Below are 57,671 nucleotides of genomic sequence, written 5' to 3' on the forward strand. Positions count from 1 at the left end.
AAGGCCGGAGACAAAGAAGAGGCGATTCGCCAGGTCGCTGCGGCGCTGGTGCAGGCCGGTAATGTAGCTGAAGGCTACGTCAATGGCATGCTGGCGCGCGAACAGCAAACCTCAACGTTCCTCGGCAATGGTATTGCTATTCCACACGGCACTACCGACACCCGCGATCAGGTGCTGAAAACCGGCGTTCAGGTATTTCAGTTCCCGGAAGGCGTCACCTGGGGTGACGGCCAGGTAGCGTACGTGGCGATCGGTATTGCTGCCAGCTCGGATGAACATCTGGGCCTGCTACGCCAGCTGACCCACGTACTGAGCGATGATTCCGTTGCTGAACAACTGAAGTCAGCAACAACAGCAGAAGAACTTCGCGCATTGCTGATGGGCGAAAAGCAGAGTGAGCAGCTGAAGCTCGACAACGAAATGCTGACGCTGGATATCGTCGCCAGCGATCTGCTGACTCTTCAGGCGCTGAACGCTGCGCGTCTGAAAGAAGCGGGGGCAGTTGACGCCACTTTCGTCACCAAAGCCATCAATGAACAACCGCTGAACCTCGGGCAGGGTATCTGGCTGAGCGATAGCGCCGAAGGCAATCTGCGTAGCGCGATTGCGGTAAGCCGTGCGGCAAATGCTTTTGATGTGGACGGCGAAACGGCAGCCATGCTGGTGAGTGTGGCGATGAATGACGATCAGCCCATCGCGGTTCTTAAGCGTCTCGCTGATTTGTTGCTCGATAATAAAGCTGACCGCTTGCTGAAAGCGGATGCGGCAACGTTGCTGGCGCTGCTGACCAGCGATGATGCGCCGACCGACGACGTGTTAAGCGCGGAGTTTGTGGTGCGCAATGAACACGGCCTGCATGCTCGTCCAGGTACCATGCTGGTCAATACCATTAAACAATTTAACAGTGATATTACCGTGACAAACCTTGATGGCACCGGCAAACCGGCAAACGGACGTAGTCTGATGAAAGTTGTGGCACTTGGCGTTAAGAAAGGTCATCGCCTACGCTTTACCGCCCAGGGTGCAGATGCTGAACAGGCGCTGAAAGCCATTGGCGACGCTATCGCTGCTGGTCTTGGGGAGGGCGCATAATGAGTAGACGTGTTGCTACGATCACCCTTAATCCGGCTTATGACCTTGTTGGTTTCTGCCCGGAAATTGAACGCGGCGAAGTGAACCTGGTGAAAACCACCGGTCTGCATGCGGCGGGTAAAGGCATCAACGTGGCCAAAGTATTAAAAGACCTGGGAATTGATGTCACCGTTGGCGGCTTCCTGGGTAAAGACAATCAGGATGGTTTTCAGCAACTGTTCAGCGAGCTGGGCATTGCCAACCGTTTCCAGGTTGTACAGGGGCGCACCCGAATTAACGTTAAGCTGACGGAAAAAGACGGCGAAGTGACCGACTTCAACTTCTCGGGTTTTGAAGTCACCCCCGCCGACTGGGAACGCTTTGTGACTGATTCTCTGAGCTGGCTCGGTCAGTTCGATATGGTCTGTGTCAGCGGAAGCTTACCGTCAGGCGTCAGCCCGGAAGCGTTCACCGACTGGATGACTCGCCTGCGTAGTCAGTGTCCTTGCATTATCTTTGATAGTAGCCGTGAAGCGTTAGTAGCAGGTTTGAAAGCGGCACCGTGGCTGGTGAAACCTAACCGCCGCGAGTTGGAAATCTGGGCAGGCCGTAAACTGCCTGAAATGAAAGATGTGATTGAAGCTGCACATGCGCTACGTGAACAAGGTATTGCGCATGTTGTTATTTCACTGGGTGCCGAAGGCGCGCTTTGGGTTAATGCCTCCGGCGAATGGATCGCCAAACCACCGTCAGTCGATGTCGTAAGCACCGTTGGCGCAGGGGATTCTATGGTTGGTGGCCTGATTTATGGCTTGCTGATGCGTGAATCCAGTGAACACACACTGCGTCTGGCGACAGCTGTTGCAGCCCTGGCGGTAAGTCAAAGCAATGTGGGTATTACCGATCGTCCGCAGTTGGCCGCAATGATGGCGCGCGTCGACTTACAACCTTTTAACTGACAGCAGGAGAGGCATAATGAAAACGCTGCTGATTATTGACGCTAATCTCGGTCAGGCACGCGCCTATATGGCGAAGACCCTGCTGGGCGCGGCGGCGCGAAAAGCAAAACTGGAAATCATCGACAATCCGAACGAAGCAGAAATGGCGATTGTTCTCGGTGATTCCATCCCGAATGACAGCGCGCTGAACGGTAAAAATGTCTGGCTGGGCGATATTTCCCGGGCAGTTGCGCACCCTGAGTTGTTCCTGAGTGAAGCCAAAGGCCATGCGAAACCTTACACTGCGCCGGTCGCTGCGACAGCACCGGTTGCCGCCAGCGGTCCGAAACGCGTAGTTGCGGTGACTGCTTGCCCGACTGGCGTAGCACACACCTTTATGGCGGCTGAATCCATTGAAACCGAAGCGAAAAAACGTGGCTGGTGGGTGAAAGTTGAAACCCGTGGTTCTGTCGGCGCGGGTAATGCAATCACCCCTGAAGAAGTCGCAGCAGCGGATCTGGTGATTGTGGCGGCAGATATCGAAGTGGATCTGGCGAAATTTGCTGGTAAACCGATGTATCGCACCTCTACCGGTCTGGCGCTGAAGAAAACTGCGCAGGAACTGGATAAAGCGGTTGCTGAAGCAACGCCGTATGAACCAGCGGGCAAAGCTCAAACAGCGACCACTGAAGGTAAGAAAGAGAGTGCAGGCGCTTACCGTCACTTGCTGACGGGCGTCTCTTACATGCTGCCGATGGTTGTTGCAGGTGGTCTGTGTATCGCGCTTTCTTTTGCTTTTGGTATCGAAGCGTTTAAAGAGCCGGGTACGTTGGCAGCGGCGCTGATGCAGATTGGTGGTGGTTCAGCCTTTGCGCTGATGGTGCCGGTACTGGCAGGTTATATTGCCTTCTCCATTGCCGATCGTCCGGGTCTCACGCCGGGTCTGATTGGCGGTATGCTGGCGGTTAGCACCGGTTCTGGCTTCATTGGTGGTATTATTGCGGGCTTCCTGGCGGGTTACATTGCGAAGTTAATCAGTACGCAACTGAAACTGCCACAGAGTATGGAGGCACTGAAACCGATCCTGATCATTCCGCTAATTTCCAGTCTGGTGGTCGGTCTGGCGATGATTTACCTGATCGGTAAACCGGTTGCTGGCATTCTCGATGGGTTGACTCACTGGCTGCAGACCATGGGGACTGCGAATGCTGTTCTGCTGGGGGCGATCCTCGGTGGCATGATGTGTACTGACATGGGCGGTCCGGTAAACAAAGCAGCGTACGCATTCGGTGTGGGTCTGCTGAGTACTCAAACCTATGGCCCGATGGCGGCGATTATGGCGGCAGGTATGGTGCCACCGCTGGCAATGGGTCTGGCAACAATGGTGGCGCGTCGCAAATTCGACAAAGCGCAGCAGGAAGGTGGCAAAGCCGCTCTGGTACTTGGTCTGTGCTTTATTTCGGAAGGTGCAATTCCGTTTGCTGCTCGTGATCCGATGCGTGTGCTACCGTGCTGTATCGTTGGTGGGGCGCTGACTGGCGCAATCTCAATGGCGATTGGTGCAAAACTGATGGCACCACACGGTGGTCTGTTTGTTCTGCTGATCCCTGGCGCTATTACGCCGGTATTGGGTTACCTGGTAGCAATTATTGCCGGTACGCTGGTGGCGGGTTTGGCCTATGCCTTCCTCAAACGCCCGGAAACACAAATAGTAGAAAAAAACGCATAATTTCTCTTCATCATCGGGGCTGAGACATCTCTGCCCCGATGATGACAAACGCAAAATTGCCTGATGCGCTATGCTTATCAGACCTACATGAACCCTGCAATATATTGAATTTTTGCGCTTTTGTAGGTCGGATAAGGCGTTTACGCCACATCCAGGATGAACAAAGCGCGCGTTGTCAACAATCTGGAGGGCAGAAATATCTCTGCCCTTTTTCTTGCCTGCCATATTGTGTGTTACACATCACAACTTTCTCTTTTGTTGCTGCATAAATAGACAAACTTTGTGACCGCCTTCATATCTGGCCGATTTCGTTTTTTCTGATCGATTTACATTACGTTAAACATGTTTATTATGAACATGTGTTTAAATCTGAACACGTGCTCTAATAGTCTTATTGACTGTAATGACTATTTTACCCAATTTCTTCGTTGGCAATTTATTGCCAGGGGGCGTGCTATGCGCGAAAAGGACTACATAGTAATTATTGGCTCGGCGAATATTGATGTGGCTGGGTATTCACATCATCCATTGAATTATGCGGATTCGAATCCCGGAAAAATTAAATTTACCCCAGGTGGCGTGGGAAGGAATATCGCTCATAATCTGGCGTTACTGGGGAAAAATGCCTGGCTTTTAAGTGCAGTAGGTGGTGATTTTTATGGGCAATCATTACTGGCGCAAACTAATCAATCCGGTGTTTATGTCGATAAATGCTTAATTGTTCCGGGTGAGAATACATCCAGCTATTTATCACTGCTCGATAATACAGGAGAAATGCTTGTCGCGATAAATGATATGAGTATTAGTGACTGTATTTCTGCAGAATTTCTTGCCCAGCATCAGGAGTTTATTCGCGGTGCAAAGGTTATTGTTGCGGATTGCAACCTTAGTGAAGAGGCGCTGGTCTGGGTTCTGGAAAATAGCGGGGAAACGCCTGTATTTATTGATCCGGTATCGGCATGGAAATGCGTCAAAATCCGCGATCATCTGAGCAAAATCCATACGTTAAAACCTAACCGTCTTGAAGCCGAAACGTTGAGCGGAATTGCACTTTCCGGACGTGAAGATGTCGCAAAGGTCGCCGCCTGGTTTCATCAACACGGCCTGAACCGCCTGGTGCTGAGCATGGGAGGGGATGGCGTTTACTACAGTGATATCAACGGTGAAAGTGGGTGGTCGGCCCCTATTAAAACGAATGTCATCAATGTTACTGGGGCAGGCGACGCCATGATGGCGGGGCTGGCCTCCTGTTGGGTAGACGGTATGCCGTTTATCGATTCTGTTCGATTTGCGCAGGGATGTTCGTCAATGGCACTTGCCTGTGAATATACCAACAACCCTGAATTATCAATTGCCAATGTTACATCGTTAGTGGAGAACACAGAATGTCTGAATTAACTCTGTCCCCTGAATTATTACAAATATCCGCTGAAGTACAGGATGCTTTAAAAAATAAAAAACCGGTTGTTGCGCTGGAATCGACCATAATTTCTCACGGAATGCCATTCCCACAAAATGCCCAAACCGCAATTGAAGTAGAAGAAACAATTCGTAAACAGGGCGCAGTACCAGCCACTATCGCCATTATTGGCGGTGTGATGAAAGTGGGCTTAAGTAAAGAAGAAATCGAATTGCTGGGCCGTGAAGGACATAACGTGACGAAAGTTAGTCGTCGTGATTTACCTTTTGTCGTTGCTGCAGGGAAAAATGGCGCGACTACCGTTGCATCAACCATGATTATTGCAGCACTGGCTGGGATTAAAGTTTTTGCAACCGGAGGTATTGGTGGTGTGCATCGCGGAGCGGAACATACCTTCGATATTTCTGCCGATTTACAGGAACTGGCAAATACCAATGTCACTGTTGTTTGTGCGGGGGCAAAATCTATTCTCGATTTAGGATTAACAACAGAATATTTAGAAACCTTTGGTGTACCGTTAATTGGTTATCAGACAAAAGCGCTGCCTGCGTTTTTCTGCCGAACCAGCCCATTTGAAGTCAGCATTCGTCTCGACAGTGCCCGCGAAATTGCTCGCGCGATGGCAGTGAAGTGGCAAACCGGTTTGAACGGCGGCCTGGTGGTAGCGAACCCGATCCCGGAACAGTTTGCGATGCCAGAAGAAACCATCAATGCAGCAATTGATCAAGCCGTTGCTGAAGCCGAAGAACAGGGTGTTATTGGGAAAGAGAGTACACCGTTCCTGCTGGCGCGTGTTGCGGAGCTAACCGGCGGTGATAGCCTGAAATCCAATATTCAACTGGTCTTTAATAACGCCATTCTGGCGAGCGAAATTGCCAAAGAATATCAGCGTCTCGTGGGTTAATTTCTGGTGGGCAGAAAGCCGTCGCCCGTACTCATCAAGCATACCAAAACCTGGCGCTGACGCCGGGTTTACTGGCATGAAGGGAAAATCATTATGGATATAATGAGAAGTGTTGTGGGGATGGTGGTGTTACTGGCAATAGCATTTCTGTTGTCGGTAAATAAAAAGAGCATCAGTTTGCGCACGGTTGGAGCCGCGTTGCTGCTACAAATCGCCATTGGCGGAATCATGCTCTATTTTCCACCAGGAAAATGGGCGGTAGAGCAGGCGGCATTAGGCGTCCATAAAGTGATGTCCTACAGTGACGCAGGAAGTGCCTTTATTTTTGGTTCGCTGGTCGGTCCCAAAATGGATGTTCTGTTTGACGGTGCGGGCTTTATCTTCGCCTTTCGCGTACTCCCGGCGATTATTTTCGTTACCGCGCTTATCAGCTTGCTGTACTACATTGGCGTAATGGGGCTGCTGATCCGCATTCTTGGCAGTATTTTTCAGAAAGCCCTCAACATCAGCAAAATCGAATCTTTTGTCGCAGTCACCACTATTTTCCTCGGGCAAAATGAGATCCCGGCGATCGTTAAACCTTTTATTGATCGCATGAATCGCAACGAGCTATTTACGGCTATTTGTAGCGGCATGGCGTCTATTGCGGGTTCGATGATGATTGGCTATGCCGGAATGGGCGTGCCGATTGACTATTTGTTAGCCGCTTCGCTGATGGCTATTCCTGGCGGTATCCTGTTTGCACGTATTCTTAGTCCGGCGACGGAACCTTCGCAAGTTACGTTTGAAAATCTGTCGTTTAGCGAAACACCGCCAAAAAGCATTATTGAAGCTGCGGCGAACGGTGCAATGACCGGGCTGAAAATCGCCGCCGGTGTGGCGACGGTGGTAATGGCATTTGTGGCGATCATTGCGCTGATCAACGGCATTATTGGTGGAGTTGGCGGCTGGTTTGGTTTTGCCAATGTCTCTCTGGAAAGCATTTTCGGCTATGTGCTGGCCCCGTTGGCATGGATTATGGGGGTGGACTGGAGTGATGCAAATCTTGCCGGAAGTTTGATTGGGCAGAAACTGGCGATTAACGAATTTGTCGCTTACCTGAGTTTTTCGCCATATCTGCAAACGGGCGGCACGCTGGAAGTGAAAACCGTGGCGATCATCTCCTTTGCGCTGTGTGGTTTTGCTAACTTTGGTTCTATCGGTGTTGTCGTTGGAGCGTTTTCGGCTATTTCGCCAAAACGCGCGCCGGAAATCGCCCAGCTTGGTTTACGGGCGCTGACGGCGGCGACGCTTTCCAACCTGATGAGCGCGACCATTGCCGGGTTCTTTATTGGTTTAGCTTGAGTTTCATTGCCGGATGTACGCCTTATTAAGCGTTGCATCCGGCAATCGCACTATTGCCAATAATTTTTACTGCATCATCCCGGAGAATTTATTCTCCGGGTCCATCTCCAGCGCCAGTCCTGACAACTGCTTTCTGTTTTTAATGAGATACCCTTTCTTGCTTTTAATTAATAAACCGTCATTAATGAATTGCGCAAGAACATATAAAAGATGTCGATAAGAAACGCCTAAATACTCTGCCGCTTGCGTATGCTTTTCGTGATAAAGATCACCTTCCTGCGAGAGTAATATAAAAGCTGCCAGGCGATTCACTAACGGAAATGATTGATTCTGAGTTAAAGAAACAATATTACGATAATTTTTATGACTTAAGGTGACGCAGAGTTTTCGTAAAAATAGCGTGTCGTTTAATAACAACGGGCGGTAATGCTTCATAGGGAGCGCAAGACACCAACACTCTTCAATAGCCTGCACTGCACGCGGTTCATGGTCTTTGTCGATTAACTCAATCTCGCCAATAAAACAGGGCGCGGCAAAGAAATCGATCAGCGACACGCGACCATTAGCAAGCGTGACGTAAAGCCTGGCGCGGCCTCGCGTCAGGTAAAACAGCCAGGACGGCTGTTGCCCTTCCTGCACAATGTAGTCACGCGCTAAAAAATGAAACAGCCGCGTATCGGCTGAAACATCCGTTGAAAAGCAATCCTTAAACGCAGATTCACTCATCAATTGCTGCTTAAGATCATTATTGTGGATTTCTTTCACGATGTTTATCCGCTATGAGATTTCTCATATTTAGCATACGTACGCTGTTGTTAAGATTCAATCATCGGCCAGGTCGAATTTTCTTTGCTGTAGAAACAATAACGCAACTGGAAACAGAGGAAATAAACAATGGAAAAGAGAAAAATTATTCTGGATTGTGATCCGGGTCATGATGATGCTATTGCTATAATGATGGCGGCGAAACATCCGGCGATTGATTTATTAGGTATCACCATTGTAGCGGGTAATCAAACCCTCGATAAAACATTAATTAATGGCCTGAATGTTTGCCAGAAACTGGAGATTAATGTTCCGGTTTATGCGGGGATGCCGCAGCCCATTATGCGTCAACAAATTGTTGCCGATAATATTCACGGTGAAACCGGACTGGATGGCCCGGTATTCGAGCCGCTGACCCGCCAGGCAGAAAACACTCATGCGGTGAAATATATCATCGATACCCTTATGGCAAGCGATGGCGATATCACTCTGGTGCCGGTTGGTCCGTTGTCAAACATCGCGGTGGCAATGCGTATGCAACCCGCGATCCTGCCGAAAATCCGTGAAATTGTTCTGATGGGCGGTGCTTATGGTACTGGCAACTTCACCCCATCTGCTGAGTTCAACATCTTTGCTGACCCGGAGGCCGCACGCGTGGTGTTCACCTCCGGCGTTCCATTAGTGATGATGGGCCTCGATCTTACCAACCAGACCGTTTGCACCCCGGATGTGATTGCTCGGATGGAAAGGGCTGGCGGCCCTGCCGGAGAGCTGTTCAGCGACATCATGAACTTCACTCTCAAAACGCAGTTCGAAAACTACGGCCTGGCTGGCGGCCCGGTGCACGACGCCACCTGCATCGGTTATTTGATTAACCCTGATGGCATTAAAACCCAGGAAATGTACGTCGAAGTGGACGTTAACAGTGGCCCTTGCTATGGGCGTACCGTCTGCGACGAGCTGGGTGTTCTTGGCAAGCCCGCCAATACCAAAGTCGGCATCACTATTGATACCGACTGGTTCTGGGGATTAGTCGAAGAGTGCGTACGCGGCTACATAAAAACCCATTAAGTGTTGATAACAAGCCGGGTCAGTATCGCAAGATGCAGGCCCGGCTATTTATGATGGGCAGAGAGCCGTCGCCCAAAATGACATGAAGAGATAATAACTATGGATGTCATGAGAAGTGTTCTGGGAATGGTGGTATTACTGGCTATTGCGTTTTTGCTGTCAGTAACCTGATGAGTGCTACTATTGCAGGATTCTTTATTGGTTTAGCGTAGTGCGCAATTTATGAGCCGGATAAGATGCGGTCAAGCGTCGAATCCGGCAACATTGTTACACCATTGGCACTAATGAAAGCGCGTTATCGGCAGACAGGGTAGGGTTGTTTAAGCTGCCGCTGGCGCGTGAAATTGCCGCGCAGGCCATCGCAAAACGGGCGCTGTCGCGGAAACTGTATCCTTCAAGAAAGCTATATACCAGGCCCGCCATAAAACCATCGTCAGCACCAAAACTGTCTACTGTCGTATGCGCTGGCGCGGTCAGCAAAAATTGTTCTCCATCCTTATCGCTGCAAAATACAGATTCATCTTTCAGATAAACAAAAATGCGTTTAACACCTTGTTGATGCAGCGAATTTACAGCTCTGATGCGATCGTTGTCGTCTTTAATCGGTTGCCCCCACAAAATTTCCAGTTCATTTTGTGTTGGTTTCAGAGTGTGGATCCGGCTGTACCAGTTTTTTACTTTGTTCGCTTTAAATTCGGAAACGGTATCGACAAACATCGGAATTTCATCAGCAATGGTAAAGACCCACTCCAGGGCTTCAGGTGTGAGATTACAATCAGCCAGCACCACACCAGCATGGCGAATCAAGTCCCGTGAAGTATTGAGCAGTTGAGGCGTTAGCTGTTGCAGAATATGTGTGTCATTGATTGCCAGGATAGTTTCTTCCTGCTTATTAGCGATAGCGAGATAAGTTGCAGTGCTGTGTCCATGCAGACGAATGCAGTTTGAAACGTTCACGCCCGCGCGGCGCGTTTCTTCCAGTAATGTCTCGCCGTAAAAATCGTTGCCAATAGCTGATATTAAATGCACATCCCGACCAAGCAGAGCCAGGTTATGCGCGATATTACGTCCGACGCCGCCTGCGGAACAGTGAACAGAACCTGGATGAGAGGCTGCTTGCGGGTAACGGATATCCGCCATTCCGCGAATATCCATATTGATTGCACCCACAACCACACAGTAATCCTGCTCGGTAAGGATATATCCTTTGCCTTTAATCAAACCCTTGCGCATCAAATCCATAATATGAGCGGCAACACGTGAGCGGCTGATTTGCAGAATATCGGCGATTTCATTCTGTTGAATCAGCGGGTTACGCCGTAAAATTTTAAGAATCTGCTTTTCCCTGTCGTTCATCGATCAGGCCACCGCTTTTTCAGTTTGTTGCGCTTTCAGCCAAGCGATCTCTTCTGCCCAGATATCCGGGTTGATGGTTTCAAGGATCAGCGGAATGCCGTCGAAACGGTCGTCTTGCATGATCCAGCGGAACGCATCATGACCGATATTGCCTTCGCCGAGGCTATGATGACGGTCAACGCGGCTGCCAAAGGTGCTTTTCGCATCGTTGAGGTGCATCCCGCGCAGATACTTAAAGCCAACAATACGGGCAAAATCAGCGAACGTTTTCTCGCATTCGGCAGGAGTACGCAAATCATACCCGGCAGCGAAAGCATGGCAGGTATCAATGCAGACGCCGACGCGGGATTTATCTTCCACGCCGTCGATAATCGCCGCGAGATGTTCGAATTTAAACCCTAAGTTACTGCCCTGACCGGCGGTGTTTTCAATCACCGCGGTGACACCTTGAGTTTTATCCAGCGCAATGTTGATGGATTCGGCAATACGCGCAAGGCAATCCTCTTCTGAAATCTGCATCAGATGGCTGCCAGGGTGGAAGTTGAGCAAAGAAAGCCCCAGCTGTTCGCAACGCTGCATTTCATCTATAAAGGCATCGCGCGATTTTTCCAGAGCTTCAGCAACCGGATGTCCGAGGTTAATCAGATAACTGTCGTGGGGAAGAATTTGCGCCGATGTGTAGTGATATTTTTCACAGGCGGCTTTGAATTCATCGATGGTTTGCGTCGTGAGCGGTGCGGCACGCCACTGACGTTGGTTTTTGGTGAACAAGGCAAACGCGGTTGCGTCGATTTCGGCGGCGCGAATTGCGGCATTTGCCAGACCGCCAGCAGCACTAACGTGCGCTCCAATGTATTTCATGCGAGGACTCCTGTTAAACCCGCTGGAGGAAAACGGTAATGATAGCGGGTTAACAGGAGCAAGATGTAGTGGTTTATGCGATGACGCTTTGAATCACATAGTTAATCGCACCACCACCAACAATCAGCCAGGCAAACAGTACCAGTGCCATCAGCAGAGGTTTCGCCCCGGCTTTTTTCAGCGCGCTGACGTGAGTGGTCAGACCCAGCGCCGCCATCGCCATTGCCAGCAGGAAGGTATCCAGCGTTACCAGCATGTTCACCACGCTCTGCGGTAACAGGTGGAACGAGTTAAAGATGGCAACGACGATGAACAAGATGGCAAACCACGGAATAGTGATTTTGCTTTTCTCGCCGCTGTTCGCCCCAGACAGCTGTTTAACACGCGCCGCCAGCAGGATGAGGAACGGAGCCAGCATCATCACGCGCAGCATTTTGGAAATAACTGCTGCGTTTTCTGCATCCGGACTGATGGCATGACCTGCCGCCACCACCTGCGCCACTTCGTGCACAGTAGAACCAATGTAGATACCGAAAGTTTCCGGACTAAACCATTGAGACATCAGCGGATATATCGCCGGGTAGAGGAAAATCGCGACGGTCCCGAAGATAACAACGGTTGCAACAGCCACGGTTACTTTACTGGCTTCTGCTTTCACTACCGGCTCAGTCGCCAGTACCGCGGCAGCACCACAGATACTGCTACCGGCACCGATCAACCAGCTGGTGTGCTTATCCAGACCAAACACTTTCTGCCCCAGGAAGCAAGCCAGCAGGAAGGTACTGGACAGCGTCAACACGTCAATGATGATCCCACTGATACCGACATCGGCAATTTGCGAGAACGTCAGACGGAAGCCATAAAGAATGATACCCAGACGTAATAAATATTGCTTGGCAAACAGCACACCACCGTCACAGCTTTTCCAGATGTGCGGGTAAATGGTGTTGCCTAAAACCATCCCCAACAAGATTGCGAGGGTGAGGGCACTAAACCCGGCACCCGCAACCGCGGGAATGGAACCACCCCACAGGGCGACCCCGGTGATAACTGCACTCAGGGCTAACCCCGGAATAAAATGCCACAGTGTACGATGTTGTTTCTGTAAGGTGATATTCGTCATAACCCTCTCCTTTAACCGGGCATAAGGTTACGACTAACTGGTTTAAAAATAAAATTGATTATATATTTATAATTAATCTTTATAAGTGGTAAGCGACTATGCACATCACCCTCCGGCAGTTGGAAGTTTTTGCAGAAGTATTGAAAAGTGGATCAACCACCCAGGCGTCGGTGATGCTGGCGTTGTCGCAATCAGCAGTGAGCGCAGCCTTGACCGACCTGGAAGGGCAGCTTGGCGTTCAACTGTTTGATCGCGTGGGGAAAAGACTGGTTGTTAATGAACACGGGCGGCTGCTCTATCCGCGAGCGTTGGCACTGCTTGAACAGGCGGTTGAAATCGAACAACTGTTTCGCGAAGACAACGGCGCGATTCGTATCTATGCCAGTAGTACCATCGGTAACTACATTCTGCCTGCAGTTATCGCCCGTTATCGCCATGATTATCCGCAGTTGCCGATTGAACTTAGCGTTGGGAATAGCCAGGACGTGATGCAAGCGGTGCTGGATTTCCGCGTTGATATTGGCTTTATTGAAGGACCGTGCCACAGCACTGAAATCATTTCTGAACCGTGGCTGGAAGACGAGCTGGTGGTTTTCGCCGCGCCGACTTCGCCGTTGGCTCGTGGTCCGGTCACCTTAGAACAGCTGGCCGCTGCGCCGTGGATCCTGCGTGAACGCGGTTCCGGCACGCGGGAGATTGTCGATTATCTGTTGCTGTCACATTTACCGAAGTTTGAGATGGCGATGGAATTAGGTAACTCCGAGGCAATCAAACATGCGGTGCGTCATGGGTTGGGAATTAGTTGCCTGTCGCGACGGGTGATTGAAGATCAATTGCAGGCAGGCACATTAAGTGAAGTTGCGGTCCCTCTGCCGCGCCTGATGCGTACGTTGTGGCGTATACATCATCGGCAAAAACACCTTTCCAACGCGCTACGGCGCTTTCTGGACTATTGCGATCCCGCGAATGTACCGCGTTAAGGTGCTGTACAAGAACATGCTGGTGCTGTGTCGATTTCGTGACGCAGCGCCCTCAGCATGCATTCGCCAGAAAAGAGATTGGCTGCTTTACTTATAATCCCTGGGCGATCATGAAGGTGTCTTATAACCGTGTATTTCTGCCGGAAGGATTGCCAATCGTCTGCTACAATCGCGCCTCATTTTTAAGATGGATAGCATTTTTGTATGGGTTCCGAAACTAAAACTACAGAAGCGCCGGGCTTACGCCGTGAATTGAAGGCGCGTCACCTGACGATGATTGCCATTGGCGGTTCCATCGGTACAGGTCTTTTTGTTGCCTCTGGCGCAACGATTTCTCAGGCAGGTCCGGGCGGGGCATTGCTCTCGTATATGCTGATTGGCCTGATGGTTTACTTCCTGATGACCAGTCTCGGTGAACTGGCTGCATATATGCCGGTTTCCGGTTCGTTTGCCACTTACGGTCAGAACTATGTTGAAGAAGGCTTTGGCTTCGCGCTGGGCTGGAACTACTGGTACAACTGGGCGGTGACTATTGCCGTTGACCTGGTTGCAGCACAGCTGGTCATGAGCTGGTGGTTCCCGGATACACCGGGCTGGATCTGGAGTGCGTTGTTCCTCGGCGTTATCTTCCTGTTGAACTACATCTCTGTTCGCGGCTTTGGTGAAGCGGAATACTGGTTCTCACTGATCAAAGTCACGACAGTTATTGTCTTTATCATCGTTGGCGTGCTGATGATTATCGGTATCTTCAAAGGCGCGCAGCCTGCGGGCTGGAGCAACTGGACAATCGGCGAAGCGCCGTTTGCTGGTGGTTTTGCGGCGATGATCGGCGTAGCTATGATTGTCGGCTTCTCTTTCCAGGGAACCGAGCTGATCGGTATTGCTGCAGGCGAGTCCGAAGATCCGGCGAAAAACATTCCACGCGCGGTACGTCAGGTATTCTGGCGAATCCTGTTGTTCTATGTGTTCGCGATCCTGATTATCAGCCTGATTATTCCGTATACCGATCCGAGCCTGCTGCGTAACGATGTTAAAGACATCAGCGTCAGTCCGTTCACCCTGGTGTTCCAGCACGCGGGTCTGCTCTCTGCGGCGGCGGTGATGAACGCAGTTATTCTGACGGCGGTGCTGTCAGCAGGTAACTCCGGTATGTATGCGTCTACTCGTATGCTGTATACCCTGGCGTGTGACGGTAAAGCGCCGCGCATTTTCGCTAAACTGTCGCGTGGTGGCGTGCCGCGTAATGCGCTGTATGCGACGACGGTGATTGCCGGTTTGTGCTTCCTGACCTCCATGTTTGGCAACCAGACGGTATACCTGTGGCTGCTGAACACCTCCGGGATGACGGGTTTTATCGCCTGGCTGGGGATTGCCATTAGCCACTATCGCTTCCGTCGCGGTTACGTATTGCAGGGACACGACATTAACGATCTGCCGTACCGTTCAGGTTTCTTCCCACTGGGGCCGATCTTCGCATTCATTCTGTGTCTGATTATCACTTTGGGCCAGAACTACGAAGCGTTCCTGAAAGATACCATTGACTGGGGCGGCGTAGCGGCAACGTATATTGGTATCCCGCTGTTCCTGATTATTTGGTTCGGCTACAAGCTGATTAAAGGAACTCACTTCGTACGCTACAGCGAAATGAAGTTCCCGCAGAACGATAAGAAATAAGTTTCCTCGCTTCCTTGCTAAGCCCTCTCAACCGAGAGGGCTTTTTCAATTCCATTTCCCTGACAAATCATGCGGATATAAAATTTAACATTTGGATTGATAATTGTTATCGTTTGCATTATCGTTACGCCGCAATCAAAAAAGGCTGACAAATCAGAGGCTGTTCCGGCTTTCTGGGATGATCACCTGCATACAAATAAGTCCACCGCGATGCTGCCGTACGCAAGGGGACGTAAAGAAGATGTGAGCGATACCCATTTTATTTTCGTAGTTACCTCATGGAGATATGGAATGTTTAGGTTGAACCCTTTCGTACGGGTCGGGCTGTGTTTGTCCGCTATTTCTTGTGCATGGCCTGTGTTAGCGGTCGATGATGATGGCGAAACGATGGTTGTCACTGCATCTTCCGTTGAACAAAACCTTAAAGATGCTCCCGCCAGTATCAGCGTCATTACCCAGGAAGACCTGCAGCGAAAACCGGTACAGAATCTGAAGGATGTCCTCAAAGAAGTGCCTGGCGTACAACTGACGAACGAAGGGGATAACCGTAAGGGCGTAAGTATTCGTGGTCTGGACAGCAGCTACACCCTGATTCTTGTCGACGGTAAACGCGTTAACTCCCGCAATGCCGTCTTCCGCCACAATGATTTCGATCTGAACTGGATCCCGGTCGATTCCATCGAACGTATTGAAGTGGTCCGTGGCCCGATGTCGTCGCTGTACGGTTCCGATGCGCTCGGCGGTGTAGTGAATATCATCACCAAAAAAATCGGTCAGAAATGGTCGGGCACCGTTACCGTCGATACCACCGTTCAGGAACATCGCGATCGCGGTGATACCTATAACGGTCAATTCTTTACCAGCGGACCATTAATTGACGGCGTGCTGGGAATGAAAGCTTACGGCAGCCTGGCAAAACGTGAAAAGGATGACCCGCAAAACTCAACGACCACCGATACCGGAGAAACGCCGCGTATTGAAGGATTCTCCAGCCGCGACGGCAATGTCGAATTTGCCTGGACACCGAATCAAAATCACGATTTTACTGCCGGATACGGTTTCGACCGTCAGGATCGTGATTCCGACTCGCTGGACAAAAACCGCCTGGAACGCCAGAACTACTCCGTCAGCCATAATGGGCGTTGGGATTACGGCACCAGCGAACTGAAATACTACGGTGAGAAAGTCGAGAACAAAAACCCTGGCAACAGCAGCCCGATAACTTCCGAAAGCAATACGGTCGACGGCAAATACACGTTGCCGCTGACGGCGATTAATCAGTTTCTCACGGTTGGCGGTGAATGGCGTCACGACAAACTTAGCGATGCGGTGAACCTGACCGGGGGAACCAGCTCCAAAACGTCTGCCAGCCAGTACGCGCTGTTTGTGGAAGATGAATGGCGGATCTTCGAGCCGCTGGCGCTGACGACCGGCGTGCGTATGGACGATCACGAAACCTACGGTGAACACTGGAGTCCGCGTGCCTACCTGGTTTATAACGCCACCGACACCGTAACGGTGAAAGGGGGCTGGGCGACGGCATTTAAAGCCCCTTCTCTGTTGCAACTTAGCCCTGACTGGACGAGCAATTCCTGCCGTGGCGCATGTAAGATTGTGGGTAGCCCGGATCTGAAACCAGAAACCAGCGAAAGTTGGGAGCTGGGGCTTTACTACATGGGTGAAGAAGGCTGGCTGGAAGGGGTTGAATCCAGCGTTACCGTTTTCCGTAACGATGTGAAAGATCGTATCAGCATTAGCCGTACGTCTGACGTCAATGCTGCACCGGGCTACCAAAACTTTGTCGGTTTTGAGACGGGCGCTAACGGACGGCGCATACCGGTATTTAGCTACTACAACGTTAACAAAGCTCGTATTCAGGGCGTGGAAACCGAACTGAAAATTCCGTTCAACGATGAATGGAAACTGTCGATCAACTACACCTACAACGATGGTCGTGATGTCAGCAACGGCGAAAACAAACCGCTATCCGATCTGCCGTTCCATACTGCTAACGGTACGCTGGACTGGAAACCGCTGGCGCTGGAAGACTGGTCATTCTATGTTTCTGGTCACTATACCGGGCAGAAACGCGCCGACAGCGCGACGGCTAAAACACCGGGCGGTTATACCATCTGGAATACCGGCGCGGCCTGGCAGGTGACTAAAGACGTCAAACTGCGCGCAGGCGTGCTGAACCTTGGCGACAAGGATCTCAGTCGTGACGACTACAGCTATAACGAAGACGGACGTCGTTACTTTATGGCAGTGGATTATCGCTTCTGATGAGAAGATGCCCGGCGAACCGGGCGGACTTTCACTTCAGTAAATACTGCGCATGGAAGCGCAGGTGATCCTCTATAAAAGAGGCGATGAAGTAGTAACTGTGATCATATCCCGGCTGAATACGCAGCGTCATCGGCCACGCTTTCTGGCGGGCGGCTTCTGCCAGCACTGCGGGTTGCAACTGATCGGCAAGAAACTGATCATTATCGCCCTGATCGATAAGCGTCGGGATCGCATCCTGCGCGTTACTGGCATACATCAGCGCGCAACTGTCCCATTCCAGCCATGCATTTTTGTCCTCACCTAAATAAGTGCTAAACGCTTTGATTCCCCACGGGACGCTGCACGGATTCACAATTGGCGCAAAGGCGGAAACGCTGGTGTATTTACCCGGATTTTTCAGCGCCATAATCAGCGCACCGTGACCACCCATGGAATGACCGCTAATAGCGCAGCGGTCGCTGACATTAAATTGCGACTGAACCAGCGCCGGTAATTCATCGCGCAGATAATCATACATCCGGTAATGCGTCGCCCACGGTGGTTGCGTGGCGTTAAGATAAAACCCCGCGCCCTGGCCTAAATCGTAGCCATCGTCGTTGGCAACCTGTTCGCCGCGCGGGCTGGTGTCTGGCATCACCAGTACAATCCCCAGTTCCGCCGCCACGCGCTGGGCCCCCGCCTTGGTGGTGAAGTTCTCGTCATTGCAGGTTAATCCGGAAAGCCAGTACAGCACTGGTGGCGGGGTGTGATCACGAGGTGGTGGGAGAAAGATACTGAACGTCATCGGGCAGTTTAAGGTACTGGAGTCGTGTCGCCAGCGTTGCTGCCAGCCTTCAAAACAGCGGTGCTCTTCGAGCATTTCCATGCGTGGCTCCTTGTTGTGTTGTTTGCAATTTCTTCATCATACCGTTTATTCAATGTGCTGTGAGTAACTTTCACTTCCGTATTTGCATAACGATGTTTTAACATCTGCTGATGAAAGGCAGCGGCAATTACAATAATTATCGCTGTGAATACTGGATTATGTGCGCCGCCTCACGCACAATAATCAGGCTGTAAATCAGCTTAATAACTTTGCCCCCACGCAGGGCGGAGGCGTCACACCTGCAGGAGAAATCATAAATGCCATCACTCAGTAAAGAAGCGGCCCTGGTTCATGAAGCGTTAGTTGCGCGAGGACTGGAAACACCGCTGCGCCCGCCCGTGCATGAAATGGATAACGAAACGCGCAAAAGCCTTATTGCTGGTCATATGACCGAAATCATGCAGCTGCTGAATCTCGACCTGGCTGATGACAGTTTGATGGAAACGCCGCATCGCATCGCTAAAATGTATGTCGATGAAATTTTCTCCGGTCTGGATTACGCCAATTTCCCGAAAATCACCCTCATTGAAAACAAAATGAAGGTCGATGAAATGGTCACCGTGCGCGATATCACTCTGACCAGCACCTGTGAACACCATTTTGTTACCATCGATGGCAAAGCGACGGTGGCCTATATCCCGAAAGATTCGGTCATCGGTCTGTCAAAAATTAACCGTATTGTGCAGTTCTTTGCCCAGCGTCCGCAGGTACAAGAACGTCTGACGCAGCAAATTCTCATTGCGCTACAAACGCTGCTGGGCACCAATAACGTGGCTGTCTCTATCGACGCGGTGCATTACTGCGTGAAGGCGCGTGGCATCCGCGATGCAACCAGTGCCACGACAACGACCTCTCTTGGTGGATTGTTCAAATCCAGTCAGAATACGCGCCACGAGTTTCTGCGCGCTGTGCGTCATCACAACTGATAAAAAGGCAGGAACCGTGGAGCGCAACGTCACGCTCGATTTTGTTCGCGGCGTTGCCATTCTGGGGATCCTGCTATTAAACATCAGCGCCTTTGGGTTACCAAAGGCGGCTTATCTCAATCCCGCCTGGTACGGCGCTATTACGCCACAGGATGCATGGACCTGGGCATTTCTCGATCTCATCGGCCAGGTGAAATTCCTCACGCTTTTTGCGCTGTTGTTTGGTGCGGGCCTGCAAATGTTGCTGCCCCGTGGCAGACGATGGATCCAGTCGCGGTTAACGCTGTTAGTCTTGCTGGGCTTTATTCACGGTTTATTGTTCTGGGACGGCGATATTCTGCTGGCTTACGGGCTGGTGGGCTTAATCTGCTGGCGGCTGGTGCGCGATGCGCCATCGGTAAAAAGCCTGTTTAATACCGGCGTCATGCTTTATCTGGTGGGGCTTGGCGTTTTGCTGTTATTGGGGGGGATTTCCGATAGCCAGACCAGCCGCGCCTGGACACCTGATACATCGGCTATTTTGTATGAAAAGCACTGGAAACTTCACGGTGGTGTTGAAGCGATCAGTAATCGTGCCGATGGTGTTGGCAACAGTTTACTGGCACTGGGCGCACAGTATGGCTGGCAACTGGCAGGGATGATGCTCATTGGTGCCGCATTGATGCGCAGTGGCTGGCTGAAAGGGCAGTTCAGCTTACGTCACTATCGTCGTACTGGTTTTGTGCTGGTGGCGATTGGGGTGATCATTAACCTTCCTGCCATCGCCCTGCAATGGCGACTGGACTGGGCGTATCGTTGGTGCGCCTTCTTACTTCAGATGCCGCGGGAACTGAGTGCGCCGTTTCAGGCGATTGGCTATGCGTCGCTGTTTTATGGCTTCTGGCCGCAATTAAGCCGCTTTAAGCTGGTGCTGGCAATCGCCTGTGTCGGACGGATGGCACTGACCAACTATCTATTGCAAACGCTGATTTGTACTACGCTTTTTTACCACCTCGGTTTGTTTATGCAGTTTGACCGTCTGGAGCTGCTGGCGTTTGTTATTCCGGTATGGCTGGCGAATATCTTCTTCTCTGTTATCTGGCTGCGTTACTTCCGCCAGGGGCCGGTGGAATGGCTCTGGCGTCAGTTAACTTTGCGTGCTGCCGGACCGACAATATCTAAAACATCAAGATAACGATCTGGATCACATTCGTTAACAAAACGGCTGTAACCGTTTCCATTGCTGTGACTCGATTCACGAAGTCCTGTATTCAGTGCTGACAAAATAGCCGCCAGCAAGCAGTCATTTACTGCAATCTCATAACAGGTAGTGAATATGATCACCATTCGTGATGTAGCGCGTCAGGCTGGCGTCTCTGTGGCAACGGTTTCCCGGGTGCTCAATAACAGCACGCTGGTCAGTGCCGACACGCGTGAAGCAGTAATGAAAGCTGTGAGTGAGCTGGATTATCGGCCAAACGCCAATGCCCAGGCGCTGGCAACTCAGGTTAGCGACACCATTGGCGTGGTGGTGATGGACGTTTCTGATGCGTTTTTCGGCGCGCTGGTAAAAGCGGTGGATCTGGTCGCCCAGCAGCATCAGAAATACGTGCTAATCGGCAATAGCTATCATGAAGCGGAAAAAGAGCGTCACGCCATTGAGGTGTTAATTCGCCAGCGTTGTAATGCGTTGATTGTTCACTCAAAAGCATTGAGTGACGATGAACTGGCACAATTTATGGATAACATTCCCGGTATGGTGTTAATCAACCGCGTTGTGCCGGGGTACGCCCATCGTTGCGTTTGCCTGGATAATCTCAGCGGTGCCCGAATGGCGACGCGCATGTTGCTGAATAACGGTCATCAACGTATTGGTTATCTTTCTTCCAGCCACGGCATTGAAGATGACGCCATGCGTAAAGCAGGCTGGATGAGTGCGTTGAAAGAGCAGGATATTATTCCGCCGGAAAGCTGGATTGGCACTGGCACGCCGGACATGCCGGGCGGTGAGGCGGCGATGGTTGAACTGCTGGGGCGCAATCTACAACTAACCGCTGTATTTGCTTATAACGACAATATGGCCGCTGGCGCACTGACAGCATTAAAAGATAATGGCATTGCGATTCCGTTACATCTCTCAATCATTGGTTTCGATGATATTCCCATCGCCCGTTACACCGACCCGCAATTAACGACTGTGCGTTATCCCATTGCTTCAATGGCTAAATTAGCTACCGAACTGGCCTTGCAGGGGGCAGCAGACAATATTGATCCTCGTGCCAGCCACTGTTTTATGCCGACGTTAGTGCGTCGCCATTCTGTCGCAACACGCCAGAATGCGGCGGCGATCACTAACTCAACAAATCAGGCGATGTAACCGCTTTCAATCTGTGAGTGATTTCACAGTATCTTAACAATGTGATGGCTATGATTGCACCGTTTTAACGTTGTAACCCGTATGTAACAGTGAATAATCACTTTCACCGAGGTAATAGCGTCATAACAACAATTAAAGCCGTTTTCTGGAGCGTTACCGGGCATGGAAGAACGAATTTTAAAAAGTGAGCTTCGGCGTTCAGTAACACTTCATTAACTCTACTGCCCCGCCGAGCATTTATCTCAAGCACTACCCTGCATAAGAAAAACCGGAGATACCATGAATAAGAAGGTGTTAACCCTGTCTGCTGTGATGGCCAGCATGTTATTCGGTGCCGCTGCACACGCTGCTGATACTCGCATTGGTGTAACAATCTATAAGTACGACGATAACTTTATGTCTGTAGTGCGCAAGGCTATTGAGCAAGATGCGAAAGCCGCGCCAGATGTTCAGCTGCTGATGAATGATTCTCAGAATGACCAGTCCAAGCAGAACGATCAGATCGACGTATTGCTGGCGAAAGGGGTGAAGGCACTGGCAATCAACCTGGTTGACCCGGCAGCTGCGGGTACGGTGATTGAGAAAGCGCGTGGGCAAAACGTGCCGGTGGTTTTCTTCAACAAAGAACCGTCTCGTAAGGCGCTGGATAGCTACGACAAAGCCTACTACGTTGGCACTGACTCCAAAGAGTCCGGCATTATTCAGGGTGATTTGATTGCTAAACACTGGGCGGCGAATCAGGGTTGGGATCTGAACAAAGACGGTCAGATTCAATTCGTACTGCTGAAAGGTGAGCCGGGGCATCCGGATGCAGAAGCACGTACCACTTACGTGATTAAAGAATTGAACGACAAAGGCATTAAAACTGAACAGTTACAGTTAGATACCGCTATGTGGGATACCGCTCAGGCGAAAGATAAGATGGACGCCTGGCTGTCTGGCCCGAACGCCAACAAAATCGAGGTGGTTATCGCCAACAACGACGCGATGGCAATGGGCGCGGTAGAAGCACTGAAAGCACACAACAAGTCCAGCATTCCGGTGTTTGGCGTCGATGCGCTGCCAGAAGCGCTGGCGCTGGTGAAATCCGGTGCACTGGCGGGCACCGTACTGAACGATGCTAACAACCAGGCGAAAGCGACCTTTGATCTGGCGAAAAACCTGGCCGATGGCAAAGGTGCGGCTGATGGCACCAACTGGAAAATCGACAACAAAGTAGTCCGCGTACCTTATGTTGGCGTAGATAAAGACAACCTGGCTGAATTCAGCAAGAAATAAGACTGATTGGGCGCAGTCGTTTACTGCGCCCTTATTGTATGGCCAACAAGGTAAAATTATATGGTCAGCTCAACGACTCCGTCTTCCGGGGAATACTTGTTGGAAATGAGCGGTATCAACAAGTCTTTTCCTGGTGTTAAGGCACTTGATAACGTTAACTTAAAAGTCCGGCCACATTCTATCCATGCATTAATGGGGGAAAACGGTGCGGGAAAATCAACATTATTAAAATGCCTGTTTGGTATTTATCAAAAAGACTCCGGCACCATTTTATTCCAGGGTAAAGAGATCGATTTCCATTCCGCCAAAGAAGCACTGGAAAATGGTATTTCGATGGTACATCAGGAGTTAAACCTGGTATTACAACGTTCGGTGATGGACAACATGTGGCTGGGGCGATATCCCACCAAAGGCATGTTTGTCGATCAGGACAAAATGTACCGCGAAACCAAAGCGATTTTTGATGAACTGGATATTGATATCGATCCGCGTGCGCGCGTCGGTACATTATCTGTTTCGCAAATGCAGATGATCGAAATTGCCAAAGCGTTTTCCTATAACGCGAAAATTGTGATTATGGATGAACCGACTTCTTCGTTAACCGAAAAAGAGGTCAATCATCTGTTCACTATTATTCGTAAATTAAAAGAGCGCGGCTGCGGTATTGTTTATATCTCGCATAAAATGGAAGAAATCTTCCAGTTATGCGATGAAGTTACCGTATTGCGCGACGGTCAGTGGATCGCTACCGAACCGCTGGCAGGACTGACGATGGACAAAATCATCGCCATGATGGTTGGGCGTTCTCTTAACCAGCGTTTCCCTGACAAAGAAAACAAGCCGGGCGAAGTGATTCTGGAAGTGCGTAACCTGACGTCGCTGCGCCAGCCGTCGATTCGCGATGTCTCGTTTGATCTGCATAAAGGGGAGATCCTCGGTATTGCCGGTCTGGTGGGAGCGAAACGTACCGATATTGTTGAGACGTTATTTGGTATTCGCGAGAAATCGGCTGGCACCATTACGTTGCACGGCAAAAAGATCAATAACCATAATGCCAACGAAGCCATAAACCACGGATTTGCACTGGTAACTGAAGAGCGCCGCTCAACGGGAATTTATGCCTATCTGGATATTGGCTTTAACTCGTTAATTTCCAATATCCGCAACTATAAAAATAAAGTTGGTTTACTGGATAACTCGCGGATGAAAAGCGATACCCAGTGGGTCATTGATTCGATGCGGGTAAAAACGCCAGGTCATCGGACGCAAATAGGTTCGCTCTCCGGTGGTAATCAGCAAAAAGTGATTATTGGTCGCTGGCTGTTAACGCAACCAGAAATATTAATGCTCGATGAACCGACGCGCGGTATTGATGTTGGGGCTAAGTTTGAGATTTATCAGTTAATTGCCGAACTGGCGAAGAAAGGCAAGGGGATTATTATTATCTCCTCCGAAATGCCAGAGTTGTTAGGGATAACAGACCGTATTCTGGTTATGAGCAATGGTCTCGTTTCCGGAATTGTCGATACAAAAACAACAACGCAAAGCGAAATTCTGCGTCTTGCGTCTTTGCACCTTTAAGATTAGGGGCTTCCCATGAGTGCATTAAATAAGAAAAGTTTTCTTACTTACCTGAAAGAGGGCGGTATTTACGTCGTTCTTTTAGTTTTGCTGGCGATTATTATTTTCCAGGACCCAACATTTTTAAGTCTGTTGAACTTAAGTAATATTCTCACCCAGTCATCGGTGCGTATTATTATCGCGCTTGGTGTGGCAGGGTTAATTGTCACCCAGGGGACTGACCTTTCCGCAGGTCGCCAGGTGGGGCTGGCGGCAGTAGTAGCAGCGACGTTATTGCAGTCCATGGATAACGCCAACAAAGTGTTCCCGGAAATGGCGACGATGCCGATTGCGCTGGTTATTCTGATTGTCTGTGCCATTGGTGCGGTGATCGGTTTGATCAACGGCTTGATTATCGCCTATCTCAACGTGACGCCGTTCATTACCACGCTCGGTACGATGATTATCGTCTACGGCATTAACTCGCTCTATTACGACTTTGTCGGGGCATCGCCAATTTCCGGTTTTGACAGTGGTTTCTCCACTTTTGCCCAAGGCTTTATTGCGCTGGGGAGTTTCCGTCTCTCTTACATCACCTTCTATGCGTTGATTGCGGTGGTGTTTGTCTGGGTGTTATGGAACAAAACCCGCTTCGGTAAGAACATTTTTGCCATTGGCGGTAACCCGGAAGCGGCGAAAGTATCTGGTGTCAACGTCGGCCTGAACCTGCTGATGATTTACGCGTTGTCTGGTGTGTTCTATGCCTTCGGCGGGATGTTAGAAGCCGGACGTATCGGCTCAGCCACCAACAACCTCGGCTTTATGTATGAGCTGGATGCTATCGCGGCGTGCGTGGTAGGCGGCGTATCGTTCAGCGGCGGTGTGGGGACGGTAATTGGTGTTGTGACCGGGGTGATTATTTTTACCGTCATCAACTATGGCCTGACGTACATCGGCGTAAACCCGTACTGGCAGTACATCATCAAAGGGGCGATTATTATCTTCGCCGTGGCGCTGGATTCACTGAAATACGCGCGTAAGAAGTGATGTGAATGTGGTTCGCATCCGGTCAGAAATGCACATAACATCATGAGTTGTATGGTTTTGTATGCCGGATAAGGCGTTTACGCCGCATCCGGCGACAGGAACCAAATGCCGGATGCAACGCTGGCGCGTTTTATCCGGCCTACAATGAGCACAACATACTGATTTATATTGTTTTGTATGCCGGGTAAGGCGTTCACGCCGCATCCGGCGACAGGAACTAAATGCCGGATGCGTCGCTGGTTTTACAACGTTACCGGGTGTTCTTTCTCGCCTTTCTTAAACTTCACTTCCCCAAGATCAATACAACCTACCGGGCAGACATGACCACAAAGCAGACAACCCACGCATTTCTCGGTATTACAATGCGGTGTGCGGGTTTTCTCGCTCCATTCCATCGCCTGGTGACCGCCGTCGTAACAGGAAATATAACAGCGTCCACAGCCAACACATTTATCAAGATTGATATGGGGATAGACAATATAACTGCGGTCTAAATCTTCCGCCGGGACAATATTGTGATTCGCCAGACCCACCATCTCCTGCAACGAATCAAACCCTTGATCGGCGAGATAATGCGACAACCCGCTTGCCATATCTTCCACTATCCGATACCCGTACTGCATAATGCCGGTGGTCACCTGCAACGTTGCTGCGCCGAGCAATAAAAACTCCGCCGCATCTTCCCAGGTTTCAATGCCGCCGATACCGCTGATCGGGAAATCGCGCAGTTCTGGATGGGTGCGCATTTGCTGAATAAAGCGTAGGGCGATCGGTTTTACCGCTTTACCGGAATATCCGGAAATACTCGATTTACCGTTAACGATCGGCATACCAATTTTCTGATTAAGATCGATATTGGTGATGGATTTAACGGTGTTAATCGCCGCAATGCCATCTGCGCCGCCGCGCTTCGCCGCCAGCGCCACTTCGCACATATCACCAATATTCGGCGTCATCTTCGCCAGCATTGGCAGCGTGGAACCACGTTTTACTGCCCGACAATATTTTTCTACCAGCTCCGGGCTTTGCCCGACATCGCTACCCATCGCATGAGAAGTCATTTGCGGACAGGAGAAGTTACACTCGATCATATCCGCGCCAGCTTCTTGCACCAGACGCGCCAGCTCTTCCCATTGCTGCTCATTTTCGCCCATGATTGAAGCGATCAATACTTTGTCCGGGTAATCTTCTTTCAGCCGACGCAGGGCGGCCAGATTCTCTTCCAACGGATGTTCAGCAATCTGCTCCATATTTTTGAAGCCGATAAAACCGGTATCTTCTTTCACCAGATGATCAAAACGCGGCGAGACTTCGTTGGCGATAAAAAAACCGATCGTTTTAAACACCACGCCGCCCCAACCTGTGTCGTAGGCTTTGGCGCACATCTCATAGCAGTTGCCTACCGGCGAAGAAGAAAGGCAGAACGGGTTGGGAAACTTCACGCCGCAAAAAGTAATCGAAAGATCTTTCGTTAACATGAGCAAGCTCCCTCTAAATAGTGATGAATCGCCCCGGCGGCTTCTTTCCCGGTTTTCACTGCATAGACCACGGTTTTGTCACCCTCAACAATATCGCCAGCAGCAAAGACTTGCGGGTCGCGGGTCTGGTAATGTTGCGTTTCGATGGTGTTACGCTGCGGTTCCAGTGCGGAAAAAACAGCAAGTTCGGCATGTTGACCTACAGCGAGAATAATTTTGTCCGCCGCTATCGTTAGTTCACCTGGTAAACGAACATGCTTAAAGGTGACTTTATTGCCTTCCACGGCTACTGGTGTAAATCCATCGATGATCGAAACGCCCAGCTCTCTGGCGCTGGTAAACTCTTTTTCGCTTGCCGGAAACTCATCTAACTCTTCACGCGCTACGCAGGTTACCGCCTGACAGCCGAGAACTTTCAGCGTGCTGGCTACGTCCATCGCGACATCACCGCCGCCGATAATTAATGCGCTTTGTGGAATGCTGATATCGCCTTGCGCCTGTCGTGCACGTTGCAGGAAGTCGACGGCAATCTCAACGTCGCTATGCTCAAACAGCGATAACCCGGAACCGCTCGATAACCCTACGGTGACCAGTACCGCGCGGTTTTCCGCTTTCAGCTGCTCCAGGGTGAGTGTTTTACCGATTTCGTTATTGCACTTAATGGTCACGCCCATTTTTTCTATACGGGCGATTTCTGCATCCAGCACCGATTGCGGTAACCGGAATTGCGGAATGCCGTTACGCAACCAGCCACCGGGTTGTGCTTCTTTCTCATAGATCGTGACGTCATAACCCTGGTTTGTCAGCGTCACACTGGCCTGCAATCCGGCAGGACCTGCGCCAATAATGGCGACTTTGCCGAGCGTTTTAGTACCGGGCAGATAAATTTCCATCCCAGTTTGTTGTTCAAAATCAGTAACAAAACGCTGTAAGCGACCGATATCAATGGGAGCATCAACACCGGCACGTGTACAACCGCTTTGGCATAATTTCTCCGTCGGGCACACTCTGGCACAAACGGCACCGAGGGCATTATTTTCGCGAATTGTCTCGGCAGCGCCTTTAAAATTACGAAAGTAGATTGAGCGAATAAATTTCCCCGGATCGGTCTGTGCCGGGCAAGCCTGACTACAGGGAGCGTCATGACATAATAAACAGCGAGAGGCTTCTTTAATCGCCAGTAAAGGCGTAAAAGCCGGAGTGAGTTCATCCAGATAATTTTGTTGCGGCATGTGATCTTCCTTAATGCTATGAGTAATTAAGGCGAACGCTAAATAAATATTGCGTGCTGATATTAAGGCTATGCGCGTGGGGAAATTTAAACTGTGAAAGGATTCACAAATAGCTGCGGTTCAGAATGTGATATCCGCAGCTTATTGAGTGAAGTAATAATTATTCTCAATAATTAACAGAAAAGGGAAAATATTAACGATAGAAAATAAGATAAACAATCATGCCGATAGATAAAATTCCGAAGCCGATATATGCCACCATATAAGCGAAGAAGAGTCCGGGATTTTTCGCTCGCCAGACATACACCGGTTCCGGTGCATTTTTAACCCGTTTATCAATCGCGCCTGCGCGCCAGCCTTTCCATGCTTCGCGGAAACAAAATATCGGGATAAGGAAAAAAACGGCAACGACAAAAAACTGCTGTACATCCATAACTACTTTCCTTGTTTCTTTTGTAATTCAAGTAACTGTTCGGGTGTGACGGCGGGATACCCCTGCGCATCTTCCGGCACCTGGTGCATAGCCGGAATAGGGACCAGCGGCCCTAAAAAACGCGGTTCACGTTTAAAAATATAAAGGTCAGCCAGCGCACCGAAACGGGCGGCAAATTCGCGAATACGTACTGACAGCATATCTTTCGGTGACGGTACGGCATAACACTGAGCCTGAATCCCCATATGCAGCGCAATAAATAATGCCCGCTCACAGTGGAAACGTTGGGTGATAATAATGAAATCATTAGTATCGAAAACTTTGCGTGTACGTACGATGGAATCCAGCGTACGAAAGCCTGCGTAATCGAGAACAATATCTGATGGGTCGACACCGGCTGCGATTAAATCTTTGCGCATGGTCATCGGCTCATTATAACTTTGCAATGCGTTATCGCCGCTCAGTAATAGATAATTTACCTTACCGCTGTTATAGGCATTAATCGCTCCTTGAATGCGGTAGCGATAATACTGATTAATTACGCCAGTACGATAATATTTTGCTGTGCCGAGCACCACGCCGACCTGGCGGTAGGGGAGATCCTGCAATTCGTCGTAGATATAAGGCGCGGTTTTCCAGCTCATCCAGCGATCGAGGCCGAGCACAGTCAACAGCAGCAAGCCGATCAGGACTAACAGGCTGAGGAACACGCGCTTTAACATGCAGGAGACTCGATCTAAGGAAAATTTCCATCAGGCTACTTTACCCGCTGGTTTTGCGCAAGAAACGGCAAACTGTTTGCCGGGATTTTCGACACCAGGAAAGGGCTGGCAAGCCGGACAAGGCGTTCACGCCGCATCCGGCACCAGGCTTAAGCGAGAAGCACGCGGTCGATATTGTGACAGCCGAGAGCTTTCAGCGTTGCGGAGGTGGCATCCCACTGAATCAACGGCGCATCGGCTTTTTCTGCCAGAACCGCGCGCTGGATATCCGGGTAATCATAACCCTTGAGATTCAACAGAATTAACGCCCCCTGCAACGGCGGCAGAGTCGGGTTGAATGCGGCGTTTTCAGCGTAGCTGCCGCTGAAAATACGACCGTCTTTACATTCCAGCGCGACACCGCTTGGCGACTTACTGTAAGGCATGTGCGAACGGTTTGCCGCCGCAATCGCCGCCTGAGAAAGCGCATCACCAGTCAGCGCATAGCCGTGATCCTGCTCGTCCATCAGCAGCGTTTTAATCTCCAGATCTTTCGGCCCAAAGGCATCCGGTAGATAGTCACGCAGCGCGTGTGCCTCGCGTCCCGGAAGATGAATACGCAGATCCAGACCGCTGTTCAGTTCATTCATAAACTGACGGCAGTGACCACAAGGCGTGTAGTTAACGGTGATGGCTGCAAGCGCTTTTTCACCACTCAGCCAGGCGTGGCTGATCGCGCTTTGTTCGGCATGAACGGTTTGCTGCATTGTCGCACCAATAAATTCCATATTGGCACCGAAATACCAGGTTCCGCTCACACCGCGCGCAATTGCGCCAACATTAAAATTCGACAATGGCGTACGCGCACAGGCTGCCGCCAGCGGAAGTAGTGCGAATGCCAGCGCGTCTTCGTCCAGCCCCGTTGCGCTCTTCAGCGATGAGACTTGCTCCCCGGTCAACAAAGCGGGGAAGTACTTGTCTGCCAGAATAGGTTCCAGTGCAGATTGCAAGTTATCCGCAAGTTGGGCAAAAGCGGTTTGAAAACGTGGATGCATGGCGTTGCCTCATAATCATGTAATGGGATAACAGTTTACGAACCCGCTATGGCTTTATATGTGATCTGAATCTCATTAATTATGCAACGAGTGAAACTTACATCAAAAATGCGCGACGCATCGCAAATTTTAGCCCATTACTGCCAGAATAATCGGGAAAAGGAACGGTGCGATCAGCGAAGTAATAATCCCGCATAACACCAGCGCCAGCGAACTAAATGCACCTTCCTGATAATCCAGCTCGGCGCAGCGCGCCGTACCGAGGGCGTGCGAGGCTGTCCCCATTGCCAGACCGCGCGCAGCTTTGGTATGAATACGCATCGCATTAAGCAATGTATGGCCAAACACAGCGCCGAGGATGCCGACGAAAATCACGCAAACTGCGCTGATTGCCGGAATACCGCCAATACTGCCGCCAACTGCCATTGCAATAGGCGTGGTGACTGATTTCGGCAGGATTGACGCGGCGATTTCCGGTGAAGCGCCCATCAACAATGCCACAGAAGTCCCCGTCACCATCGCAACCACGCTGCCGATAAAACAGATGGTGATGATCGATTTCCAGCGCGCGCGGATCTGGTGTAGCTGCTCATATAAAGGATAGGCCAGTGCGACGACCGCCGGTTGCAGCAGATCGTTTAGCACTTCGCTACCTTTAAAGTAGCTGTCGTAAGAGATGCCAGTCAGCATTAAAAAAGGAATGATCACCACCATTGCTACCAGCAACGGGTTAAGCAGGGGAAACTTATACCGTGCCGCCAGTTTGCGGGCGGCAAAAAAGACAATCAACGTCAGCGGTAATGACCACCAGATATTCGCCATCATTCTTCTGATCCTTTCTGACCTACGACTTTACGTTCACCGTGCACCAGTTGTGAACTCCAGCTCACCACCAGAAAAACCACCAGCGTACTGACTGCACAGGAAACCACTACCGGACCAAACTGTGCGCGGAGCAAATCAAAATATTGCATGACGCCTACACCAATCGGCACAAACAATAGCGCCATATAGCGAATCAGTACGTAGCACCCCGGATTGACCCATTTCGCCGGAAGAATTTGCAAGGCCAGCAGGACAAACAGGATCAGCATCCCGATGATGCTGCCCGGAATGGTTACCGGTAGCAGGGAAGCAATGAAAATGCCTGTATACAGGCAGGCATAAATCAGGACGAAAGCGCGTAAATATTGCCAGATAATGTTCAGTGTCTTACTCATAATCAACACCCCAGATGAGATGGATTCATCATACAATTAATTCGTAAAACGTGCTACCGATCACATTAAGAAATCAGCGCTTATTTTTTCGCTCCCCGGTATTACGCAATGCGCAGCGAACTCAGGCATACATCAAGCATAGAGAGGGATTGCAGTTTGCAGCAATCCCTCTTTGCAGACCTTTAATCCGTTGACCGGAGGCGCTAACATAGCGCCTCATTTTTTTGCGGGTGATGATATGCGTGTGTTACTGGCTCCGATGGAGGGTGTACTTGACTCTCTGGTGCGGGAATTACTGACCGAAGTTAACGACTACGATCTGTGCATCACCGAGTTTGTCCGCGTGGTGGATCAACTGCTGCCAGTAAAAGTCTTTCATCGCATTTGCCCTGAGCTACAAAATGCCAGCCGGACACCATCCGGTACGCTGGTGCGCGTGCAGTTGTTAGGGCAGTTCCCACAGTGGCTGGCAGAGAACGCCGCCCGTGCGGTGGAGTTAGGCTCCTGGGGCGTGGATCTTAACTGCGGCTGCCCGTCGAAAACGGTTAACGGTAGCGGTGGTGGGGCAACGTTACTGAAAGATCCTGAACTCATCTACCAGGGTGCAAAAGCGATGCGCGAAGCTGTACCGGCGCATTTGCCTGTCAGCGTAAAAGTGCGTCTGGGCTGGGACAGCGGTGAGAAGAAATTTGAAATCGCCGATGCGGTGCAACAGGCTGGCGCTACGGAGCTGGTAGTACATGGGCGGACAAAAGAGCAGGGTTACCGCGCGGAACATATTGACTGGCAGGCGATTGGCGAGATTCGCCAGCGGCTTAATATTCCGGTGATTGCCAACGGTGAAATCTGGGACTGGCAGAGTGCGCAACAATGCATGGCGATCAGCGGCTGCGACGCAGTGATGATTGGTCGCGGGGCGCTCAATATTCCCAACCTGAGCCGTGTGGTGAAATATAACGAACCGCGAATGCCGTGGCCGGAGGTGGTTGCTTTGCTGCAAAAATATACCCGTCTGGAAAAGCAGGGCGATACCGGGTTATATCACGTTGCGCGGATTAAACAGTGGTTGAGTTATTTGCGTAAAGAATACGATGAAGCAACGGAATTATTTCAGCATGTTCGGGTGTTGAATAATTCCCCTGATATTGCAAGGGCTATTCAGGCCATTGATATCGATAAGCTGCGATAATAGTGGAATCGCAGCTTATCTGAGACAATGAATCGCTTATTCAGCTTCATCATCTTGTTGCGCTCCTTTCATGAGCTAAGCCACATATTGCCACTGGCGCAAGGAGCGCGCAGGGGGAGGACAATCGCCTCCTCCCCCTGCACCCCCGGGCTCTGGCGAACAAAATCGCCGCTGCGCGGTACCTTCAGCTTATCCCCTTCGGCTACCGGGTCGGGCGCGAGGTAACGTCCTTGTAAGACGCGCCCTCAGCCCACATCCATGTGGGCTGCCCCGGCCTTCGGGGAACGCTTCAGCGATTTTGACGCCACCAACACCGGAGCTGTTTGCAAATCAAGTACACAAAATATCTAGTTCCTGACCTGACAACTTATATGCCATATCTGATTTTTAAAATATCATCTTAAATACGCCAGTCACCACCAGTAGCCCAATCAGGAAAATAATCAATACAGCCCAGAGTATAATTTTCATTGGCGTTCCTTTATTTGTGAGTGCTGAATAAGTATAGGAAAAAACGAAGCCCTTTGCCGTTATCCATAAACGATTAAGATAAATCGGAAGATATCATTCACTTAGTGTATATTTTTCTGGATATGTCGTTTTATTGCTACTGATGTATTGCCACGCGAAACTAAAAAATATATCGCAACACACGGTAATCTCCGCGCACCTTTTCTTACCTGATTATTCCCCCATGAATCGTGATTCCTTTTATCCCGCCATCGCCTGTTTTTCGCTGTTACTGATGCTGGCCGGGTGTGCGCCTATGCATGAAACCCGCCAGGCGTTAAGCCAGCAAACGCCCGCTGCACAAGTTGACACCGTATTACCCACGGCGCTGAAAAATGGTTGGCCAGACAGCCAATGGTGGCTGGAGTATCACGATAATCAACTCACTTCCTTAATTAATAACGCACTACAGAGCGCACCGGATATGCAGGTGGCTGAACAGCGCATTCAGCTGGCTGAAGCCCAGGCGAAGGCAGTTGCCACTCAGGATGGTCCGCAGCTCGACTTTTCTGCGGATATGGAGCGGCAAAAAATGTCGGCAGAAGGGTTAATGGGGCCGTTTGCTTTGAACGATCCGGCCGCAGGTACGACCGGTCCGTGGTACACCAACGGTACTTTTGGCTTAACGGCGGGCTGGCATCTCGATATCTGGGGAAAGAATCGGGCGGAGGTTACTGCTCGCCTGGGTACGGTTAAAGCACGGGCGGCGGAACGCGAGCAAACCCGCCAATTGCTGGCTGGCAGCGTAGCCCGCCTGTACTGGGAGTGGCAAACCCAGGCGGCGTTAAACACGGTCTTGCAGCAAATCGAAAAAGAGCAGAACACCATTATCGCGACCGATCGCCAGCTATATCAGAACGGGATTACTTCTGCAGTTGAAGGTGTGGAAACCGATATTAATGCCAGCAAAACCCGGCAGCAGCTCAACGATGTCGCGGGTAAAATGAAAATTATTGAGGCACGGTTAAATGCACTCACAAATCACCAGACAAAGTCACTGAAGCTTAAACCGGTCGCGTTGCCGAAAGTGGCAAGCCAGCTTCCTGATGAACTGGGGTACTCCTTACTGGCGAGGCGGGCAGATTTGCAGGCGGCGCACTGGTACGTTGAGTCATCGTTAAGCACTATTGATGCGGCAAAAGCGGCATTTTATCCTGACATCAACCTGATGGCCTTCCTGCAACAGGATGCGTTGCACTTAAGCGATCTGTTCCGTCATTCCGCGCAGCAAATGGGCGTTACGGCAGGCCTGACGCTACCCATTTTCGATAGTGGTCGTCTTAACGCCAACCTCGATATCGCAAAAGCCGAAAGCAACTTGTCTATCGCCAGCTACAACAAAGCGGTGGTTGAAGCGGTGAATGACGTGGCGCGGGCAGCCAGTCAGGTTCAGACACTGGCGGAGAAAAACCAGCATCAGGCGCAAATTGAGCGCGATGCCTTGCGTGTAGTAGGTCTTGCGCAGGCCCGCTTTAACGCGGGCCTCATTGCTGGTTCCCGGGTCAGCGAAGCCAGAATCCCGGCGCTGCGTGAGCGGGCCAATGGCCTGTTATTGCAAGGGCAGTGGCTGGATGCCTCCATTCAACTCACCGGTGCGCTGGGCGGGGGTTACAAACGCTGATGATATGCGCCTTCTATACTTAACGTTTGTTGAGCGTTAAGTGGAGAACTCGATGGCACAGGTCGCGATAATTACCGCCTCCGATTCGGGGATCGGCAAAGAGTGCGCGTTATTACTGGCGCAGCAGGGGTTTGATATTGGCATTACCTGGCACTCAGATGAAGAAGGGGCAAAAGATACCGCGCGTGAGGTAGTTAGCCACGGCGTACGTGCGGAGATCGTGCAACTGGATCTCGGCAATCTACCAGAAGGTGCGCAGGCGCTGGAGAAACTTATTCAACGGCTGGGGCGTATTGATGTGCTGGTGAATAATGCGGGCGCAATGACCAAAGCGCCGTTTCTTGATATGGCTTTCGATGAGTGGCGCAAGATTTTTACCGTTGATGTCGATGGTGCATTTTTATGCTCGCAAATTGCTGCCCGCCAGATGGTGAAGCAAGGGCAGGGCGGTCGCATCATCAACATTACATCGGTACATGAACATACGCCGCTGCCGGATGCCAGCGCCTACACAGCCGCTAAACATGCGCTCGGCGGGTTAACCAAAGCAATGGCGCTGGAGTTGGTCAGGCATAAAATTTTGGTGAACGCAGTCGCACCTGGGGCGATCGCCACGCCAATGAACGGCATGGATGGCGGCGACGTGAAGCCCGACGCGGAGCCTTCGATTCCCTTGCGACGTTTTGGCACAACGCATGAGATTGCCAGCCTGGTGGTATGGCTTTGTTCGGAGGGCGCAAATTACACCACCGGGCAGTCGCTGATAGTGGATGGCGGCTTTATGTTGGCGAATCCGCAGTTCAACCCAGAATAGCGCAGTGAGGTGCGTGGTTATTTCATTGGGTTAGGCCAGAAAAGACACGCCAGCGTCGCATCAGGCATGGTGCACCGGATGTCGGATGCGGCGCGAACACCTTATCCAGGGCAATAATTTTACGCCTGATGATCCGGCTTTTTCTTCCCGCGCCGTTTCAGCCACCAGCGCACGCCTACCACCAGAACCACGACCAGAATCAACCAGACCCAGTGCTTCAAATGCTGGTCGAGATTGTGCAACCACGGCGCAATCACCTGCCCACCAGCGTAACCGATAGTGGTAAAAATCAGCGACCAGGCAAATGCGCCGAGAATATTCAGCGGCAGAAAGATTTTCGGCGGCAGCTGGCTGGCACCAATCAGCGTCGGGCCAATGACCCGAAAGCCATACATAAAACGCGTACCAATGACAAACAGATACGGATGGCGTTGGATAAGTTTCTGCGCCCGCTCAATTTTATCCTGATGTTTCGAGAAACGGCGTAACAGCTTGCCGCCAAACCGCCGCCCGCACAGATAAAGCACCTGGTCGCCAATCATGCCGCCAAGCGCCACAGAAAGTACCACCAGCGGGAACTTTAATAGCCCCTGATGTGCCGCAACGCCTCCCAGCAAAGTCACGGTTTCACCTTCCGCCAGGCTACCGATCACCAGCGCGGCATAACCATATTGTGAGATGAGTGTATTGAGATCCATAGGACAGTCTGTCTCCCTTTGCTTGCCTGTAAGCATACACCCTGTGAATCATTCACGCTGAAAAAGGACGTACATCAGACGGTGCAAATTACATGAGCGAACAAAAAACAATCACAAGCTGACTTATACTTGAACTGTCAGGTTCATGAACTCACAACAAGGGGGCGGTATGAGCCATGTCTGGGGACTGTTTTCCCATCCCGATCGTGAAATGCAGGTGATTAATCGCGAAAACGAAACGATTTCTCATCACTACACCCACCACGTTTTGCTGATGGCGGCGATTCCGGTGATTTGCGCCTTCATTGGCACTACACAGATTGGCTGGAATTTTGGCGATGGCACTATCCTGAAGTTATCCTGGTTTACCGGACTGGCGCTGGCTGTCTTGTTTTACGGCGTTATGCTGGCTGGGGTTGCGGTGATGGGGCGGGTCATCTGGTGGATGGCGCGTAATTATCCGCAGCGTCCGTCACTTGCGCACTGCATGGTCTTCGCGGGCTACGTTGCAACTCCGCTGTTTTTAAGCGGTCTGGTGGCGCTTTACCCGCTGGTCTGGTTGTGTGCGCTGGTCGGCACGGTGGCGCTGTTTTACACCGGCTACCTGCTGTATCTCGGTATTCCGAGCTTCCTGAATATCAACAAAGAGGAAGGACTTAGCTTCTCCAGTTCGACACTGGCGATAGGCGTGCTGGTGCTGGAAGTGCTGCTCGCCCTTACCGTTATACTATGGGGCTACGGTTATCGTTTGTTCTAGAAAGTTCTTTTGCGCTGCATTGCTGGCGTAAATGTCAGCAATGCAGCATTTCCTCACGATTCTTCTTTGACGATCGCACTTTTTGCTCGTTATGATGGCGTCGCTAGCCTCAGTAAATCCTTACTCCGGCGGTGCGCAACCCGTGCGCGTGAACCACTATCTGAATGCTCATCATGCCGAAATTTCGAGTTTCTTTATTTAGCCTGGCCCTGATGCTGGCTGTGCCTTTTGCACCGCAGGCCGTTGCGAAAACGGCAGCCGCTACCACCGCGTCACAACCGGAAATTGCCTCCGGTAGCGCGATGATTGTTGATCTGAATACCAACAAAGTGATCTATTCGAACCACCCGGATCTGGTGCGTCCGATTGCGTCTATCAGCAAATTAATGACCGCGATGGTTGTGCTGGATGCACGACTGCCGCTGGATGAAAAACTAAAAGTGGATATCAGCCAGACGCCGGAGATGAAAGGGGTCTATTCGCGCGTACGACTGAACAGCGAAATCAGCCGTAAAGATATGCTGTTGCTGGCGCTGATGTCTTCAGAAAACCGCGCGGCGGCAAGCCTTGCGCACCATTATCCCGGTGGTTACAAAGCCTTTATTAAGGCGATGAATGCGAAAGCGAAATCGCTCGGAATGAACAACACGCGCTTTGTTGAACCAACTGGATTGTCGGTGCATAACGTTTCAACCGCCCGTGACTTAACCAAACTACTCATTGCCAGCAAACAATATCCGTTGATCGGGCAGTTAAGTACTACCCGGGAAGATATGGCAACCTTCTCTAACCCGACGTATACGCTGCCGTTCCGCAATACTAACCATCTGGTGTATCGTGATAACTGGAATATTCAGTTAACCAAAACCGGTTTTACCAATGCGGCGGGCCATTGTCTGGCGATGCGCACGGTTATCAATAATAAACCGGTGGCGCTGGTAGTGATGGACGCGTTTGGCAAATATACCCATTTTGCCGATGCCAGCCGCCTGCGTACCTGGATTGAAACCGGTAAAGTGATGCCTGTTCCGGCAGCAGCGTTGAGCTATAAAAAACAAAAAGCCGCCCAAATGGCGGCGGCGGGGCAGACGGCACAGAACGATTAAATGAATGACGGATGGCGATACTCTGCCATCCGTAATTATTACTCCACTTCCTGCCAGTTTTTCCGCTTACTGGTTTTACCGATCCCCGGATTCATACTGTTGGTCGGATCGTTCTCGCGATAAAACTTCTGCAACGTTTCCGGTGCTTTATACAAATGACCGACGTTATGCTCGGCAGGGTATTGCGCGCCGCGCTGCTGTAGCAGTTCCAGCATCTGTTCTTTCAACACATGCACATCCACGCCTTTTTTCACGATGTAATCCTGATGGAAGACATAGCACATAAAATGGCCATAATAGAGCTTGTGCACCAGCTGGCTGTCGATCTCCGGCGGTAAATGCTCATACCATTCGGTGTCGTTACGCCGCAGAGCGATATCCAGCGCCAGAATGTCTTCGACTTCATCGGAATGCACAGCCTGATAACGAATTGCTGCGCCCGCAGCGGCGAAACGGTGTAAAAACGCTTTGCTGCCTTCCTCCGGCGTACAGACAAAGAAATCGCCCTCGGCCTGTTTGAAATAATCCACTAGCCACGATTTGGCTTCACCGACGCCATCGCCCGCCATTTTTAACAGCAGATGATGCTCGTATTTATCGCGCCAGTTTTTCATGCGCGGCGGTAAATGGCTGGGGAACAGGTGACCGAATTTTTGCATTGCACGGTCGGTAAAATGCGGACGGAAGAATTTCACTTTCTCCAGCATCGCATCGGTGCGTCCCTTGAGATTAAAGAAGAACGGCATCTTGTCGGTGCCTAACTTATCAATCATCAGGAAGGTGTCTTTGCCGTATTTTTCCGCAATATCGTAGATATCCCGGTGCATATATTCCCCGGCAACCGGCAGATTTTCGAAATTAGCCAGAATATGACGGCGGATTTCGGTCAGCACTTCCGGCTGGTTGGTGCCGATATAAAACACCTGCTGATTTTTTTCCGCTTCGAAGGTATCAAGACGTACCGCAAAGACGGCCAGCTTCCCGGCGCAACCAGAAGATTCAAATAACCGATCCGGATCAGCGTTATAACGTGCGGGCGTGTTGGCTTCAATATCACGAACGCGGTGGACATAGTCATAATCGTGGGCGTGACGACCATCGTGGCGCACATCGTCATCTTTGATGCGATCGTCATCCAGCTTGCTAAGGATCTGCTCCGGCGTTTCGCCCAGATCAATCCCCAGATGGTTCACCAGCGTCAGTTTGCCGTCTTCATTTATACGCGCGAATAACGACATTTCGGTATACGCCGGGCCACGTTGCACCAGCGAGCCGCCGGAGTTGTTACAAATACCGCCGATGACCGATGCGCCTATACACGATGATCCAATCACTGAGTGCGGTTCGCGTCCCAGCGGTTTGAGGGCTTTTTCCAGTGAATAGAGCGTGGTGCCCGGATAGGCCAGCACCTGTTCGCCCTTACCGAGTACGTGCAGCTTGTCGAGACGCAGGGTGCTGATGATCACGATATCGCGATCATAATCGTTACCGTTTGGCGTCGATCCTTCGGTCAGGCCTGTATTGGCAGCCTGCATCAGAATAATTTTGTCAGCGCTGACGCAGGCTTTCAGCACCCGCCACAATTCCAGTAGTGAGCCAGGGAAAACGACAGCCAGCGCGTCGCCCTGACCAGAACGGAAGCCCTTGCGATAGCGGGCCGTTTTTGCGGGATCGGTGAGCAGGTGTGAATGACCGACCAGACGGGCAAGTTCATTCAAAAAGGCTTTATTATCAGTTGTTGTCATGGAAGACATTTTCCACTCCTTGTGGTGGCGAAAAAATATCACAAACTAGAATAGCGCCTTGTATGACAATTCAGCGAGTGAATATTTTGAAAATTCAGACAATAAACTGAGCATTCTTTTTCTCTCTCCATCATGCTTATGGCAAACTACGGTTTTTGCACCATTTTCGCTGCCACGTCGGGCAACAAAGGAAGAAAAATCCATATGAAATGGCTATGTTCAGTAGGAATCGCGGTGAGTCTGGCCCTGCAGCCAGCACTGGCGGATGATTTATTCGGCAACCATCCATTAACGCCCGAAGCGCGGGATGCGTTCGTCACCGAACTGCTTAAGAAAATGACAGTTGACGAGAAAATTGGTCAGCTGCGCTTAATCAGCGTCGGCCCGGATAACCCGAAAGAGGCGATCCGCGAGATGATCAAAGACGGTCAGGTTGGGGCGATTTTCAACACTGTAACCCGTCAGGATATCCGCGCCATGCAGGATCAGGTGATGGAATTAAGCCGCCTGAAAATTCCTCTTTTCTTTGCTTACGACGTGCTGCACGGTCAGCGCACGGTGTTCCCGATTAGTCTCGGTCTGGCCTCGTCTTTTAACCTCGATGCGGTGAAAACAGTCGGGCGTGTCTCTGCTTATGAAGCGGCAGATGATGGCCTGAATATGACCTGGGCACCGATGGTCGATGTCTCGCGCGATCCGCGCTGGGGACGTGCTTCCGAAGGTTTTGGCGAAGATACGTATCTCACCTCAATAATGGGCAAAACCATGGTGGAAGCGATGCAGGGTAAAAGCCCGGCAGATCGTTACTCGGTGATGACCAGCGTCAAACACTTTGCCGCATACGGCGCGGTAGAAGGCGGTAAAGAGTACAACACCGTCGATATGAGTCCGCAGCGCCTGTTTAACGACTATATGCCGCCGTACAAAGCGGGGCTGGATGCAGGCAGCGGTGCGGTGATGGTGGCGCTGAACTCGCTGAACGGCACGCCAGCCACCTCCGACTCCTGGCTGCTGAAAGATGTTCTGCGCGACCAGTGGGGCTTTAAAGGCATCACCGTTTCCGATCACGGCGCAATCAAAGAACTGATTAAACATGGCACGGCGGCAGACCCGGAAGATGCGGTACGCGTGGCGCTGAAGTCCGGAATCAACATGAGCATGAGCGACGAGTATTACTCGAAGTATCTGCCTGGGTTGATCAAATCCGGCAAAGTGACGATGGAAGAGCTGGACGATGCTGCCCGCCATGTACTGAACGTTAAATATGATATGGGATTGTTTAACGACCCATACAGCCATTTGGGGCCGAAAGAGTCTGACCCGGTGGATACCAATGCCGAAAGCCGCCTGCACCGTAAAGAAGCGCGTGAAGTGGCGCGCGAAAGCCTGGTGTTGCTGAAAAACCGTCTCGAAACGCTGCCGCTGAAAAAATCTGCAACCATTGCGGTGGTTGGCCCGCTGGCAGACAGCAAGCGTGACGTGATGGGAAGCTGGTCGGCAGCAGGTGTCGCCGATCAATCTGTTACTGTGCTAACAGGGATTAAAAACGCCGTCGGTGAGAACGGTAAAGTGCTGTATGCCAAAGGGGCGAACGTTACCAGTGACAAAGGCATTATCGATTTCCTGAATCAGTATGAAGAGGCGGTCAAAGTTGATCCGCGTTCGCCGCAAGAGATGATTGATGAAGCGGTGCAAACCGCGAAACAATCTGATGTGGTGGTAGCTGTGGTCGGTGAAGCTCAGGGGATGGCGCACGAAGCTTCCAGTCGTACCGATATCACTATTCCGCAAAGCCAACGTGACTTGATTGCGGCGCTGAAAGCCACCGGTAAACCGCTGGTGCTGGTGCTGATGAATGGGCGTCCGCTGGCGCTGGTGAAAGAAGATCAGCAGGCTGATGCGATTCTGGAAACCTGGTTTGCGGGGACTGAAGGCGGTAATGCAATTGCCGATGTATTGTTTGGCGATTATAACCCGTCCGGCAAGCTGCCGATGTCCTTCCCGCGTTCTGTCGGGCAGATCCCGGTGTACTACAGCCATCTGAATACCGGGCGTCCGTATAATGCCGACAAGCCGAACAAATACACTTCGCGTTATTTTGATGAAGCTAACGGGGCGCTTTATCCGTTCGGCTATGGTCTGAGCTACACCACTTTCACCGTCTCTGATGTGAAACTTTCTGCGCCGACCATGAAGCGTGACGGCAAAGTGACGGCCAGCGTGCAGGTGACGAACACCGGTAAACGCGAAGGGGCCACGGTAGTACAGATGTACTTGCAGGATGTGACGGCTTCCATGAGTCGCCCGGTGAAGCAGCTTAAAGGCTTTGAGAAAATTACCCTGAAACCGGGCGAAACTCAGACCGTCAGCTTCCCAATCGATATTGAGGCGCTGAAGTTCTGGAATCAACAGATGAAATATGACGCCGAGCCTGGCAAGTTCAATGTCTTCATCGGCACTGATTCCGCACGCGTTAAGAAAGGCGAGTTTGAGTTGTTGTAATTTTCGATGTTTGTATGCCGGATAAGGCGTTTACGCCGCATCCGGCAAGAAACGCCGGGCAAAATATGCCTTTTAAGTATTTATCTGATTCTGCAACTGAGTCCACCCAGTCAGGCTAACTCCGCCATTATCAACTATGCTTTTCTCTTAATTCGCTGAAAACAACAGTAAAAGAATGAGGAAAGCATCATGCCACTCTCAAAGGTCTGGGCAGGTTCACTGGTTTTGTTGGCAGCCGTGAGCCTGCCGCTACAGGCGGCTTCCCCCGTTAAGGTTGGTTCAAAAATCGATACGGAAGGCGCGCTGCTCGGCAATATCATTTTGCAGGTGCTGGAAAGTCACGGCGTTCCTACGGTAAATAAAGTGCAGCTGGGAACGACTCCCGTAGTGCGCGGGGCGATCACTTCTGGCGAGCTGGATATCTATCCGGAATATACTGGCAATGGCGCGTTTTTCTTTAAAGATGAAAACGATACGGCATGGAAAAACGCGCAGCAAGGCTATGAGAAAGTCAAAAAACTCGATGCAGAGCAAAACAAGTTAATCTGGCTGACGCCCGCGCCTGCAAATAACACCTGGACCATCGCCGTGCGTCAGGATGTGGCAGAGAAAAACAAACTCACTTCGCTTGCCGAGCTGAGTCGTTATCTGAAAGAGGGTGGCAACTTCAAACTGGCAGCCTCGGCAGAGTTTATCGAACGCGCCGATGCCTTACCCGCGTTTGAAAAAGCCTATGGCTTTAAGCTCGGTCAGGATCAGTTGCTGTCACTGGCCGGTGGTGACACGGCGGTGACGATCAAAGCCGCTGCCCAGCAAACTTCTGGTGTTAATGCCGCAATGGCTTACGGCACCGACGGCCCGGTTGCGGCGCTGGGGCTGCAAACCTTAAGCGATCCGCAAGGCGTGCAACCTATCTACGCGCCTGCGCCAGTGGTGCGTGAGTCGGTGCTGAAAGAGTATCCGCAAATAGCACAGTGGCTACAGCCAGTCTTCGCCAGCCTCGATGAAAAAACATTGCAGCAGCTGAATGCCAGCATTGCAGTGGAAGGACTGGATGCCAAAAAAGTGGCAGCCGACTACCTGAAACAAAAAGGGTGGACGAAGTAATTTCCCGTGACTTATTTCCGTATTAATCCTGTTCTGGCGCTGCTGCTGTTGCTGACGGCAATCGCAGCGGCGCTGCCGTTTATCAGTTACGCACCTAATCGTTTAGTTTCGGGTGAGGGGCGTCATCTCTGGCAGCTGTGGCCGCAAACTCTCTGGATGCTGGTGGGCGTTGGTTGCGCCTGGCTGACAGCCTGTTTTATTCCCGCTAAAAAAGGCAGCATTTTTGCACTCATTCTGGCGCAATTCGTCTTCGTATTGCTGGTGTGGGGAGCTGGAAAGGCGGCGACACAACTGGCGCAAAATGGTAGTGCGCTGGCGCGTACCAGCCTCGGAAGTGGTTTCTGGCTGGCTGCGGCGCTGGCACTGCTGGCCTGTAGCGATGCCATCCGCCGAATCTCCACGCATCCGCTGTGGCGCTGGTTGTTGCATATGCAGATTGCCATTGTTCCGCTGTGGTTGCTGTACTCCGGCACGCTTAACGATCTCTCGTTAATGAAAGAATACGCCAACCGTCAGGATGTGTTTGACGACGCGCTGGCACAACATCTGACGTTGCTGTTTGGTGCGGTGCTGCCTGCGTTAGTGATTGGTGTGCCGTTGGGCATCTGGTGCTACTTTTCCACCGCGCGGCAGGGAGCGATTTTTTCTCTGCTGAATGTCATTCAGACCGTGCCTTCGATAGCGCTCTTTGGCCTGCTGATTGCGCCGCTTGCCGCGCTGGTTACGGCCTTTCCGTGGCTGGGAATGCTCGGCATAGCAGGAACCGGAATGACACCCGCACTGATTGCGCTGGTGCTCTATGCCTTGCTGCCGCTGGTGCGCGGCGTAGTAGTCGGCTTGAACCAGATCCCGCGCGATGTGCTGGAGAGCGCCAGAGCGATGGGGATGAGCGGGGTGCAGCGTTTCCTGCATGTTCAGTTACCGCTGGCGTTACCGATATTTCTGCGCAGCCTGCGGGTGGTGATGGTACAAACCGTTGGCATGGCGGTGATTGCGGCGTTAATCGGCGCAGGCGGTTTTGGTGCGCTGGTTTTCCAGGGGCTGCTAAGCAGTGCCATTGATTTAGTGTTGCTGGGGGTGATCCCGGTAATTGTTCTGGCGGTGCTTACCGACGCGCTGTTCGATTTGCTTATCGCACTGCTGAAGGTGAAACGTAATGATTGAATTTAGCCATGTCAGCAAACTGTTCGGCGCACAAAAAGCCGTTAACGATCTCAATCTCAATTTTCAGGAAGGGAGTTTTTCGGTACTGATTGGCACGTCGGGTTCCGGTAAATCCACCACTCTGAAAATGATTAACCGCCTGGTGGAGCATGACAGTGGCGTGATCCGCTTTGCCGGAGAAGAAATTCGCTCGCTGCCAGTGCTGGAGTTGCGCCGCCGGATGGGCTATGCCATTCAATCTATTGGCCTGTTTCCCCACTGGAGCGTGGCGCAAAATATTGCCACCGTGCCGCAATTACAAAAATGGTCACGGGCGCGGATCGACGATCGTATCGACGAATTAATGGCGCTACTGGGGCTGGAGCCAAATTTGCGTGAGCGTTATCCGCATCAGCTTTCCGGTGGTCAGCAGCAACGTGTGGGAGTGGCCCGCGCGCTGGCTGCCGATCCGCAAGTCTTACTGATGGATGAACCTTTTGGCGCGCTGGACCCGGTAACGCGCGGCGCGTTGCAACAAGAGATGACGCGCATACACCGTTTGCTGGGGCGTACCATTGTGCTGGTCACTCATGATATTGATGAGGCGCTACGACTGGCAGAACATCTGGTGTTGATGGATCACGGTGAAGTGGTGCAGCAGGGCAATCCGCTGACGATGCTGACTCGTCCGACGAATGATTTTGTCCGCCAGTTTTTTGGGCATAGTGAACTGGGTGTCCGCCTGCTTTCGTTACGTAGCGTGGCGGATTACGTGCGTCGCGAAGAACGGGCAGAAGGTGAGGCGCTGGCAGAAGAGATGACGCTACGCGATGCGCTTTCTCTGTTTGTCGCGCGGGGATGCGAGGTGCTGCCGGTGGTGAACACGCAGGGCGAGCCTTGCGGCACGCTGCATTTTCAGGATCTGCTGGAGGAGGCGTAATCGTATGAAGATGTTGCGCGATCCGCTGTTCTGGCTGATTGCTCTGTTTGTGGCGCTGATTTTCTGGCTGCCTTACAGCCAGCCGCTGTTTGCTGCCTTGTTCCCACAACTGCCACGACCCGTTTATCAGCAGGAAAGCTTTGCAGCTCTGGCACTGGCTCATTTCTGGCTGGTGGGAATTTCGAGTTTGTTTGCGGTGATCATTGGTACTGGTGCCGGAATTGCTGTCACTCGCCCTTGGGGCGCGGAATTTCGTCCACTGGTGGAAACTATTGCCGCCGTTGGACAGACTTTTCCGCCCGTTGCAGTGCTGGCGATTGCCGTTCCGGTGATCGGCTTTGGTCAGCAACCGGCGATTATCGCCTTGATCCTTTACGGTGTGCTGCCCGTCCTGCAGGCGACACTTGCCGGGCTGGGATCGATTGATGCCAGCGTGACCGAAGTTGCCAAAGGCATGGGAATGAGCTGTAGTCAGCGACTGCGTAAGGTCGAGCTACCGCTGGCAGCTCCGGTGATTCTGGCGGGTGTACGAACTTCGGTGATTATCAACATTGGCACGGCGACGATCGCCTCAACGGTAGGGGCCAACACGCTGGGTACGCCCATCATCATCGGACTTAGCGGATTTAATACCGCGTATGTGATCCAGGGAGCGTTACTGGTGGCACTGGCGGCGATCATCGCAGACCGCCTGTTTGAAAGGCTGGTGCAGGCGTTCAGCCAGCACGCAAAATAAAGGTATAACCTGCGAGCATGACGCCACCAATTCCGCCTAACGCCATAAACAGGAACAGGGCGATGACCCCAATTTTAGCTATGCGCATAATGCACTCCTTATGTTAACGAAAGGATTGTACAGTAAAGCGCATTTGTTAACGAATCATTAAATGCCGAGTGGGAAAATATCATGGCCTTGTTCCTGCCAACTGGTGAGTTGCTGCTGTTGGGCGGAGGTTCGATTATCACCGCACCATACCAGCAATGTACGGCCTTCGAACAGTTCAGGGCGTAGTTGATTGAGCGAGTGGGCGAGGACATCAATGCGCCATCCTTGTTGACTGGCAATCCAGCCCTCCAGCCACAGACGAGTGGTATCCTGAATATTCCAGCCAACCACCAGTGCATCTTTACCCTGTTTTTTGCGCGCCGAAGCCAGGCAAATAGAGATGTAGTTGATCAGTACGCCGTCGAGGATCGCCAGCAGCGCCTGGAGAGTCGGTTGTTGGCACTGAAGCCGTCGGCGCAGAGGAATAAACAGATGTGTGGTGAGTGTCTGGGCGGGGTAATCCTGACCGCGCTCTTTGATCCACGTTCGCAGGCTATGCAGATTGCCGCTTTGCAGGTAAGTCAGTAATGTTTCTTGCTGATCGCGCCAGCCGTTCTGCACATCAACATTTTCATTACTGAGCAGCATTTTTACTTTGCTGACCTGCACGCCGTTGTCGATCCAGCGTTTGATCTCGCGGATCCGGTCAATATCGGCATCGTTGAACAGCCGATGACCGCCGTCTGTCCGTTGCGGTTTCAGCAATCCGTAACGCCTCTGCCACGCGCGTAACGTGACAGGGTTAATATCACAAAGCAACGCCACTTCACCAATTGTGTAAAGCGCCATCGTCTCACCCTTGCTCGCGAGGTCCCGGTTTAACTTTAGACGCAGTTTTGCGAACCAGGTAGTTTTGCCCGTTTTTTGTGCATCTATAGGGTGATTTTATTTTTGCCAGGCGATTTTGAGTGATCGTACTCACGAATTCTCATTTTTCTGCAAGAGTTCAAAGAAAGTTAAACGCAAGCAATGTATGTTACGCGTTTTAAAGGGAAGTGTGGTTTGCGGGTATGTACGATTTTAATCTGGTGTTGCTGCTGCTTCAGCAGATGTGCGTTTTTTTAGTCATTGCGTGGTTAATGAGTAAAACGCCATTATTCATACCGTTAATGCAGGTCACGGTTCGTCTGCCGCATAAATTTCTCTGCTACATCGTCTTTTCCATCTTCTGCATCATGGGCACCTGGTTTGGGTTGCACATTGACGATTCTATTGCCAATACCCGTGCGATAGGTGCGGTAATGGGCGGCTTACTCGGCGGTCCGGTCGTCGGTGGGCTGGTTGGTCTGACCGGCGGGTTACATCGATATTCGATGGGGGGCATGACCGCGCTAAGTTGCATGATCTCGACCATCGTTGAAGGATTGCTCGGCGGCCTGGTACACAGCATCCTGATCCGTCGCGGGCGCACTGATAAAGTCTTTAACCCCATTACCGCCGGTGCCGTCACGTTCGTCGCTGAAATGGTGCAAATGTTGATCATCCTGGCGATCGCCCGACCTTATGAAGATGCGGTGCGTCTGGTGAGTAATATTGCTGCGCCAATGATGGTCACCAATACCGTCGGCGCGGCACTGTTTATGCGTATATTGCTCGATAAACGCGCGATGTTTGAAAAATACACTTCGGCTTTTTCTGCCACTGCGCTGAAAGTGGCGGCCTCGACGGAAGGCATTTTGCGCCAGGGGTTTAACGAAGTGAACAGCATGAAAGTGGCACAGGTGCTGTATCAGGAGCTGGATATTGGTGCAGTCGCGATTACCGATCGAGAGAAATTGCTGGCCTTTACCGGAATTGGTGACGACCACCATTTACCCGGCAAACCAATTTCTTCGACTTATACCTTAAAAGCGATTGAAACCGGTGAAGTGGTCTACGCTGATGGCAACGAAGTGCCTTACCGTTGCTCTTTGCATCCGCAATGCAAACTGGGGTCGACGCTGGTCATTCCGTTGCGTGGTGAAAATCAGCGAGTGATGGGTACCATCAAATTGTATGAAGCCAAAAACCGTTTATTCAGTTCAATCAACCGCACGCTGGGCGAGGGGATTGCGCAACTGCTTTCGGCGCAGATCCTCGCCGGGCAATATGAGCGGCAAAAAGCGATGCTCACCCAGTCAGAGATCAAACTGCTTCACGCCCAGGTGAATCCCCATTTTTTGTTTAATGCGCTTAACACCATTAAAGCGGTGATCCGCCGCGACAGCGAACAGGCCAGCCAGCTGGTGCAGTATCTTTCTACTTTTTTCCGCAAAAACTTAAAGCGGCCTTCGGAGTTTGTTACTCTCGCCGACGAAATTGAACATGTGAACGCTTATCTGCAAATTGAAAAGGCGCGCTTCCAGTCGCGGTTGCAGGTCAACATTGCTATTCCGCAAGAATTATCCCAGCAGCAATTGCCCGCGTTTACCCTGCAACCGATAGTGGAAAACGCCATTAAACATGGGACATCACAACTGTTGGATACAGGGCGAGTGGCAATCAGCGCCCGACGTGAGGGGCAACATTTGATGCTGGAGATCGAAGACAATGCCGGTTTGTATCAACCGGTAACCAATGCCAGTGGGCTGGGGATGAATCTGGTGGATAAGCGTTTACGTGAACGGTTTGGCGATGACTATGGGATAAGCGTCGCCTGTGAGCCTGATAGTTACACCCGAATAACGTTACGACTACCATGGAGGGACGAGGCATGATTAAAGTCTTAATTGTCGATGATGAACCGCTTGCACGGGAGAACCTGCGCGTATTTTTGCAGGAGCAGAGCGATATTGAAATCGTTGGAGAGTGTTCAAACGCCGTAGAAGGGATCGGTGCGGTGCATAAACTGCGCCCGGATGTGCTGTTTCTCGATATCCAGATGCCGCGCATCAGTGGTCTGGAAATGGTGGGGATGCTCGACCCGGAACATCGCCCGTATATTGTTTTTCTCACCGCGTTTGACGAATACGCCATTAAAGCCTTTGAAGAACATGCCTTTGATTATCTGCTGAAGCCAATTGATGAAGCGCGACTGGAGAAAACGCTGGCGCGATTGCGTCAGGAGCGCAGCAAGCAGGATGTTTCGCTGTTACCGGAAAATCAACAGGCGCTGAAATTTATCCCTTGTACGGGGCATAGTCGGATTTATTTGCTGCAAATGAAAGATGTGGCATTTGTCAGCAGTCGGATGAGCGGTGTCTACGTTACCAGTCACGAAGGGAAAGAGGGCTTTACCGAACTGACATTACGTACCCTGGAAAGTCGTACACCATTACTGCGCTGCCATCGTCAGTATCTGGTTAACCTCGCGCATTTACAGGAGATCCGTCTGGAAGATAACGGCCAGGCCGAGTTGATTTTGCGTAATGGCTTAACCGTGCCGGTCAGCCGCCGTTATCTGAAAAGCTTAAAAGAGGCGATTGGCCTGTAAAAGACTGCTAAAATGGCTTTTTGCCTCATCAACACCTGAAGGCCTCATGCTAAGTAACGATATTCTGCGCAGCGTGCGCTACATTTTGAAAGCCAATAATAATGACCTGGTGCGTATTCTGGCGCTGGGTAATGTCGAAGCCACCGCGGAACAGATCGCCGTCTGGCTACGTAAAGAAGACGAAGAGGGTTTTCAGCGTTGTCCGGACATTGTTTTGTCTTCATTCCTCAATGGCCTGATTTATGAAAAACGCGGCAAGGATGAGTCTGCTCCGGCACTGGAGCCGGAACGTCGCATTAATAACAACATCGTGCTGAAAAAATTACGCATCGCGTTTTCGCTTAAAACCGATGACATTCTGGCAATCCTCACCGAACAGCAGTTCCGCGTTTCGATGCCGGAAATTACGGCGATGATGCGTGCACCGGATCATAAAAACTTCCGCGAATGCGGCGATCAATTTTTACGTTATTTTCTGCGTGGACTGGCAGCGCGCCAGCATGTGAAGAAAAGCTAAGACGGGTATGGCGGCCATGCGAAACATGGCCGCCGACAGATTATTTCACTTCTTTAAAACCAGCGGCTTTCATCACCAGTTCCATTTGCGCCATAGTGATACCTTTTTTGGCATCTTCAGCAGAAACGTTGATTCCTGAAATACCCTGCAGGGCTTTAAAATCCACTTTTTCCATATCAATAGTCACGTTTTCCTGCGCGTAGGTATCGGTATAGGTTAATTTTTCTTCAACACCCGCGATGTTTTTGTATTTGGCGCTTAACGGCTCAAGTGTCCTGGCGGCATCTTCTTTGGTGGTTGCACCAATGGAGGCAAATTGAATTTTGGTTTCAGAAGATTGCTTAAGCACCTTGTCACCTTTGTAGACATAGGTAATGGCAATTTCAGTGCCGTTCAGATTGGCGCTGAATTTCTTTGATTCTTCTTTGTCACCGCAGCCAGCAAGAGAGAAAACCAGAACAGATGCAACAACAAGGGAAAACAGCTTATTGAAAGCCTTCATGTAAAACTCCATTTTATTTAATCAAGGAACTGGTGACTCTCACCAGGGGCTATATAGGATATGCCTAATACTGTGGCGTGAGCAGTCCGGAACAGGAGTAGAACTCTTAATAAAAAGCACTATTTCATCCTTGTTGCTGAAGCATGGGGAATAATTGTTCGCAAAGCAAAACACCGTTATTCATTGCTTCTACCCGTGCCTCGCTTTCTGTATTACGAAATTGTCCCAACACATGTGCCAGCCGATAAAAACCCACCGCGGTGAGGTCATTCGCCAGCAACTCTGCCTGACCAATTGCACTCTGTTCCTGATAGCGCCAGCCGTTATGGAGCAGTTGAATAAGTAACGCCTGGCAGCGCATCAGCAACTGATGAGCGGTAGACGGCACAGGGAAAACGCTGGCAGAAGGTAGCGGTGCCACAGGCGCAGTTTCTGCGTCCAGCGCCCAGGCGCGGGTTTTTGTCATCATCACCCGTGGTTCCAGTGTCAATTGCCCCTCTACAAAGCTGACAAAGCCAGAAACCAGACTCACGGGGTCGTCTGTTTGTTGCAAAAGCGCCGCCATGCGTTCAACAGCAAAGGGCGAACAGGCAGAGGCTGGTAGGGATAATGTCAGCACGTTATCTTCACCTTCGCCGCTGATTACCTGCGCATCCAGTGTCTGGCGGCTGCTATCCCAACCGAGTGAAATACACTCAGCGACTGGCAGAATAAATAAGTTATCGACCTGGTTGAGTGGTCGTATGCAGGCGGGGGGACGCTGGCGTAAATATTCCCGCAAAGCCACTATGCCCGGCTGGCGCAACGGCGCGCTCAACATTTGCCAGGCGTCTGGCGACAGTGGAACAACACTACTCAAGCGGTTGCGGGTCGCTAACAGCAGCTCGCCATCGGCACTGCGTTTTGCTGCTTGTGAAACAATTTGCCCACCAGCCAGTGCGCCAGCCTGAAAACTAAACAGCCGACGCGTCGCTGCCGGTGAATTTTCCTGTTCGCTTCTCGGCCAACTACGCGAAAGGTGCAAAATACTGCCGGTGTCGGGATCGGTGAACCAGATGCGTAAACCATACTGCTCAATATCCTGCCAGCAACGCATACCTAAAGACACCAGCCGCAGATGATCAAGCTTTGCTTCTCCGGCAATGCCAGCGCCAACGACCGTGCGCCACGGCACAGGAGGAACTTCACCAACACTGTCGCGCCGCGCCATCTCTTGTGCGCAATTTAATCGACTGTTTAATGCCGCAAGCTGACGTAAGCATTCCCCGGCATGATAGTGGCTGGCGCGGGCGTGGAAGGCATCAACGCTGGCGCGCAGTTGCCGTAGCGATTCACTTACCCAACGCCAGTTGCAGCGTTCCGCCGCTTGCTGCGCACGGCTGAAAGCGGCCTCGTAGTGGATTGACGGTTGGCTGATCCCGCCCAGCCATAATACCTGACTTAATTGCTGAACATATTGACGACACGCGTTGCCCTCTTCGCTGGCAAACGGATCGTCAGATGATGTGACGTGTTCGCTGCGCATCTGCCAGATTAAATGAGTAAATTCCGCTTGCTGAGTTTTGGCCTCGACGAAGGCCTGCACAGCCAGTACGACATGTTCGCAAAGTGTGCCGTCAATACAATCACAACGGGCGAAACGAATACTGCTGCGGGAATAAAAACGCACATCGCTCATCGGTAAGCGGGCAGAGGGAATTTCGCCCGGCGTACAGAACAACTCAATGGTGATGCCTTTAGCGACCAGCGCCTGTGCGCGTTTGCGGGTGGCATCGGGCAGGGTAGCCAGTTCTTCCAGCCAGATTGCCGGATCCCATTCATCTTCTTTTCCTGTAGGCTGGGCGGTAGCACAAAGTCGTTGATAACTTAACACCAGCATCACGCGATGACGGCACATGCCGCTGGCCCCGCAGGTGCACTGAGCCTCTTTCAGTGCCTGACTGTTCGCCAGCTGGGTACGGACACCGTCACTGAAGGTGGCGATTAAAGCGCCGTTCTCATGGCTGATTTCCGGGACGTTGCCATTTTCCAGTTCCTTAAGACTGCGCTTAACAAAACCGGCATTGCTTAACGCCGTCAGGGCCTGCGGTGTCAGTTCTAATAATTCCGGACGTAGTGAATTCATGACTGAAGATTCTCCGCAAGCCAGGTCGCCAGTTCGCCCGGTGTCATGGCAGCTATTTGTGCGCCGACATTAACCAGCGCCTGGGCCATATCGCGGTCATAGCAAGGTGTTGCGGTGCTATCGAGCGCCGCCAGTCCCAGCACTTTGACGCCGCTCTGGACACACTTTTTCACCTGATGCGTCAGCAATGATGATGAACCCCCTTCATAGAAATCGCTCACGAGGATAATGACGCTTTTCGCTGGTTGTTCAATAAGTTGCCGACCATACTCCACGGCACTGGCGATATTGGTCCCGCCGCCCAGTTGTACTTTCATTAATAACTCTACCGGATCAGCAACGTCTGCCGTGAGATCAACCACGCTGGTGTCAAACGCCACCAGATGGGTACGAATACCGGGTAACTGCCATAAACAGGCCGCCATCACCGCAGAGTGGATCACCGAATCGACCATCGATCCGCTTTGATCAACCAGTAAGACCAGTTGCCATTGTTCGCTTTGGCGTTTAATGCGGCTGTTAAAGCGGGGGGATTCGATATACAACTTGCCGTGTTGCGGGTGCCAGTGTTGCAGGTTGGCGCGCAGAGTACTTTTGAAATCAAAGTTTCGCGCCAGTGGAATAAATGAGCGGCGACGGCGATCGCGGACACCAGAAAAAGCCTGACGAACTTCCTTTGCCAGTCGAGCCATAATTTCTTCAACAACCTGGCGCACTATCTGGCGGGCGGCAGCCAGTACTTCGGGATTCATCAGATGTTTGGTGTGCAAAACGGCGCGTAGCAGGCTTTCCGAAGGCTGCATACGTTCCAGCACGTCGAGATTCGTCACCACATCTTCAATGCCGTAGCGCAGCACGGCATCGCTTTCCAGCCGCTCAATCACCTGTTGCGGAAACAGCGTGTGAATGCTGTTGATCCACTCAGGGGTGGTGAGATTTGAGCCACCTAATCCACCGGAGCGTTCACCACGCTGGAGCCGTTCAGGATCGCGCCCGTACAGCCACTCCAGCGCGTGGTCTATCTGCCGGGCGTTGTCATCCAGCCCACAAAGCGTCGTTTCTGCCGCTTCGCCAAGAATTAATCGCCAGCGTTGTAGCTCACGGGTGGTCAGAAGATCGTTCAGTTCAGACATGGAAAACTCCCCAGTGTTGCAGCGATGCCAGTGCCTGCTGTTCGAGTTGTTGATGATGTGCAATGGCTTGCGGTGGACAATGCAACGGCATTTGCAGCGCTGAAATGGGAAGCTGTGCGAGCTGGTAATGCTCAAGCACCTGATGCGCCAGCGTCCCGCGTTCTCGTGGTGGTAGCCAGGCCATCGCCGCGCGTAAATCGGGCAGGGCGTTAATAAAATCGTCGTCACTCAGTTGATTTAAATGACTACTGAAACCGGCGATAAATGCCGGCTGACAGGCCAGTTGATGGCGGGCCAGCGCCAGCAAACCGTGCAGCGCCTCGCCGGATTGTGCCGGGGATAACTGCGCCAGCATCGTCAGCGCCGCTTCGGCACTGGCGTTGGGATGTTCCAGACGCATTAGTGCGCCAAGAGCCGCGCCGCGATCCAGCGCCGGGGCATGAATCGCCTGACTGCGTCGCTCCAGTAAGGCTACCGCCGCAGAAAGAGAAACGCCGGGTAAATTAACGCCGCTATGTAGATCGCGCAGGATATGGCAAAGCGCTTGCCAGCTATGCAGGTGAGCGTGAAACTCCTTTTCATCCGGTCTGCCGTTAGATTCACACAGCCACAGCGTGCGATCGATAGCCGCGCATAACGTCGTTTGTAATATCTGCGCGCCTTGCATACCGCTGATTTCATCGAGCTGCCACAAGGCGTAAAGCACTTCCAGCGCCTGGCCCATTTCGGCAAACTGATTTTCCTGGGCGATTAATAATGTAAGTTGCTCCAGTAATTGTTGACTGAAGGACGCCAGACCCGCTAACGCCGCCTGGCTAAGACATGTGGTGATACTGCCGATTCCACCCGCGTCCAGCATATCGGCTTCTAATTTATGGCGTGCGGCTTCCTGGAGTGTGGCACCAAAGCAGGCGGCCTCAATTAATGCCGCATGTTGGCTAAGCGGGCGGGTTAATTTCCAGCGTTCTTCACCGTTGCCTGCAAGTGTCAGTGTACTTCCCTGCTGGCGCACAACCCCTGGGATCTCCAGTATTACCAGCCGATGTAACACCTGACTTTGCGCCAGTCCATCGGGGGTAAAGCGATTTAAGGTAAGCTCCGCCGGAAGAGAGATTCCGGTACGTTCCAGTTCGCAGGTGACATCTTTTGGCAGAGGCGGTTGTGGCGTAGAAGGGGCAAGTTTACCGAATCCGTCACCCGCTAATGTGTCTATCAACGTTACCAGAATCGGATCGGTATCGGGATGAATAACTCCGCGGTAGCTCCACGGCAACGGCGCGTTCAAGGCTTCTTTAATCAGCGAGCCAGCTATGGCATCCAGCCAGTCAGTGCGTAGAGGTAGTGTATGGCCGCGCAACTGTGCCAGTGCCATAGCATGCAGATGAGCAGCAGCCATATCAGCGGTAGAAGCGGGCAATTTGTGCTGGCGCAAACGGGTAAGAACCGTTTTCAGCAGCTGTTCACCTGCCTGCTGTAAGCCACACTGCCAGCACCAGTTTTGCCAGACCGGGGCAGGCATTCCGGAAAGGTATCCTGCCAGCACATCAAGGCGCTTTTCACTGTAGGGTGTGAGATAACAACCAGTAACGGCATCTGCCAGCGAGGGCAATTCTGGCTTGTTAATTTCCTGCGGGCATTCGCGCCACATTTTTGCCAGTGCAGGAGCGTGCCAGCCGCCGCAGACGACTAACACGTCGCCATTGTTTTGCTGCATCGCCCATGTAATCCAGCGAGCCATAAAGGCTTCGCGCTGACGATTGAGCGCATCTCCGGGGGAATCGCTCCGCAGTTGAGCAAAATAGTGCGCCAGCGTAGAGGGTAATGCAGTTTGCTGGCTTTCATCTTCGAATAAGTGATCCCACAGGGTATCGCTGTTATCCATGCGGGTGTCACGCAGCAGTAAGGTCTGGCTTTCATCTTGTGTATCAGGCGAATCGTCCTCTTCTTCACTCTGCGCCCAGCAAGGCAAATCGATGAAGTAAGTTTGTGCCTGAATACGACGTGCGGCTTGTAGCGCCTGCCACTCCGGCGAAAATTCAGCAAATGGCGTCCAGGCACCACGCCCGGGGGCCGCACCGTCCTGATACTGGCAATAACTGTAAATAGCTACCGGAAGCTGGTGGGCTAAAAACAGTTCGTCTATCCGGTCATTAAAATCAGCCGGGCCTTCAATCAATACGTATCGTGGCCGCTGGCTTTCGATTAACGATTTCGCCAGCCGGGCGCAGGCCGGACTATGATGCCGGATGCCGACAATTAACGGCTCGCTCATACATCTTTCCTCACGGCAGGCGGTGGCGAGCTTGATAATAAGCCTGCCAGTGAGCTTCTTTATGTGTAGCAACACGTTGTTCGAAGTAACGGCGCAGGCGCGCGCGATCTTCTTCGTTATCTTTGACGATGGTTCCGGCAATACAGTCCACCAGATCGGCCGGCTCACCTGCGCGATTCGCTAAAAACCAGGCGCGGACGCCCACCGCGTGGGCCACGTTCACGGCTTCAGCGGTGGACATAATCGCTGTCAGTGTATCCATTGACGTTTTCTTTTCGCCGTTGGCACGCAGATCGCGAAAGGTGCGGACCAGTAACTCCAGTACCGCGTCAGGCACTTTATGCGGAATGCCGCTATGGGCCAGCAAACGCGCCGAAGCACTGGCGACAAGCTCCAGCTCCTGGGCGAAATCCATAATCGGAAAGACAGTTTCAAAATCGAAGCGACGCTTTAGCGCGGCACTCATTTCATTGACGCCGCGATCGCGGGTATTGGCAGTGGCAATAATATTAAAGCCTTCCCGCGCATAGAGCTGACTGGCTTCACCGGTGAGTTCCGGCACCGTCATCACCCTGTCAGAAAGCATACCTAACAGACAGTCTTGTACTTCCAGCGGTGTACGCGTTATCTCTTCAAAACGGACGATTTTGCCGTCGCGCATTCCCTGGTAAAGCGGGGCAGGGACCAGTGCTTCCGTTGACGGACCATGGTTGATAAGCAGGGCGTAGTTCCAGCCGTACTTGATTTGATCTTCAGTAGTAGATGCGCCGCCCTGGATGGTTAACCCGGCATCGCCGCTAATAGCGGTTGCCAGTAATTCAGACAGGAGAGATTTTGCGGTGCCAGGTTCCCCCACCAACATCAAACCGCGCCCGGTGGCAAGAGTGACTAACATACGTTCGACAGCGGAGGGACTAATCACCACTTTACGGCTAATATTTTGCGCTTCGTCGCCAAGGATAAAAGCACGGGCCGCAGGCAAACTTAACTGCCAACCTGGCGGGCAAGGTGCGTTATCATTTTGTTTTAATTTTGCCAGTTCAACGGCGTATAACACAGCAGCAGGCGGACGCTGCAGG

The 57,671-nt window shown here is 51.6% G+C and carries 51 protein-coding genes and 1 pseudogene (2 of these 52 only partly in view); 30 read left to right on the forward strand and 22 right to left on the reverse strand.

What is annotated here, in order from left to right:
* From fruB to ACJHYO_RS14035, 6 genes are all read left to right on the forward strand, one after another.
* Positions 1–1,092, forward strand: partial view of a fused PTS fructose transporter subunit IIA/HPr protein gene (gene fruB, locus ACJHYO_RS14010; protein WP_000487246.1) — the 3' portion only. The gene continues 39 nt to the left of window position 1, outside the view; the window shows 1,092 of its 1,131 coding nt (coding positions 40–1,131); its start codon lies beyond the left edge, outside the window; it ends in the stop codon at positions 1,090–1,092.
* Positions 1,092–2,030, forward strand: a complete 939-nt coding sequence (gene fruK / locus ACJHYO_RS14015) for a 1-phosphofructokinase (protein ID WP_000091263.1) — start codon at positions 1,092–1,094, stop codon at positions 2,028–2,030. The genes fruB and fruK overlap by 1 nt, the downstream gene beginning before the upstream one ends.
* A gap of 16 nt (positions 2,031–2,046) precedes the next feature.
* On the forward strand, positions 2,047–3,738 hold the full coding sequence (gene fruA / locus ACJHYO_RS14020) for a PTS fructose transporter subunit IIBC (protein ID WP_085455439.1): 1,692 nt from the start codon (positions 2,047–2,049) through the stop codon (positions 3,736–3,738).
* A 456-nt stretch (positions 3,739–4,194) separates the two neighbouring features.
* On the forward strand, positions 4,195–5,136 hold the full coding sequence (locus ACJHYO_RS14025) for a pseudouridine kinase (RefSeq protein WP_001207098.1): 942 nt from the start codon (positions 4,195–4,197) through the stop codon (positions 5,134–5,136).
* A complete protein-coding gene (psuG, locus tag ACJHYO_RS14030; RefSeq protein WP_001293148.1) occupies positions 5,124–6,062 on the forward strand; it encodes a pseudouridine-5'-phosphate glycosidase in 939 nt (312 codons plus the stop codon). Before ACJHYO_RS14025 ends, psuG begins: the two co-directional genes overlap by 13 nt.
* A 93-nt stretch (positions 6,063–6,155) precedes the next feature.
* Complete coding sequence (locus ACJHYO_RS14035; protein WP_024704824.1) at positions 6,156–7,406, forward strand: NupC/NupG family nucleoside CNT transporter; 1,251 nt, start codon at positions 6,156–6,158, stop codon at positions 7,404–7,406.
* A 66-nt stretch (positions 7,407–7,472) separates the two neighbouring features.
* Here ACJHYO_RS14035 and ACJHYO_RS14040 read toward each other — a convergent pair whose 3' ends face one another.
* Positions 7,473–8,171, reverse strand: coding sequence for a transcriptional regulator YeiL (locus ACJHYO_RS14040; RefSeq protein ID WP_000658608.1), 699 nt, complete (start codon positions 8,169–8,171; stop codon positions 7,473–7,475).
* A gap of 129 nt (positions 8,172–8,300) precedes the next feature.
* Between ACJHYO_RS14040 and rihB the strand changes: the two genes are divergently transcribed.
* Entirely contained in the window at positions 8,301–9,242 is a 942-nt protein-coding gene (gene rihB, locus ACJHYO_RS14045; protein ID WP_000415422.1) for a ribosylpyrimidine nucleosidase, read from the forward strand.
* 99 nt (positions 9,243–9,341) lie between these two features.
* Positions 9,342–9,407, forward strand: a pseudogene (locus ACJHYO_RS14050) (hypothetical protein); the annotation flags it as partial.
* Positions 9,408–9,509: 102 nt separating this feature from the next.
* On the opposite strand, the gene ACJHYO_RS14055 reads toward ACJHYO_RS14050, so the two are convergent.
* From ACJHYO_RS14055 to ACJHYO_RS14065, 3 genes are all read right to left on the reverse strand, one after another.
* Positions 9,510–10,598, reverse strand: coding sequence for a sugar kinase (locus ACJHYO_RS14055; RefSeq protein ID WP_000999818.1), 1,089 nt, complete (start codon positions 10,596–10,598; stop codon positions 9,510–9,512).
* A 3-nt stretch (positions 10,599–10,601) separates the two neighbouring features.
* Positions 10,602–11,459, reverse strand: a complete 858-nt coding sequence (gene nfo, locus ACJHYO_RS14060) for a deoxyribonuclease IV (RefSeq protein WP_000873880.1) — start codon at positions 11,457–11,459, stop codon at positions 10,602–10,604.
* A 73-nt stretch (positions 11,460–11,532) separates the two neighbouring features.
* Positions 11,533–12,582 (reverse strand): YeiH family protein, encoded by a 1,050-nt coding sequence (locus tag ACJHYO_RS14065; RefSeq protein ID WP_000182053.1) that lies wholly within the window; start codon positions 12,580–12,582, stop codon positions 11,533–11,535.
* Between the two features lie 98 nt (positions 12,583–12,680).
* On the opposite strand from ACJHYO_RS14065, the gene yieE reads away from it, so the two are divergent.
* From yieE to cirA, 3 genes are all read left to right on the forward strand, one after another.
* Entirely contained in the window at positions 12,681–13,562 is an 882-nt protein-coding gene (gene yieE / locus ACJHYO_RS14070; RefSeq protein ID WP_000548294.1) for a DNA-binding transcriptional regulator YeiE, read from the forward strand.
* A gap of 204 nt (positions 13,563–13,766) precedes the next feature.
* The gene (lysP, locus tag ACJHYO_RS14075) at positions 13,767–15,236 is read left to right on the forward strand and encodes a lysine-specific permease (protein ID WP_000534384.1); all 1,470 of its coding nucleotides are present in this window, start codon (positions 13,767–13,769) and stop codon (positions 15,234–15,236) included.
* Between the two features lie 291 nt (positions 15,237–15,527).
* The gene (cirA, locus tag ACJHYO_RS14080) at positions 15,528–17,519 is read left to right on the forward strand and encodes a catecholate siderophore receptor CirA (RefSeq protein ID WP_000489277.1); all 1,992 of its coding nucleotides are present in this window, start codon (positions 15,528–15,530) and stop codon (positions 17,517–17,519) included.
* A 31-nt stretch (positions 17,520–17,550) separates the two neighbouring features.
* On the opposite strand, the gene yeiG is transcribed toward cirA, so the two are convergent.
* Positions 17,551–18,387, reverse strand: coding sequence for an S-formylglutathione hydrolase (yeiG, locus tag ACJHYO_RS14085; RefSeq protein ID WP_000425463.1), 837 nt, complete (start codon positions 18,385–18,387; stop codon positions 17,551–17,553).
* A 257-nt stretch (positions 18,388–18,644) separates the two neighbouring features.
* On the opposite strand from yeiG, the gene folE reads away from it, so the two are divergent.
* The 6 genes from folE to mglC all read left to right on the forward strand — a co-directional run bounded on the left by folE (position 18,645) and on the right by mglC (position 25,554).
* A complete protein-coding gene (folE, locus tag ACJHYO_RS14090) occupies positions 18,645–19,313 on the forward strand; it encodes a GTP cyclohydrolase I FolE (RefSeq protein ID WP_001139613.1) in 669 nt (222 codons plus the stop codon).
* Between the two features lie 16 nt (positions 19,314–19,329).
* Complete coding sequence (gene yeiB, locus ACJHYO_RS14095) at positions 19,330–20,487, forward strand: DUF418 domain-containing protein YeiB (RefSeq protein ID WP_000440886.1); 1,158 nt, start codon at positions 19,330–19,332, stop codon at positions 20,485–20,487.
* A 141-nt stretch (positions 20,488–20,628) separates the two neighbouring features.
* Positions 20,629–21,669, forward strand: a complete 1,041-nt coding sequence (gene galS / locus ACJHYO_RS14100; RefSeq protein ID WP_000628655.1) for an HTH-type transcriptional regulator GalS — start codon at positions 20,629–20,631, stop codon at positions 21,667–21,669.
* A 279-nt stretch (positions 21,670–21,948) separates the two neighbouring features.
* Positions 21,949–22,947, forward strand: a complete 999-nt coding sequence (mglB, locus tag ACJHYO_RS14105; RefSeq protein WP_001036964.1) for a galactose/glucose ABC transporter substrate-binding protein MglB — start codon at positions 21,949–21,951, stop codon at positions 22,945–22,947.
* 60 nt (positions 22,948–23,007) lie between these two features.
* A complete protein-coding gene (mglA, locus tag ACJHYO_RS14110; RefSeq protein ID WP_000255034.1) occupies positions 23,008–24,528 on the forward strand; it encodes a galactose/methyl galactoside ABC transporter ATP-binding protein MglA in 1,521 nt (506 codons plus the stop codon).
* Between the two features lie 15 nt (positions 24,529–24,543).
* Positions 24,544–25,554 carry a galactose/methyl galactoside ABC transporter permease MglC gene (gene mglC, locus ACJHYO_RS14115; protein WP_001275112.1) on the forward strand — a complete coding sequence of 337 codons (1,011 nt, stop codon included), beginning with the start codon at positions 24,544–24,546 and terminating at the stop codon, positions 25,552–25,554.
* Between the two features lie 242 nt (positions 25,555–25,796).
* Here the strand turns inward: mglC and preA are convergent, their stop codons facing one another.
* The 7 genes from preA to ACJHYO_RS14150 form a co-directional block, all read right to left on the reverse strand.
* Positions 25,797–27,032: an NAD-dependent dihydropyrimidine dehydrogenase subunit PreA gene (gene preA / locus ACJHYO_RS14120; protein WP_000956067.1), complete on the reverse strand. Its 1,236-nt coding sequence runs from the start codon at positions 27,030–27,032 to the stop codon at positions 25,797–25,799.
* Positions 27,026–28,264 (reverse strand): NAD-dependent dihydropyrimidine dehydrogenase subunit PreT, encoded by a 1,239-nt coding sequence (gene preT / locus ACJHYO_RS14125; RefSeq protein WP_001136309.1) that lies wholly within the window; start codon positions 28,262–28,264, stop codon positions 27,026–27,028. Before preT ends, preA begins: the two co-directional genes overlap by 7 nt.
* A 193-nt stretch (positions 28,265–28,457) precedes the next feature.
* A complete protein-coding gene (locus ACJHYO_RS14130) occupies positions 28,458–28,697 on the reverse strand; it encodes a DUF2542 family protein (protein WP_000383096.1) in 240 nt (79 codons plus the stop codon).
* Between the two features lie 2 nt (positions 28,698–28,699).
* On the reverse strand, positions 28,700–29,419 hold the full coding sequence (sanA, locus tag ACJHYO_RS14135) for an outer membrane permeability protein SanA (RefSeq protein WP_000920064.1): 720 nt from the start codon (positions 29,417–29,419) through the stop codon (positions 28,700–28,702).
* A gap of 149 nt (positions 29,420–29,568) precedes the next feature.
* Positions 29,569–30,453 carry a cytidine deaminase gene (gene cdd, locus ACJHYO_RS14140; RefSeq protein WP_000553553.1) on the reverse strand — a complete coding sequence of 295 codons (885 nt, stop codon included), beginning with the start codon at positions 30,451–30,453 and terminating at the stop codon, positions 29,569–29,571.
* Between the two features lie 129 nt (positions 30,454–30,582).
* Positions 30,583–31,278: a CidB/LrgB family autolysis modulator gene (locus ACJHYO_RS14145; RefSeq protein ID WP_000968206.1), complete on the reverse strand. Its 696-nt coding sequence runs from the start codon at positions 31,276–31,278 to the stop codon at positions 30,583–30,585.
* The gene (locus ACJHYO_RS14150) at positions 31,275–31,673 is read right to left on the reverse strand and encodes a CidA/LrgA family protein (RefSeq protein ID WP_085455438.1); all 399 of its coding nucleotides are present in this window, start codon (positions 31,671–31,673) and stop codon (positions 31,275–31,277) included. Before ACJHYO_RS14150 ends, ACJHYO_RS14145 begins: the two co-directional genes overlap by 4 nt.
* A 238-nt stretch (positions 31,674–31,911) precedes the next feature.
* On the opposite strand from ACJHYO_RS14150, the gene dusC reads away from it, so the two are divergent.
* The gene (gene dusC / locus ACJHYO_RS14155; RefSeq protein WP_001264872.1) at positions 31,912–32,862 is read left to right on the forward strand and encodes a tRNA dihydrouridine(16) synthase DusC; all 951 of its coding nucleotides are present in this window, start codon (positions 31,912–31,914) and stop codon (positions 32,860–32,862) included.
* A gap of 387 nt (positions 32,863–33,249) precedes the next feature.
* Here dusC and yohP read toward each other — a convergent pair whose 3' ends face one another.
* The gene (yohP, locus tag ACJHYO_RS14160) at positions 33,250–33,333 is read right to left on the reverse strand and encodes a small membrane protein YohP (RefSeq protein WP_000691708.1); all 84 of its coding nucleotides are present in this window, start codon (positions 33,331–33,333) and stop codon (positions 33,250–33,252) included.
* A gap of 223 nt (positions 33,334–33,556) precedes the next feature.
* Here yohP and mdtQ point away from each other — a divergent pair, with 223 nt between their 5' ends.
* Both mdtQ and ACJHYO_RS14170 read left to right on the forward strand, forming a co-directional pair.
* The gene (mdtQ, locus tag ACJHYO_RS14165) at positions 33,557–34,993 is read left to right on the forward strand and encodes a multidrug resistance outer membrane protein MdtQ (protein ID WP_001078178.1); all 1,437 of its coding nucleotides are present in this window, start codon (positions 33,557–33,559) and stop codon (positions 34,991–34,993) included.
* A gap of 52 nt (positions 34,994–35,045) precedes the next feature.
* Positions 35,046–35,807 carry an SDR family oxidoreductase gene (locus ACJHYO_RS14170; RefSeq protein WP_000079547.1) on the forward strand — a complete coding sequence of 254 codons (762 nt, stop codon included), beginning with the start codon at positions 35,046–35,048 and terminating at the stop codon, positions 35,805–35,807.
* A 119-nt stretch (positions 35,808–35,926) separates the two neighbouring features.
* Here the strand turns inward: ACJHYO_RS14170 and ACJHYO_RS14175 are convergent, their stop codons facing one another.
* Positions 35,927–36,505 carry a DedA family protein gene (locus ACJHYO_RS14175; protein WP_001297891.1) on the reverse strand — a complete coding sequence of 193 codons (579 nt, stop codon included), beginning with the start codon at positions 36,503–36,505 and terminating at the stop codon, positions 35,927–35,929.
* A gap of 169 nt (positions 36,506–36,674) precedes the next feature.
* Between ACJHYO_RS14175 and ACJHYO_RS14180 the strand changes: the two genes are divergently transcribed.
* A complete protein-coding gene (locus ACJHYO_RS14180) occupies positions 36,675–37,262 on the forward strand; it encodes a Yip1 family protein (protein WP_001295454.1) in 588 nt (195 codons plus the stop codon).
* 173 nt (positions 37,263–37,435) lie between these two features.
* A complete protein-coding gene (gene pbpG / locus ACJHYO_RS14185; protein WP_001443079.1) occupies positions 37,436–38,368 on the forward strand; it encodes a D-alanyl-D-alanine endopeptidase in 933 nt (310 codons plus the stop codon).
* A gap of 38 nt (positions 38,369–38,406) precedes the next feature.
* On the opposite strand, the gene dld is transcribed toward pbpG, so the two are convergent.
* On the reverse strand, positions 38,407–40,122 hold the full coding sequence (gene dld, locus ACJHYO_RS14190; RefSeq protein WP_000097352.1) for a D-lactate dehydrogenase: 1,716 nt from the start codon (positions 40,120–40,122) through the stop codon (positions 38,407–38,409).
* A 195-nt stretch (positions 40,123–40,317) separates the two neighbouring features.
* Between dld and bglX the strand changes: the two genes are divergently transcribed.
* The 5 genes from bglX to yehW all read left to right on the forward strand — a co-directional run bounded on the left by bglX (position 40,318) and on the right by yehW (position 46,541).
* On the forward strand, positions 40,318–42,615 hold the full coding sequence (gene bglX / locus ACJHYO_RS14195) for a beta-glucosidase BglX (RefSeq protein ID WP_000871488.1): 2,298 nt from the start codon (positions 40,318–40,320) through the stop codon (positions 42,613–42,615).
* A gap of 189 nt (positions 42,616–42,804) precedes the next feature.
* Entirely contained in the window at positions 42,805–43,722 is a 918-nt protein-coding gene (gene osmF / locus ACJHYO_RS14200) for a glycine betaine ABC transporter substrate-binding protein OsmF (protein WP_001131270.1), read from the forward strand.
* A 6-nt stretch (positions 43,723–43,728) separates the two neighbouring features.
* The gene (gene yehY / locus ACJHYO_RS14205) at positions 43,729–44,886 is read left to right on the forward strand and encodes a glycine betaine ABC transporter permease YehY (RefSeq protein ID WP_085455436.1); all 1,158 of its coding nucleotides are present in this window, start codon (positions 43,729–43,731) and stop codon (positions 44,884–44,886) included.
* On the forward strand, positions 44,879–45,805 hold the full coding sequence (gene yehX, locus ACJHYO_RS14210) for a glycine betaine ABC transporter ATP binding protein YehX (protein ID WP_000569345.1): 927 nt from the start codon (positions 44,879–44,881) through the stop codon (positions 45,803–45,805). Before yehY ends, yehX begins: the two co-directional genes overlap by 8 nt.
* A 4-nt stretch (positions 45,806–45,809) precedes the next feature.
* On the forward strand, positions 45,810–46,541 hold the full coding sequence (gene yehW, locus ACJHYO_RS14215) for a glycine betaine ABC transporter permease YehW (RefSeq protein WP_000783127.1): 732 nt from the start codon (positions 45,810–45,812) through the stop codon (positions 46,539–46,541).
* Here yehW and ACJHYO_RS14220 read toward each other — a convergent pair.
* Both ACJHYO_RS14220 and mlrA read right to left on the reverse strand, forming a co-directional pair.
* Complete coding sequence (locus tag ACJHYO_RS14220) at positions 46,522–46,629, reverse strand: protein YohO (RefSeq protein ID WP_001216963.1); 108 nt, start codon at positions 46,627–46,629, stop codon at positions 46,522–46,524. The two genes, yehW and ACJHYO_RS14220, sit on opposite strands and share 20 nt — an antisense overlap.
* 59 nt (positions 46,630–46,688) lie before the next feature.
* The gene (mlrA, locus tag ACJHYO_RS14225) at positions 46,689–47,420 is read right to left on the reverse strand and encodes an HTH-type transcriptional regulator MlrA (RefSeq protein WP_001240405.1); all 732 of its coding nucleotides are present in this window, start codon (positions 47,418–47,420) and stop codon (positions 46,689–46,691) included.
* Between the two features lie 221 nt (positions 47,421–47,641).
* Between mlrA and btsS the strand changes: the two genes are divergently transcribed.
* Genes btsS through ACJHYO_RS14240 form a run of 3 tightly spaced genes read left to right on the forward strand, consistent with a single transcriptional unit; the run spans position 47,642 to position 50,560 of the window.
* Positions 47,642–49,327: a two-component regulatory system sensor histidine kinase BtsS gene (btsS, locus tag ACJHYO_RS14230; protein WP_001295431.1), complete on the forward strand. Its 1,686-nt coding sequence runs from the start codon at positions 47,642–47,644 to the stop codon at positions 49,325–49,327.
* Entirely contained in the window at positions 49,324–50,043 is a 720-nt protein-coding gene (gene btsR, locus ACJHYO_RS14235) for a two-component system response regulator BtsR (RefSeq protein ID WP_000598641.1), read from the forward strand. Before btsS ends, btsR begins: the two co-directional genes overlap by 4 nt.
* Positions 50,044–50,089: 46 nt before the next feature.
* Complete coding sequence (locus ACJHYO_RS14240) at positions 50,090–50,560, forward strand: DUF1456 family protein (protein ID WP_001295430.1); 471 nt, start codon at positions 50,090–50,092, stop codon at positions 50,558–50,560.
* A gap of 40 nt (positions 50,561–50,600) precedes the next feature.
* On the opposite strand, the gene ACJHYO_RS14245 is transcribed toward ACJHYO_RS14240, so the two are convergent.
* The 5 genes from ACJHYO_RS14245 to ACJHYO_RS14265 form a co-directional block, all read right to left on the reverse strand.
* Positions 50,601–51,062, reverse strand: a complete 462-nt coding sequence (locus ACJHYO_RS14245; RefSeq protein ID WP_001296231.1) for a YehR family lipoprotein — start codon at positions 51,060–51,062, stop codon at positions 50,601–50,603.
* A gap of 124 nt (positions 51,063–51,186) precedes the next feature.
* Positions 51,187–53,187: an SWIM zinc finger family protein gene (locus tag ACJHYO_RS14250; protein ID WP_085455434.1), complete on the reverse strand. Its 2,001-nt coding sequence runs from the start codon at positions 53,185–53,187 to the stop codon at positions 51,187–51,189.
* A complete protein-coding gene (locus ACJHYO_RS14255) occupies positions 53,184–54,320 on the reverse strand; it encodes a vWA domain-containing protein (protein ID WP_021520891.1) in 1,137 nt (378 codons plus the stop codon). The genes ACJHYO_RS14250 and ACJHYO_RS14255 overlap by 4 nt, the downstream gene beginning before the upstream one ends.
* Positions 54,313–56,592: a DUF5682 family protein gene (locus tag ACJHYO_RS14260; RefSeq protein ID WP_085455433.1), complete on the reverse strand. Its 2,280-nt coding sequence runs from the start codon at positions 56,590–56,592 to the stop codon at positions 54,313–54,315. The genes ACJHYO_RS14255 and ACJHYO_RS14260 overlap by 8 nt, the downstream gene beginning before the upstream one ends.
* A gap of 10 nt (positions 56,593–56,602) precedes the next feature.
* Positions 56,603–57,671, reverse strand: partial view of an ATP-binding protein gene (locus tag ACJHYO_RS14265; RefSeq protein ID WP_001313986.1) — the 3' portion only. It continues 20 nt past the right edge of the window; 1,069 of the gene's 1,089 nt are visible here — the last part of the coding sequence; its start codon lies off the right edge, out of view — the gene reads right to left on this strand; its stop codon occupies positions 56,603–56,605.

Origin of the sequence: Escherichia sp. WS1118 (assembly GCF_046487695.1) — a bacterium.
Taxonomy (GTDB): domain Bacteria; phylum Pseudomonadota; class Gammaproteobacteria; order Enterobacterales; family Enterobacteriaceae; genus Escherichia; species Escherichia coli.

What these genes read in the sequence shown, in the direction of transcription:
- fruK (WP_000091263.1), top strand. Translation starts at nt 1,092, where the DNA reads ATGAGTAGACGTGTTGCTACGATCACCCTTAATCCGGCTTATGACCTT.
- fruA (WP_085455439.1), top strand. Translation starts at nt 2,047, where the DNA reads ATGAAAACGCTGCTGATTATTGACGCTAATCTCGGTCAGGCACGCGCC.
- ACJHYO_RS14025 (WP_001207098.1), top strand. Translation starts at nt 4,195, where the DNA reads ATGCGCGAAAAGGACTACATAGTAATTATTGGCTCGGCGAATATTGAT.
- psuG (WP_001293148.1), top strand. Translation starts at nt 5,124, where the DNA reads ATGTCTGAATTAACTCTGTCCCCTGAATTATTACAAATATCCGCTGAA.
- ACJHYO_RS14035 (WP_024704824.1), top strand. Translation starts at nt 6,156, where the DNA reads ATGGATATAATGAGAAGTGTTGTGGGGATGGTGGTGTTACTGGCAATA.
- rihB (WP_000415422.1), top strand. Translation starts at nt 8,301, where the DNA reads ATGGAAAAGAGAAAAATTATTCTGGATTGTGATCCGGGTCATGATGAT.
- ACJHYO_RS14055 (WP_000999818.1), bottom strand. Translation starts at nt 10,598, where the DNA reads ATGAACGACAGGGAAAAGCAGATTCTTAAAATTTTACGGCGTAACCCG.
- nfo (WP_000873880.1), bottom strand. Translation starts at nt 11,459, where the DNA reads ATGAAATACATTGGAGCGCACGTTAGTGCTGCTGGCGGTCTGGCAAAT.
- ACJHYO_RS14065 (WP_000182053.1), bottom strand. Translation starts at nt 12,582, where the DNA reads ATGACGAATATCACCTTACAGAAACAACATCGTACACTGTGGCATTTT.
- yieE (WP_000548294.1), top strand. Translation starts at nt 12,681, where the DNA reads ATGCACATCACCCTCCGGCAGTTGGAAGTTTTTGCAGAAGTATTGAAA.
- lysP (WP_000534384.1), top strand. Translation starts at nt 13,767, where the DNA reads ATGGGTTCCGAAACTAAAACTACAGAAGCGCCGGGCTTACGCCGTGAA.
- cirA (WP_000489277.1), top strand. Translation starts at nt 15,528, where the DNA reads ATGTTTAGGTTGAACCCTTTCGTACGGGTCGGGCTGTGTTTGTCCGCT.
- yeiG (WP_000425463.1), bottom strand. Translation starts at nt 18,387, where the DNA reads ATGGAAATGCTCGAAGAGCACCGCTGTTTTGAAGGCTGGCAGCAACGC.
- folE (WP_001139613.1), top strand. Translation starts at nt 18,645, where the DNA reads ATGCCATCACTCAGTAAAGAAGCGGCCCTGGTTCATGAAGCGTTAGTT.
- galS (WP_000628655.1), top strand. Translation starts at nt 20,629, where the DNA reads ATGATCACCATTCGTGATGTAGCGCGTCAGGCTGGCGTCTCTGTGGCA.
- mglB (WP_001036964.1), top strand. Translation starts at nt 21,949, where the DNA reads ATGAATAAGAAGGTGTTAACCCTGTCTGCTGTGATGGCCAGCATGTTA.
- mglA (WP_000255034.1), top strand. Translation starts at nt 23,008, where the DNA reads ATGGTCAGCTCAACGACTCCGTCTTCCGGGGAATACTTGTTGGAAATG.
- mglC (WP_001275112.1), top strand. Translation starts at nt 24,544, where the DNA reads ATGAGTGCATTAAATAAGAAAAGTTTTCTTACTTACCTGAAAGAGGGC.
- preA (WP_000956067.1), bottom strand. Translation starts at nt 27,032, where the DNA reads ATGTTAACGAAAGATCTTTCGATTACTTTTTGCGGCGTGAAGTTTCCC.
- preT (WP_001136309.1), bottom strand. Translation starts at nt 28,264, where the DNA reads ATGCCGCAACAAAATTATCTGGATGAACTCACTCCGGCTTTTACGCCT.
- ACJHYO_RS14130 (WP_000383096.1), bottom strand. Translation starts at nt 28,697, where the DNA reads ATGGATGTACAGCAGTTTTTTGTCGTTGCCGTTTTTTTCCTTATCCCG.
- sanA (WP_000920064.1), bottom strand. Translation starts at nt 29,419, where the DNA reads ATGTTAAAGCGCGTGTTCCTCAGCCTGTTAGTCCTGATCGGCTTGCTG.
- cdd (WP_000553553.1), bottom strand. Translation starts at nt 30,453, where the DNA reads ATGCATCCACGTTTTCAAACCGCTTTTGCCCAACTTGCGGATAACTTG.
- ACJHYO_RS14145 (WP_000968206.1), bottom strand. Translation starts at nt 31,278, where the DNA reads ATGATGGCGAATATCTGGTGGTCATTACCGCTGACGTTGATTGTCTTT.
- ACJHYO_RS14150 (WP_085455438.1), bottom strand. Translation starts at nt 31,673, where the DNA reads ATGAGTAAGACACTGAACATTATCTGGCAATATTTACGCGCTTTCGTC.
- dusC (WP_001264872.1), top strand. Translation starts at nt 31,912, where the DNA reads ATGCGTGTGTTACTGGCTCCGATGGAGGGTGTACTTGACTCTCTGGTG.
- yohP (WP_000691708.1), bottom strand. Translation starts at nt 33,333, where the DNA reads ATGAAAATTATACTCTGGGCTGTATTGATTATTTTCCTGATTGGGCTA.
- mdtQ (WP_001078178.1), top strand. Translation starts at nt 33,557, where the DNA reads ATGAATCGTGATTCCTTTTATCCCGCCATCGCCTGTTTTTCGCTGTTA.
- ACJHYO_RS14170 (WP_000079547.1), top strand. Translation starts at nt 35,046, where the DNA reads ATGGCACAGGTCGCGATAATTACCGCCTCCGATTCGGGGATCGGCAAA.
- ACJHYO_RS14175 (WP_001297891.1), bottom strand. Translation starts at nt 36,505, where the DNA reads ATGGATCTCAATACACTCATCTCACAATATGGTTATGCCGCGCTGGTG.
- ACJHYO_RS14180 (WP_001295454.1), top strand. Translation starts at nt 36,675, where the DNA reads ATGAGCCATGTCTGGGGACTGTTTTCCCATCCCGATCGTGAAATGCAG.
- pbpG (WP_001443079.1), top strand. Translation starts at nt 37,436, where the DNA reads ATGCCGAAATTTCGAGTTTCTTTATTTAGCCTGGCCCTGATGCTGGCT.
- dld (WP_000097352.1), bottom strand. Translation starts at nt 40,122, where the DNA reads ATGTCTTCCATGACAACAACTGATAATAAAGCCTTTTTGAATGAACTT.
- bglX (WP_000871488.1), top strand. Translation starts at nt 40,318, where the DNA reads ATGAAATGGCTATGTTCAGTAGGAATCGCGGTGAGTCTGGCCCTGCAG.
- osmF (WP_001131270.1), top strand. Translation starts at nt 42,805, where the DNA reads ATGCCACTCTCAAAGGTCTGGGCAGGTTCACTGGTTTTGTTGGCAGCC.
- yehX (WP_000569345.1), top strand. Translation starts at nt 44,879, where the DNA reads ATGATTGAATTTAGCCATGTCAGCAAACTGTTCGGCGCACAAAAAGCC.
- yehW (WP_000783127.1), top strand. Translation starts at nt 45,810, where the DNA reads ATGAAGATGTTGCGCGATCCGCTGTTCTGGCTGATTGCTCTGTTTGTG.
- ACJHYO_RS14220 (WP_001216963.1), bottom strand. Translation starts at nt 46,629, where the DNA reads ATGCGCATAGCTAAAATTGGGGTCATCGCCCTGTTCCTGTTTATGGCG.
- mlrA (WP_001240405.1), bottom strand. Translation starts at nt 47,420, where the DNA reads ATGGCGCTTTACACAATTGGTGAAGTGGCGTTGCTTTGTGATATTAAC.
- btsS (WP_001295431.1), top strand. Translation starts at nt 47,642, where the DNA reads ATGTACGATTTTAATCTGGTGTTGCTGCTGCTTCAGCAGATGTGCGTT.
- btsR (WP_000598641.1), top strand. Translation starts at nt 49,324, where the DNA reads ATGATTAAAGTCTTAATTGTCGATGATGAACCGCTTGCACGGGAGAAC.
- ACJHYO_RS14240 (WP_001295430.1), top strand. Translation starts at nt 50,090, where the DNA reads ATGCTAAGTAACGATATTCTGCGCAGCGTGCGCTACATTTTGAAAGCC.
- ACJHYO_RS14245 (WP_001296231.1), bottom strand. Translation starts at nt 51,062, where the DNA reads ATGAAGGCTTTCAATAAGCTGTTTTCCCTTGTTGTTGCATCTGTTCTG.
- ACJHYO_RS14250 (WP_085455434.1), bottom strand. Translation starts at nt 53,187, where the DNA reads ATGAATTCACTACGTCCGGAATTATTAGAACTGACACCGCAGGCCCTG.
- ACJHYO_RS14255 (WP_021520891.1), bottom strand. Translation starts at nt 54,320, where the DNA reads ATGTCTGAACTGAACGATCTTCTGACCACCCGTGAGCTACAACGCTGG.
- ACJHYO_RS14260 (WP_085455433.1), bottom strand. Translation starts at nt 56,592, where the DNA reads ATGAGCGAGCCGTTAATTGTCGGCATCCGGCATCATAGTCCGGCCTGC.